This is a genomic window from Pseudoalteromonas sp. SaAl2 (assembly GCF_052947895.1).
In genome coordinates this window covers 2,767,218-2,824,888 of sequence record NZ_CM129605.1, presented here as the reverse complement: position 1 = coordinate 2,824,888, position 57,671 = coordinate 2,767,218, and the positions used below count along the sequence as shown (strand labels likewise).

Annotated in this window: 37 protein-coding genes and 8 pseudogenes (2 of these 45 cut by a window edge); 29 read left to right on the top strand and 16 right to left on the bottom strand. The window is 40.3% G+C overall.

Going from position 1 to position 57,671, the window contains the following annotated elements; genetic code table 11:
* A protein-coding gene (gene rpoS, locus ACU8V8_RS13330) for an RNA polymerase sigma factor RpoS (RefSeq protein WP_446887836.1) crosses the window boundary here: on the top strand, positions 1-361 show its 3' portion. 620 nt of this gene lie to the left of the window's left edge; only the last 361 of its 981 coding nucleotides appear in the window; its start codon lies beyond the left edge, outside the window; its stop codon occupies positions 359-361.
* A gap of 72 nt (positions 362-433) precedes the next feature.
* On the opposite strand, the gene mutS is transcribed toward rpoS, so the two are convergent.
* Entirely contained in the window at positions 434-3,004 is a 2,571-nt protein-coding gene (gene mutS, locus ACU8V8_RS13325) for a DNA mismatch repair protein MutS (RefSeq protein ID WP_446887835.1), read from the bottom strand.
* A 21-nt stretch (positions 3,005-3,025) separates the two neighbouring features.
* Here mutS and ACU8V8_RS13320 point away from each other — a divergent pair, with 21 nt between their 5' ends.
* Positions 3,026-3,517 (top strand): CinA family protein, encoded by a 492-nt coding sequence (locus tag ACU8V8_RS13320; RefSeq protein ID WP_446887834.1) that lies wholly within the window; start codon positions 3,026-3,028, stop codon positions 3,515-3,517.
* A 65-nt stretch (positions 3,518-3,582) separates the two neighbouring features.
* Positions 3,583-4,629, top strand: coding sequence for a recombinase RecA (gene recA / locus ACU8V8_RS13315; protein ID WP_087531019.1), 1,047 nt, complete (start codon positions 3,583-3,585; stop codon positions 4,627-4,629).
* 196 nt (positions 4,630-4,825) lie between these two features.
* On the opposite strand, the gene ACU8V8_RS13310 is transcribed toward recA, so the two are convergent.
* Positions 4,826-5,992 carry a DcaP family trimeric outer membrane transporter gene (locus tag ACU8V8_RS13310; protein WP_446887833.1) on the bottom strand — a complete coding sequence of 389 codons (1,167 nt, stop codon included), beginning with the start codon at positions 5,990-5,992 and terminating at the stop codon, positions 4,826-4,828.
* Between the two features lie 294 nt (positions 5,993-6,286).
* Between ACU8V8_RS13310 and acs the strand changes: the two are divergent.
* Together acs and ACU8V8_RS13300 are read left to right on the top strand one after the other, a co-directional pair.
* Positions 6,287-8,228 (top strand): annotated as a pseudogene (gene acs, locus ACU8V8_RS13305) (acetate--CoA ligase).
* 96 nt (positions 8,229-8,324) lie between these two features.
* Positions 8,325-8,978 carry a response regulator transcription factor gene (locus ACU8V8_RS13300; protein WP_446887832.1) on the top strand — a complete coding sequence of 218 codons (654 nt, stop codon included), beginning with the start codon at positions 8,325-8,327 and terminating at the stop codon, positions 8,976-8,978.
* A gap of 54 nt (positions 8,979-9,032) precedes the next feature.
* Here the strand turns inward: ACU8V8_RS13300 and purU are convergent, their stop codons facing one another.
* Positions 9,033-9,863 (bottom strand): formyltetrahydrofolate deformylase, encoded by an 831-nt coding sequence (purU, locus tag ACU8V8_RS13295; RefSeq protein WP_446887831.1) that lies wholly within the window; start codon positions 9,861-9,863, stop codon positions 9,033-9,035.
* A 221-nt stretch (positions 9,864-10,084) separates the two neighbouring features.
* Positions 10,085-10,534: an REP-associated tyrosine transposase gene (locus ACU8V8_RS13290; protein WP_446887830.1), complete on the bottom strand. Its 450-nt coding sequence runs from the start codon at positions 10,532-10,534 to the stop codon at positions 10,085-10,087.
* A 264-nt stretch (positions 10,535-10,798) separates the two neighbouring features.
* Between ACU8V8_RS13290 and ACU8V8_RS13285 the strand changes: the two genes are divergently transcribed.
* Both ACU8V8_RS13285 and ACU8V8_RS13280 read left to right on the top strand, forming a co-directional pair.
* A complete protein-coding gene (locus tag ACU8V8_RS13285) occupies positions 10,799-11,068 on the top strand; it encodes a hypothetical protein (protein WP_446887829.1) in 270 nt (89 codons plus the stop codon).
* 221 nt (positions 11,069-11,289) lie between these two features.
* Positions 11,290-12,576: an outer membrane protein assembly factor BamB family protein gene (locus tag ACU8V8_RS13280; RefSeq protein WP_446887828.1), complete on the top strand. Its 1,287-nt coding sequence runs from the start codon at positions 11,290-11,292 to the stop codon at positions 12,574-12,576.
* 74 nt (positions 12,577-12,650) lie between these two features.
* Here the strand turns inward: ACU8V8_RS13280 and ACU8V8_RS13275 are convergent, their stop codons facing one another.
* Both ACU8V8_RS13275 and ACU8V8_RS13270 read right to left on the bottom strand, forming a co-directional pair.
* Positions 12,651-15,053 carry a protein kinase domain-containing protein gene (locus ACU8V8_RS13275; RefSeq protein ID WP_446887827.1) on the bottom strand — a complete coding sequence of 801 codons (2,403 nt, stop codon included), beginning with the start codon at positions 15,051-15,053 and terminating at the stop codon, positions 12,651-12,653.
* Positions 15,054-15,070: 17 nt separating this feature from the next.
* Positions 15,071-15,637 carry an RNA polymerase sigma factor gene (locus ACU8V8_RS13270; RefSeq protein WP_446887826.1) on the bottom strand — a complete coding sequence of 189 codons (567 nt, stop codon included), beginning with the start codon at positions 15,635-15,637 and terminating at the stop codon, positions 15,071-15,073.
* A gap of 287 nt (positions 15,638-15,924) precedes the next feature.
* Here ACU8V8_RS13270 and ACU8V8_RS13265 point away from each other — a divergent pair, with 287 nt between their 5' ends.
* Together ACU8V8_RS13265 and ACU8V8_RS13260 are read left to right on the top strand one after the other, a co-directional pair.
* A complete protein-coding gene (locus tag ACU8V8_RS13265; protein WP_446887825.1) occupies positions 15,925-17,289 on the top strand; it encodes a hypothetical protein in 1,365 nt (454 codons plus the stop codon).
* A gap of 120 nt (positions 17,290-17,409) precedes the next feature.
* Positions 17,410-20,059: pseudogene (locus ACU8V8_RS13260) on the top strand (DUF2339 domain-containing protein).
* A 92-nt stretch (positions 20,060-20,151) separates the two neighbouring features.
* On the opposite strand, the pseudogene ACU8V8_RS13255 reads toward ACU8V8_RS13260, so the two are convergent.
* Positions 20,152-23,591, bottom strand: a pseudogene (locus tag ACU8V8_RS13255) (PAS domain-containing hybrid sensor histidine kinase/response regulator).
* 384 nt (positions 23,592-23,975) lie between these two features.
* On the opposite strand from ACU8V8_RS13255, the gene ACU8V8_RS13250 reads away from it, so the two are divergent.
* The 10 genes from ACU8V8_RS13250 to mrcB all read left to right on the top strand — a co-directional run bounded on the left by ACU8V8_RS13250 (position 23,976) and on the right by mrcB (position 35,405).
* Positions 23,976-24,239: a DUF4212 domain-containing protein gene (locus tag ACU8V8_RS13250; protein ID WP_004586074.1), complete on the top strand. Its 264-nt coding sequence runs from the start codon at positions 23,976-23,978 to the stop codon at positions 24,237-24,239.
* A gap of 11 nt (positions 24,240-24,250) precedes the next feature.
* A complete protein-coding gene (locus ACU8V8_RS13245) occupies positions 24,251-25,975 on the top strand; it encodes a sodium:solute symporter family protein (protein WP_446887824.1) in 1,725 nt (574 codons plus the stop codon).
* Positions 25,976-26,084: 109 nt separating this feature from the next.
* The gene (locus tag ACU8V8_RS13240; protein ID WP_446887823.1) at positions 26,085-27,923 is read left to right on the top strand and encodes a DUF294 nucleotidyltransferase-like domain-containing protein; all 1,839 of its coding nucleotides are present in this window, start codon (positions 26,085-26,087) and stop codon (positions 27,921-27,923) included.
* A 24-nt stretch (positions 27,924-27,947) separates the two neighbouring features.
* The gene (locus ACU8V8_RS13235) at positions 27,948-28,568 is read left to right on the top strand and encodes a 3'-5' exonuclease (protein WP_446887822.1); all 621 of its coding nucleotides are present in this window, start codon (positions 27,948-27,950) and stop codon (positions 28,566-28,568) included.
* A 9-nt stretch (positions 28,569-28,577) separates the two neighbouring features.
* Positions 28,578-28,838, top strand: coding sequence for a hypothetical protein (locus ACU8V8_RS13230; protein ID WP_446887821.1), 261 nt, complete (start codon positions 28,578-28,580; stop codon positions 28,836-28,838).
* A gap of 180 nt (positions 28,839-29,018) precedes the next feature.
* On the top strand, positions 29,019-30,035 hold the full coding sequence (epd, locus tag ACU8V8_RS13225; protein WP_446887820.1) for an erythrose-4-phosphate dehydrogenase: 1,017 nt from the start codon (positions 29,019-29,021) through the stop codon (positions 30,033-30,035).
* 81 nt (positions 30,036-30,116) lie between these two features.
* On the top strand, positions 30,117-31,292 hold the full coding sequence (locus ACU8V8_RS13220) for a phosphoglycerate kinase (RefSeq protein WP_446887819.1): 1,176 nt from the start codon (positions 30,117-30,119) through the stop codon (positions 31,290-31,292).
* Positions 31,293-31,509: 217 nt separating this feature from the next.
* Positions 31,510-32,574: a class II fructose-bisphosphate aldolase gene (gene fba / locus ACU8V8_RS13215; protein ID WP_087531004.1), complete on the top strand. Its 1,065-nt coding sequence runs from the start codon at positions 31,510-31,512 to the stop codon at positions 32,572-32,574.
* Between the two features lie 148 nt (positions 32,575-32,722).
* Positions 32,723-32,884 (top strand): YqaE/Pmp3 family membrane protein, encoded by a 162-nt coding sequence (locus tag ACU8V8_RS13210; RefSeq protein WP_087531003.1) that lies wholly within the window; start codon positions 32,723-32,725, stop codon positions 32,882-32,884.
* A gap of 172 nt (positions 32,885-33,056) precedes the next feature.
* Complete coding sequence (mrcB, locus tag ACU8V8_RS13205; protein WP_446887818.1) at positions 33,057-35,405, top strand: penicillin-binding protein 1B; 2,349 nt, start codon at positions 33,057-33,059, stop codon at positions 35,403-35,405.
* 17 nt (positions 35,406-35,422) lie between these two features.
* On the opposite strand, the gene ACU8V8_RS13200 is transcribed toward mrcB, so the two are convergent.
* The 5 genes and pseudogenes from ACU8V8_RS13200 to ACU8V8_RS13180 form a co-directional block, all read right to left on the bottom strand.
* Positions 35,423-37,264, bottom strand: coding sequence for a methyl-accepting chemotaxis protein (locus ACU8V8_RS13200; protein WP_446887817.1), 1,842 nt, complete (start codon positions 37,262-37,264; stop codon positions 35,423-35,425).
* A 138-nt stretch (positions 37,265-37,402) separates the two neighbouring features.
* Positions 37,403-38,684 (bottom strand): annotated as a pseudogene (hemL, locus tag ACU8V8_RS13195) (glutamate-1-semialdehyde 2,1-aminomutase).
* A gap of 44 nt (positions 38,685-38,728) precedes the next feature.
* A complete protein-coding gene (locus ACU8V8_RS13190; protein WP_446887816.1) occupies positions 38,729-39,745 on the bottom strand; it encodes an aspartate carbamoyltransferase in 1,017 nt (338 codons plus the stop codon).
* Positions 39,746-39,826: 81 nt separating this feature from the next.
* Complete coding sequence (locus ACU8V8_RS13185; RefSeq protein ID WP_446887815.1) at positions 39,827-40,261, bottom strand: CopD family protein; 435 nt, start codon at positions 40,259-40,261, stop codon at positions 39,827-39,829.
* A gap of 18 nt (positions 40,262-40,279) precedes the next feature.
* Positions 40,280-41,961: pseudogene (locus ACU8V8_RS13180) on the bottom strand (chloride channel protein).
* A gap of 161 nt (positions 41,962-42,122) precedes the next feature.
* Here ACU8V8_RS13180 and ACU8V8_RS13175 point away from each other — a divergent pair.
* The 5 genes and pseudogenes from ACU8V8_RS13175 (at position 42,123) to ACU8V8_RS13155 (ending at position 48,740) form a co-directional block, all read left to right on the top strand.
* Positions 42,123-43,208, top strand: coding sequence for a DKNYY domain-containing protein (locus ACU8V8_RS13175; protein WP_446887814.1), 1,086 nt, complete (start codon positions 42,123-42,125; stop codon positions 43,206-43,208).
* Between the two features lie 135 nt (positions 43,209-43,343).
* A complete protein-coding gene (gene erpA / locus ACU8V8_RS13170; RefSeq protein ID WP_054205543.1) occupies positions 43,344-43,682 on the top strand; it encodes an iron-sulfur cluster insertion protein ErpA in 339 nt (112 codons plus the stop codon).
* Positions 43,683-43,815: 133 nt separating this feature from the next.
* Positions 43,816-44,907, top strand: coding sequence for an efflux RND transporter periplasmic adaptor subunit (locus ACU8V8_RS13165; RefSeq protein ID WP_446887813.1), 1,092 nt, complete (start codon positions 43,816-43,818; stop codon positions 44,905-44,907).
* Between the two features lie 3 nt (positions 44,908-44,910).
* Positions 44,911-47,992 (top strand): annotated as a pseudogene (locus tag ACU8V8_RS13160) (efflux RND transporter permease subunit).
* A gap of 508 nt (positions 47,993-48,500) precedes the next feature.
* Positions 48,501-48,740, top strand: coding sequence for a helix-turn-helix domain-containing protein (locus ACU8V8_RS13155; RefSeq protein ID WP_058560149.1), 240 nt, complete (start codon positions 48,501-48,503; stop codon positions 48,738-48,740).
* Positions 48,741-48,794: 54 nt separating this feature from the next.
* Here the strand turns inward: ACU8V8_RS13155 and ACU8V8_RS13150 are convergent, their stop codons facing one another.
* The 4 genes from ACU8V8_RS13150 to ACU8V8_RS13135 are packed head-to-tail and all read right to left on the bottom strand — an operon-like array spanning position 48,795 to position 52,570.
* Entirely contained in the window at positions 48,795-50,180 is a 1,386-nt protein-coding gene (locus ACU8V8_RS13150) for an AmpG family muropeptide MFS transporter (protein WP_446887812.1), read from the bottom strand.
* Positions 50,181-50,238: 58 nt separating this feature from the next.
* A complete protein-coding gene (locus ACU8V8_RS13145; protein ID WP_446887811.1) occupies positions 50,239-50,859 on the bottom strand; it encodes a peptidylprolyl isomerase in 621 nt (206 codons plus the stop codon).
* Positions 50,860-50,861: 2 nt separating this feature from the next.
* Positions 50,862-51,419 carry a YajG family lipoprotein gene (locus ACU8V8_RS13140; protein ID WP_446887810.1) on the bottom strand — a complete coding sequence of 186 codons (558 nt, stop codon included), beginning with the start codon at positions 51,417-51,419 and terminating at the stop codon, positions 50,862-50,864.
* A 2-nt stretch (positions 51,420-51,421) separates the two neighbouring features.
* Positions 51,422-52,570 carry a methyltransferase gene (locus ACU8V8_RS13135; protein ID WP_446887809.1) on the bottom strand — a complete coding sequence of 383 codons (1,149 nt, stop codon included), beginning with the start codon at positions 52,568-52,570 and terminating at the stop codon, positions 51,422-51,424.
* Between the two features lie 43 nt (positions 52,571-52,613).
* Here ACU8V8_RS13135 and ACU8V8_RS13130 point away from each other — a divergent pair.
* From ACU8V8_RS13130 to ACU8V8_RS13110, 5 genes and pseudogenes are all read left to right on the top strand, one after another.
* Positions 52,614-53,212 (top strand): annotated as a pseudogene (locus tag ACU8V8_RS13130) (alpha-ketoglutarate-dependent dioxygenase AlkB family protein).
* A gap of 60 nt (positions 53,213-53,272) precedes the next feature.
* The gene (locus ACU8V8_RS13125) at positions 53,273-53,584 is read left to right on the top strand and encodes a BolA family protein (protein WP_446887808.1); all 312 of its coding nucleotides are present in this window, start codon (positions 53,273-53,275) and stop codon (positions 53,582-53,584) included.
* Positions 53,585-53,684: 100 nt separating this feature from the next.
* Positions 53,685-54,878, top strand: coding sequence for an enoyl-ACP reductase FabV (gene fabV, locus ACU8V8_RS13120; RefSeq protein ID WP_446887807.1), 1,194 nt, complete (start codon positions 53,685-53,687; stop codon positions 54,876-54,878).
* Positions 54,879-55,259: 381 nt separating this feature from the next.
* Positions 55,260-56,602, top strand: a pseudogene (locus ACU8V8_RS13115) (Na(+)-translocating NADH-quinone reductase subunit A).
* 4 nt (positions 56,603-56,606) lie between these two features.
* On the top strand, positions 56,607-57,671 hold the 5' portion of the coding sequence (locus ACU8V8_RS13110; RefSeq protein ID WP_446887806.1) for an NADH:ubiquinone reductase (Na(+)-transporting) subunit B. 138 nt of this gene lie beyond the right edge of the window; 1,065 of the gene's 1,203 nt are visible here — the first part of the coding sequence; the start codon lies at positions 56,607-56,609; its stop codon lies off the right edge, out of view.

Genomic DNA, 57,671 nt, shown 5'->3' with positions numbered 1-57,671 from the left:
GCGTCTAAACGAAAAAATCACCTCAGTCGATACACCAATTGGTGGCGAAAACGATAAAGCATTACTTGATATTATCGCAGATGAAAAAGGTTTTAGCCCTGAAGGCGAAGTACAAAACAATGATATTAATAAGCATATTGTAGATTGGTTAGGTGAACTTAATCCTAAACAACGTGAAGTATTAGCTCGTCGCTTTGGTTTACTTGGTTATGAGCCATCAACGCTGGAAGATGTAGGTCGTGAGATTGGCTTAACGCGTGAGCGAGTTCGCCAAATTCAAGTTGAAGCATTACGCCGACTTAAAGACATTTTGCAACACGAAGGGTTAAGTACAGATAGTTTATTTGATCAGTTTTCGTAAATATCTAAATATTAAGACATGAATTAAAAAGCCGAAGCGATTATCGCTTCGGCTTTTTAATATCTGCAATTACTACAACAGTGCTTTTAATTTATACAGTAAATCTTGCGCTTGGCGCGGGCTTAAATTATCCAAATCGATTTCAGCCAGCTGAGTTTCTACCTCACTCGGTTCGCTTTCAAATAATGATGCTTGTTGCGTGTTTATATCTGCGGTAACAGGTTGATGGTTTTCGAGCATCTTTAGCTTTTGCTTAGCCTGTTTTATAACTGCTTTTGGCACACCAGCTAATGCTGCAACTTGTAAACCAAAGCTTTTACTCGCCGCGCCATCAAGTACTGTGTGCATAAACGCGATAGTGTCATTGTGCTCAATCGCATCTAAATGCACATTTACCAGCCCCGTTTGTTGCTCGGCCAGCTCGGTCAGTTCAAAGTAATGAGTGGCAAACAGTGTTTTTGCTGCGATTTTTGATGCTAAGTGATCAGCGGTTGCATAGGCGAGTGATAGGCCATCATAGGTACTTGTACCGCGGCCTATTTCATCCATTAATACCAGTGATTGCGTGGTTGCATTGTTTAGAATTGTTGCGGTTTCGGTCATCTCAACCATAAAAGTTGAGCGGCCAGAGGCTAAATCATCGCTGGCACCGATGCGAGTGAATATTCGGTCAATATTACCAATCTTTGCACTATCAGCTGGTACATAGCTGCCAATATGCGCCATTAACACAATCAGTGCAGTTTGGCGCATATAGGTTGATTTACCACCCATATTTGGCCCTGTGATGATCAGCATTTTACGCTGAGCATTAAGTTCTACCGGGTTGGCGATGAATGGGTCTTTCATGACTTGCTCAACCACAGGATGACGCCCTTGTTTGATACTTATATCGTCGTTATCACATAGCTGCGGTTTGGCATAATTAAGAGCTATTGCACGCTCAGCTAAATTATTAAGTACGTCTAAATCAGCAAGGGCTGCAGCCATTGTTTGCAGTTGCTCTATGTGTGGCGCAATATACTCAAAAAGCTGTTCATACAATTGTTTTTCAAGCGCTAGAGCTTTTGACTGACTACCAAGTACTTTATCTTCGTGCTCTTTTAGCTCAGGAATAATGTAGCGTTCGTTGTTTTTAAGCGTTTGACGACGAATATAATCTGCTGGCACTAAATGCGAGTTGGCACGGCTTACTTCGATAAAAAAGCCATGCACTTTGTTGTAGCCTATTTTAAGGGTACTAATGCCTGTTCGTTCACGTTCACGTTGTTCTAATTGATCAAGCACATCAGTGGCACCTTGGCTAAGTGCGCGCCATTCGTCTAATTCGCTATTGTAGCCTGGAGCAATAACTCCCCCGTCACGAATCAGTACTGGTGGATTATCAATAACCGCACGTTCTAATAAATCTTGCAGTTCAGGTAAAGCTGCAGAGTCGGCAATAATTTGTGCAATTCGAGAATCATTGGCATCATTAAGAAGCGCATGTAATGGGACTAAAGCTTGTAATGCACAGCGCAGGCGAGTTAGATCGCGAGGTCTTGCAGTCCATAATGCTAAGCGTGCTATAACACGCTCTATATCGCCTATTTGCTTAAGTGATTCATGGAGTTCACCACATAATTGCGCATCGATTATGGCACTAATAGCATTAAGGCGTGCATTAAGTTCGGGTTTTGAGCGAATAGGAGTGTGAATGCGACGCTTTAGTAACCGTGATCCCATCGCTGTTGCGGTTTTATCTAGTACTTGTGCAAGGGTATTTTCGTACCCGCCTGATAAATTAACGGTTAGTTCTAAGTTTTTCCGGGTGGCAGCATCTAAAATTACCGCATGTTCGTTATGTTCAAGGGTGATCGCACGAATATGAGGCAGGGCAATCCGTTGCGTGTCTTTAACGTATTGCATTAGGCAACCGGCAGCTACTAACGCCGCTTTGGCTTTATCAACCCCAAAGCCGACTAAATCTTTAGTGCCAAATTGATCGCATAAAAGGTGTTGCGCTGTATCGAGATCAAACTCCCACTCAGGACGACGGCGAATGCCTTTAATTTGCTCTATTAAATGTACGTTAGTAAAATCTTCACTGTAGAGTAATTCGGCTGGCGCTAAACGTTGCAGTGTTGAGCTAAAAGCTTCATCGGTATTTACTTCAACAATATTAAAACGCCCAGAATTGATATCTAAATAGGCAATTCCGTATAAACCTTTTTTACTTTGCCATACACTGGTAAGTAAATTATCTTGACGCTCTTGTAGCAGGGCTTCATCAGAAATAGTTCCTGGTGTGACAATACGCACAACTTTACGCTCTACAGGCCCTTTACTTGTAGCTGGGTCTCCAATTTGTTCACAAATCGCTACAGATTCACCCATTTGCACCAAACGCGCCAAATAATTTTCAACTGCATGATACGGTACCCCAGCCATAGGAATAGGATCGCCACCGGCTTTACCACGATGAGTTTGTGAGATATCTAAAAGCTGCGCGGCACGTTTTGCATCATCAAAAAAGAGTTCGTAGAAATCACCCATTCGATAGAACAATAAAATATCACGATGCTCAGATTTTATTTTTAGATACTGTTGCATCATCGGAGTTTGTTGACTTATTGTCTGTGGTGCATAAAGATCAAACGACATGTATTTACCCAAAGGCTGAATATGGAGTTACATCAAGAGATTAAAACACTTGCTGCGCAATTAGGTGCTATTTTAACGGATAAACGCTTATGGATCACTACCGCTGAGTCATGTACTGGAGGGGGAGTGAGTTATGCCCTTACCGACACCCCCGGAAGCTCTGCCTATATTGACCGTGCGTTCGTTACTTATAGCAATCAAGCAAAACAAGATTTACTTAAAGTAACGGCTGCAACGTTGGCAGAATATGGCGCTGTGAGTGAGGAAACAGTGCTAGAGATGGCTGCGGGCGCATGTAAAGTCACGAATGCAGATATTAGTATTGCAGTTTCTGGCGTTGCTGGTCCTGGTGGCGGTACAAAAGAAAAACCTGTTGGGCTTGTCTGGTTTTGCATTCAAATAGGTAATAAACAGTACCCAAGTCAGCAATTATTTTTTGGTCATAGAGCCAGTGTTCGATGCCAAGCTATTGTTTATGCTTTAAAAGAAGTTATAGAGAAGATAAATTTATAAAATAAGCTTGATACTGTAATTTCATACAGTATACTTGTCTGCATTAGCCGGATTTGGAGAACAAAATGAACGATAACAAACAAAAAGCATTAGATGCAGCTTTATCTCAAATTGAGCGTCAATTTGGTAAAGGCTCAATCATGAAATTGGGTGACAATAAAGCACTAGACATTGAGGCTGTATCGACAGGTTCACTAGGTATCGATATTGCTTTAGGCATAGGTGGCTTACCTATGGGTCGTATTGTTGAAGTATATGGTCCTGAATCATCAGGTAAAACAACTTTAACGCTACAAGTTATCGCTCAAGCACAAAAAGAAGGCAAAACTTGTGCATTCGTTGATGCGGAGCACGCACTTGATCCAGTTTACGCGCAAAAGTTAGGCGTAAATATTGATGATTTATTAGTGTCTCAACCAGATACAGGTGAGCAAGCGCTAGAAATTTGTGACATGTTAGTACGCTCAAGTGCAGTTGATGTTGTGATTGTCGATTCAGTGGCAGCCCTAACACCAAAAGCTGAGATTGAAGGCGACATGGGTGATTCACACATGGGCTTACAAGCTCGCTTAATGTCACAAGCATTACGTAAGCTAACGGGTAATATTAAACGCTCAAACACATTATGTATTTTCATCAACCAAATACGTATGAAAATTGGTGTTATGTTTGGTAACCCTGAAACAACAACAGGTGGTAATGCACTTAAGTTTTACGCTTCAGTTCGTTTAGATATTCGTCGTATTGGTTCTGTGAAAGAAGGCGATGAAGTCGTTGGTAACGAAACTCGTGTAAAAGTGGTTAAAAACAAGGTTGCACCACCATTTAAACAAGCTGAATTCATCATTATGTATGGTGAAGGTATTTCTAAGCATGGCGAGCTTATTGATTTGGGTGTTAAGCATAAAATTGTTGAAAAAGCCGGTGCATGGTACAGCTACAATGGTAGTAAAGTTGGCCAAGGTAAATCTAATTCAATTAAGTTCTTAAAAGAGAACCCAGAGATTTCAGACGAAATTGAAGGTAAATTGCGTGATATGCTTTTGCTTAAAGCTGAAATTAAACCAGAAGATGGTGAAGATTCGGGCTTAATTGCAGAAGATGAGTTATAAGCATTAAAAAGTAAGCGCGATTTTTACCCGCACTTAACAATTAAAAAAGCCGCTAAATAATTAAATTTAGCGGCTTTTTTGTATTTATGCTTTGTTAGCAAGTTAGCAAGTTAGCAAGTTAGCAAGTTAGCAAGTTAGCAAGTTAGCAAGTTAGCAAGTTAGCAAGTTAGCAAGTTAGCAAGTTAGCAAGTTAGGGCTAAAATGCATACTTAACAGAGAACTGCAAGCGATCCATATCACCATCATTGCCACTTTCGAGTTCACGTTCAGCGTGTTTAAATTCAGCACCAAAGGTTAGTTTTTTAACGGGTGAGTAGAGAATATTAGCGCTGTAGCTTTGGCTAGATTCAGTTGGGTCACCTGTAATTGTAAGTAAATCAGTGTTATTGTCAGCTGAGAAGAACGAGTAGAGGAATGTTGAGCGCCATTGGTTATTCCAATTATGCTGATAAGCAACAAAACCTGAGGTTGAGTCAATGGCATCGAGTTCACCGCCATTCAATACGGCACCATGGGCAACATTTAAACCTATGTAACGACCTAAGCCTTTGCCTTGGGTAAGCATAAATTTAAGGTTGTCTTGGCCAAGTTTAACCATACCTGATGCACTAAGACCAAGTGAGGTCTCATCAGCATCTATACCATTTTGTTTATATGTTAATTGACGTGCTAGACCTGTAACAACAAACTGCCCCCAGTCAGCATTCATGGCGTAGCGTGCGGTAAAATCAGGCAATGAAGCGTCATCGGTTGCAACGCGAGCACCGCCTTGTGTTGTAACTGTGCTTTCAGGGTTTTCTAACGAGAAAGACCATGCACCGGTTGTGTATTTAACTTGAGCTTGGCGCACAAACACAGTACCTTCAGCTGGACCTACAAAATCAAGTGTTTCAGGCAGTGCACCAACATTTTGGAAGTTTGACCATGTTTGACCAAATAACCATCCATCATAAGAAATAAAAGCGTGGCGAATACGTGGCGCGTATGAGTTAGAAACGCGTTCATTACCACCAGCAGCAGACGCTAAAAAATCTATTTCGATTTTACTGTTTATGGTTTTGCCGTTGTCTAAGAGTGTTGATGTGCCAAAATTAAAACGAGACTGGCGTGCGTGCATATCAAATACAGCATCAGAGTCGTCGTCGGTGCCAACTGTTAATGTACTTGGTACATAAAAGTCACGCCCTACATTTGTTCCAGCAGGAGCACCAGCTGAATAATCACTCCACATTGCATCAATTTTTACGTAACCGCCATAATTAACATCTGTGTCACCAATTGTGGCAGCTTGTGTTGTCGTGCTCAGCGCGCACAAAACAGCGGTTGCGGTGAGGGATCTTATTAGTGTTGTTTGTGTTGTCATGATTGATTTCCTATTCGGTGCAGTTGTTATACTTCTAATAATGTCACTTTTGATGATGTACGCTTTTTACTCAATTACCTATTGGTCTATTAGACTAATGTTTGACAAAAGTAGACTTGAAAAAACAAGGTTGTTAACCTTATGTTATTAAAAGTTTTGAAGTAGCAAGCGCTAATTTAGCCTTAACCGATAGTTTATAAAATAGTATTACAACTAAGGTCTAATACTTTCATCAGCCATGCTGAGTGATCCTTGAGGTAGGCCTTTGGCAAGTAATTACAAATGGAGACGACTATGTCACAAAGTATCTATCCAGTTCCTGCACAAATCAAGAATGCAGCCTTAGTTGATAACGATAATTATAATACACTGTACAAGCAATCTATTGATGATCCAGAAAATTTTTGGTCAGAGCATGGTAAACGGCTTGATTGGTCTACTCCTTATACTAAGGTAAAAAACACCTCATTTGATAAAGGGCATATCAATATTAAATGGTATGAAGATGGCGAAACTGAACGCCTCTTATAACTGTATTGACCGTCACCTTGCAACCAAAGCAGATAAAACAGCATTGATTTGGGAAGGTGATAATCCAGAACAAAGTGAACATATTAGCTATCAAAAATTACATGATGAAGTAGCTAAATTTGCAAATGGCCTTAAAAATTTAGGTGTGCAAAAAGGTGATCGTATTGCGATTTATATGCCTATGTCACCACAAGCTGTTTATGCTATGCAAGCATGTGCTCGCTTAGGGGCGATTCACTCTGTGGTATTTGGTGGTTTTTCACCATCAGCAATTGCTGATCGTATTAAGGACTCTGGCGCTAAAATTGTTATTACGTCAGATGAAGGCCGACGCGCTGGTAACACAGTACCGTTAAAAGCGAATGTTGATGAAGCGGTTGCGCAAGAATCGGTAACGACAATTGAGCATGTTGTTGTTCATCAGCTTACAGGTGGTGAAGTTGATTGGAATGAGCACGATGTTTGGTGGCATGATTTAGTTGCTGATGTGCCAGCTCAGTGTGACCCAGAGCCAATGAATGCAGAAGACCCGCTATTTATTCTGTATACATCTGGCTCAACGGGTCAACCTAAAGGTGTTGTACACACAACTGGTGGCTACCTAGTATATGCATCAATGACGCATGAATATGTATTTGACCTTAAAGAAGATGATGTATTTTGGTGTAGTGCTGATGTAGGTTGGATCACAGGTCACAGTTACATTGCTTATGGGCCGTTAGTGAACGGTTGTACACAAGTATTGTTTGAAGGCGTGCCAACATATCCTACAGCAGGGCGTATGGGTGAAGTAGTTGATAAGCATGGTGTAACTATTCTTTATACTGCACCTACGGCGATTCGTGCACTTATGGCTAAAGGTGATGAGCCAACGTCTACATCTAACCGTGATAGCCTTCGTATTTTAGGCTCGGTGGGTGAACCAATAAATCCAGAAGCATGGTCGTGGTACTACGAAAATATAGGTAAGAGTAATTGTCCTATTGTGGATACTTGGTGGCAAACAGAAACTGGCGGTATAATGATCACGCCACTTCCAGGTGCTACTGATATGAAACCAGGCTCTGCAACTCGTCCGTTTTTTGGTATTGCACCAGCACTATTTGATGCTGAAGGTAATACATTAGAGGGCGCTGTCGATGGTAACTTAGTCATTTTAGACAGCTGGCCATCACAAGCACGAACAGTGTATGGTGATCACGAGCGTTTTGAACAAACTTATTTTTCAGCATATCCTGGTGTTTACTTTACTGGTGATGGCTGTCGTCGTGATGAAGATGGCTACTATTGGATCACCGGGCGTGTCGATGATGTACTCAATGTATCAGGGCACCGTTTAGGTACCGCTGAAATAGAAAGTGCCCTTGTTGCTCATGAGGCTGTAGCAGAAGCCGCCGTTGTTGGCTTCCCTCATGACATTAAAGGCCAAGGTATTTATGTTTACATTACGCCAAATGAAGGGGTAACAGTGAGTGATGAGCTCACTAAAGAGGTACGTAACTGGGTTCGTAAAGAGCTAAGTCCAATTGCTTCACCTGATATGATCCAATGGTCACCAGGCTTACCAAAAACTCGCTCTGGTAAGATTATGCGTCGTATTTTACGTAAAATAGCAGCAAATGAGCACCAACAACTAGGTGATACCTCAACACTTGCAGATCCTAGCGTGGTTGATGAGTTAATCGAGAACCGATTAAATCGTTAAATATGCGTTAAAAACTTGATTAGAAGTTGATTCTAAACGTAGTATATCGGCTGTTGTTTATGATTAAACAGCAGCCGAATTTATTAGGAGTGAACCATGAGTCAGTTTTTAATAGCGGATGACCACCCGTTATTTCGTGAAGCACTAAAAGGGGCGTTAAGTAGTAAATTTGCTGATTTAGAAGTTTTTGAGTCAGAAGATTTTGATACCACACTACAAGTGCTTAGCGAACAAGAAGATCTAGACATCTTACTACTAGACCTACACATGCCAGGTAATGGCGATTTATACGGCCTTATTCGTATCCGTGAAGACTACCCAAGTTTACCCATTGCGGTGGTTTCAGGTAGTGAAGATATTAATATCGTTTCCAAAGTGATGAGCTACGGTGCAATGGGATTTATTCCTAAGTCATCGTCGTCAGAAGACATTGCCCGGGCAATAAATCAAATACTCGATGGCGATGTATGGCTCCCTGTAGAGCTTAAAGATAAAGTCGCGACTATAGAAGGTGAAGACAAAGAAATCGCTGCACAAGTGGCTTCCTTGACTCCACAGCAATATAAAGTTTTACAATACTTACATGAAGGTTTACTCAATAAGCAAATTGCTTACGAGCTACATATTTCAGAAGCAACAGTCAAAGCACACATTACCGCAATATTTAGAAAGCTAGGCGTTTATAATCGTACTCAAGCAGTACTTATAGCTGCAAAACTACAACTAGAACCTATTGAGTCGGCGTCTTAAGTTATAAAAATAAAGAGGCAAGTAGCCTCTTCATTTCTAGATTAAATCTATCACCTAGCTAAACACTACAGTCTTATTACCGTTGATAAATAACTTATGTTCAGACGCTAATTGCAGTGCTTTACAAAACACTGTTTTTTCAACATCTTTCCCCATTTTAGCCATCATTTCCGCGGTATTGGCATGATTAACATGCGTCACGTCTTGCATGATAATAGGCCCTTCATCGAGTTCATTATTAACAAAATGTGCCGTTGCACCAATAATTTTTACACCACGTTCAAATGCTTGATGGTATGGCTTTGCGCCAATAAACGCCGGTAAAAAGGAGTGGTGAATATTAATAATTTTACCGTCAAAACGGGCGACAAATTCTGGGCTTAAAATACGCATATATTTAGCGAGGCCTATAATGTCTGGCTTATAGTTCGCAATTAAGTCACCGACTTGTTGGTCATGCTCTAAACGGCTCAGCCCCTCATGGCTAACAACATGAAACGGAACATCAAAGCCTTTTGCTAAAGGCGCTAAATCTGGGTAGTTAGCAATTACAGCAAGCACTTCAATGTTAAGAGCTTGCTCAAACTGTTTAAGTAACACACCGCCTAAACAGTGCGCTTCTTTGGTAGCAAGTAGTACGATTTTGGTTTTCTCGTTGCTGTGTAAAGTAACCTTCGCGCCCTCAGGTAAGAGACCTTCAAGCTCAGTGATAAAATCTGTATTAGGTTGGTCGCTTAATTCAGTACGCATAAAGAAACGTTTTGCGTCTTTATCTACAAATTCATTATTGCGGGTAATATTTAAATTATGCTCATGACAAAGTCCGGTAATTTTAGCTATTAAGCCCACATCATCTGCACATTGCGTAGTAAGTATCGTGTTCATTTTTCCTCATTCTAATCCCGTGAACAGTGAGTCTCATTATTTGCGAATCGACCACTATTGCAAGCGCTTTATTAGATAATTGATAATTACTCATGAGTCGTAGCAGCGACTTTACGTCGCGTCGGATATGTCGCGCATATTTACGCGATATACGACGCGAGGTAAACCCTTAAGAGGACGCGGGGTAAACCCTTAAGAGATAACGCGGGGTAAACCCGCTGCTACGGGAGGTAAATGCAATCCCAATAGGGGTAATTGGCGACGGTTGTTACTAATTTTGCTCTTAATGGGTTTGCAATTATATAACGGGCTTGGTTTATTAAATCGTTTTCATCACGAATCAAGTGGTCGTAGTAGCCTTTTTGCCAGAGTTTATGGATGCCATATTTTCGACAGGTGGTTGCTGTTTGCCCTTTAAATGTTCGAATAACGCTTGCAAGCGTGGTATTTTCAAGTAATTGGAATTGCCAGTGAAGGTGGTCTGGCATGATCACAAGGACAATTGATTTTATAAGCTGTTGCTGCTCGAGTTGTTGCATGTGTTTGATGATTTGTCGGTTTAAAGCAAAGTCGGTAAAAAACGGTTGGCGTTGATGGGTAACGATGGTGATGCTGTAAAAATGGTTGGTTAAAGACACTCTGCCTTTTCTGAGCCGGTATGCGTTGTTCATCTACCTTCCTTGTAGGTTAAACATTAATCGTAGCAGCGGGTTTACCCCGCGTCGATTTTATATTGCGTAAATGAATTTAGTAGCAGCGGGTTTACCCCGCGTCGATTTTATATTGCGTAAATGAATTTAGTAGCAGCGGGTTTACCCCGCGTAAATGCACCCCGCGTCATTTACCTTAAAGCGAGAGGTAAACTCTTTAAAAGGACGCGGGGTAAATCCGTAAAAGAACGCGACGTAAAGTCGCTGCTACGTATGGAGGTGGGTATGGTTCGTTTTATTTTTTGTGGTTTGATGGTTGGTGCTTTATCGGGGTGTGCGGTGAGTGACTCATCTGTAGAGGGCGATGAAAATCGCTATGTGTATCCTTATAAATGCACGTATAAAGGTGAAGTTGAATATCATTCAATTACAGCTCGTGAGCCTTTAAGTGAGGCGTTTTTAGCTAAAATGCAAAATGGGTTACACGAAGGCTTTGAGCTTGACCCCGGTAGTTGCGTGCCTGTAGATACAATCCCCGAGGCTGAGAATAAGTAATTCGTCTCAATGATTTAGTAACGCCATAAAGACAGATAAAAATATTTTAAATGTGCGAGAAAAATCGAAACGTTTTTCGTGTCTGTATTTGTTGTAATTCTCTTGGTAAAAATTATTTAATAATAAATAAAAACTATCAAGGAATTACATGAATTTACTGTTTGAATACCCTAAAACTAAAGCACCAATTATATTCGCGTTAAGTCTTTTTCTATCGGCATGTGGAGGGGGGAGGCGGCAGCGATGACCCACAAACTACGAAGTCTGACGCTGATAAAGAACCTGATAAAGTCGAAGAGTCACGATTAGTGTGGGAAAAATTATTACCAACCACTAGCTTTGCTTATTACTCGTCACCGGCACTTAGTGCTGATGAGCAAACTATTTATATAGGCACAGCTAAAAATGTGCGTAATGACCCCGCAGGCAGTGATTTAATGGTGGCGTATAACCGCGATGGCAGCGAAAAGTGGCGTTACAGTTTACCTAATGGTGAAGAGGTGCGCTCAAGCCCAGTTGTACACAAGGACAATATTTATTTTACAGTCGATAAGCGCACTGGTGAGTTTGAAAAAGTGTACCGTGAACTTGTTGCACTAAATGATAATGGTGAGCAAATATGGCGCCAACGTGTATCTGATTATGGTTTGCAAACAAGTTCTGGATTAACTAAGGTTGCGGCTTATAAAGAGCAAGTTATATATACAGGATTAGATATCCGCGCTTTTAACGCGCAAACGGGTGAGAGCTTGTTTGAGCGTTTATGTAATTGTGAAGAACGGCAAGACCGGTTTGTAAATGGGGCGGTAAATTACAATGGTGAATTGGTATTTTATGATGAGGGCCGCGTACTTAAGCTTGATTTAAATAGCTATGAATTAGTGGGTGAGTTCAAAGATGTAGAAACCTTTGCAGGCGACTTGGTTTACTCAACTCCAGCTATTGATTCTAATAATAATATTTATTTTGGCTCTGAAGCCGGAATTTTATACAGCTTTGATGATAATTTGGATCTGCGTTGGAAGTTTGAATTACCAAATCCTCATGTGTTTGAAACGCCGCATATTCGTTCATCAGTTGCGATTGATGAATCACGCGGGAGTATTTATTTTGGCACAAATAATAATGACGATAGTGAGATTTATGCGCTTGAACTCAATTCAAAAGCAATTATATGGCAAACCAAAATTACAGGTAATGTGAAAGTATCACCAGCAATTGGTGACAATGGTAATATTTATTTCGCGACAGAAAATGATTTAATGCATGTGTATTCACCTAATGGTGAGCTTGTATGGCAGTATGATCTGAAAGCCAGTGCTACTTGGTCATCCCCTGCAATTGATAGTCAAGGCATCTTGTATATTGGTACACTTTCAGAGGGTGAGCGTAATGATGCAAATGCAACCGGTAAACTTGTAGCTATTCAAACTGATAGCATGGGTTTAATGCCTAATACTTGGTCTAAAATTCACCGAGATAATCAAAATAGCGGTGTGGTTAAGTAGTTATTCCATACATAAATAGGCATAGGAGCTTTGATTGGTGTTGAGCAAGTAGCTCCAATCAAAGCTCTTTGGATTTACATTAACCCCGCTGTTAGCTTTTCATTTGCGAGGTTTAGTCTTTCTATGGTTCGAGTATAACGAATGCTGTCTTCACCTAGGCTTTGGCGAAAGCCTTCGGCGGCATGCTCAAGGTGAACCTTAGCTGGTTGCCACTCTTCTAACTCTAGTAAAGCTCGCGCTAAAGCTGTTTGAACTAATGCACTACGGTATGAAATTTCAGGATACAGAGTAAGAGTTTGTTTTAGCGTCTCACTTAAGATTTCTTTGGCTTTTACTTGATTGCCCATTTCAGAGTAAGCTAATCCTAAATTTCTTGCTGAGGTCAGAGTATTTGTATGCACTTTGCCGTACATTAACGTATTTGATTCAAGTGATTCGTTATAAGCATTAATAGCTTCTTCAAAACGTTTTTGATAACCATAGGCATTGCCTAAGTAGCCATAGCCGTAAGCATAATCTATGTGTTTTTTACCATAGCGCTCTTCTACCATGGCAATGGCCTGTTTATGTAGTGGTATAGCATCGTTGTACTCACCTAAGCGTGAAAAGTTATTTCCCATTTCGTTCAGAGTTAGTGCTAAGGTTGGGTGATCTTTTGGGTATACTTTGACTTGAACTTTATATATATCTTCAAGTAAAACTTTTGCCGCATCAAAATTTTCATTGGCAGAATAGGCACTTTGTAATGTAAATAAAGCATTTAAGTATTCAGCTGAATTTTTTACGAAGTGTTGTTCGCTAAACTTTACAGCTAGTTTTGCTTCTGCTAATTGCTCTACTAGCTTTCCTTGCTCTTGAAATATGGCAGTACGTTTGTTTTTTATGGCAATGACTGCGTTGTAAAGCTTATGCTTAATAGCTAATTGCTCGGCTGTTTGTAATTTAGCAAGTGCCTGCTCATATTGGTCGCTATAAAAAAGAATATCAGCCAGACTATTAAAGTATTGAACACGCCTTTTAGGGGAGAGAGGCTCTTTTTGTATTGAATATAAAACCTGCTGGGCTGACTCTATTTCTGATTTTTGAATATAAATTTGTGCTTTGATTAGCGCTTTTTCAATATCAAGACTGTTATTGTTACTTAACGCGAGTAGCTCAAGCGCGCTCGCATACTCACCAACGCCGCTTAGCGCTTTAGCTAAATATAATGCGACTTTAGGTTGTGATTGCAGTAAATCATTTTCATTACTAAGGCGCTGTTTTGCGCCGAGTAGTAAGTCTTGTGCACTTATTTCATGTCCATCGTATGCGGCTGGATCTGCAGATTCGAATACATTAATCAAAAAATCTGCCACGTATTCAGTGGTTTCTCTTTCTTGCTTTAAATGTATGTTTTTTTGCCATAATGTATTTGTAAATAAAACACATGCAACAATAAGACTTATACCAAGTAATGTTGTAAGTGGATTACGTTGAATAAACTTTTTACATCGATATCGATAATGAGTGTTCAAGCTTATCGGCTCCGAACTTAAATATCGTTTAATATCGGTGTTAAGTTCAAGTGCAGTTGCGTAACGAGTTGCCTGCGCAGATGATGCGTGTTTAATAATTCCTTGTAGCTCATGAGAGCTCTCTTTAATTGTACTAGCGAGTACTTTTCCTAAACTATATACGTCACTTTGAGTTGTAAGCGTTTGCCCTGCAAGCTGCTCAGGGCTGGCGTACTCTTGGCTTAAAGCCTTGATATACTCGTTAACAACAAAGTCAGTTTGTTCATTATTTATTGTACGAGCAACACCAAAATCAACGAGTTTTGGCTCACCTTGCTTGTTAACGAGGATGTTTGATGGTTTTAAATCTGCATGTATCACCCGGTTTTGGTGAGCATAGCTAACAGCATCACAGACTTTACAAAATAAAGAGAGTCGCTGTTTAGTATTTAAGTTTTGTTCATTGCAGTAACTTAAAAGCGTTGTCCCTTCAATATATTCCATCACCATGTACATGCCAAATTCGCATTCGCCAGCGTCTAGCACGCCAGCTATATTTGGGTGGTTCAATAATGCCAAATATTGTGCTTCGCGGGTTAGGTTTTGCGGACCATGTAATGCAGTAATAGTTGGGTATATAATTTTTATAGCAACGGTTTGCTCAAATTTACCATCATTTCTGTGCGCTAAATAAACAACACCCATCCCCCCTGAGCCTAATGGTCTCTGTAATGTGAAGTGGCTGATATTCTTACCTATCAAGTCCTCTATTTTGCTATTTTCATTTAATAGTTCGGTTGAATGGCTAATAGATTGATGGAACTGTGTTTGTTGTTGATTTTGATTATGAGCAAGAATTAGCTGTTCCACTTCGCTAAAGAGAGTGCTGTTTATATTTTCGAGGCTTTCTAACCCATCAATAAGGTTGTTAGGGTGCTCTTTAAGTAAGTATTCAAATACACTGAGTGAATCATTAAATTTCATGTTTTCTTCTTTTTTAATTATTGTTCTATACGTACTCTTAAAAACGCTTTTGCTGCGTCTAATTCGCGGTAGATGGTAGCAAGGGATACTTTAAATTGTTCAGCGAGGGTCTTGCTTTCAATACCTAAAAAATAGTGCATTGAAAATATTTGCGCCTTTTGCGGGTGGTTTTTTTCTAGATGATTTAATGCGCTATCCAGAGCTAAAAAATTTTCCTGATGCTTTAATTGGCTATCCTCTTGAGCTACGTCAACATCATTTGGTGTTCGCTTTTTTGATTGAAATTTACGAATTTCATCACGTAAAACATTGCGAATAAATAAGCTAAGGTAAGCATTAAATTGAGTTTCGTGCGCGAGTGTTTTTTGTGGTGGGATTAACTCAATGAGTGATTGATGTAACAAGGATCCTGTATGGGGTAAATGCTGTATTACATAAGTAGAGTCAATATCATCGCGGTAGCTTTTTAGATGTACATGGCAAATTTGTTTTAAATGGTAATAAAGACGTGACTTTAATTCGTCAGCGCTTTTGGTGCAGCCGTTCTGCCATCCATGTATTAACTCTTCTAACGGTGTTTGCATTTCAAAGTCCTTAAGATCATAGGCTATAACGGTACAATTGTATGCCTTTGATTACAACTGTTAACATTGTGTTTTTGTAGTGGTTTTTCACAACTATATTCAAAATTTAGTTGTTTTGAATATGTAAGTGAGATTATGTGTAAAAATATGTGCGCTTTATTTGCACATTTGTACACTTTATTACGAATATGTAAGGAACTGTAAGTATGGGTAATGCTTTGTAAAAGTTGAAATTTTTAGTCAGTTTTATGGTCTCATTAGCACTATTAACAATAAGGAATGATTCCATGCACCGCCCTTTATTTAAAACTGTTTTAATAACTACTTTGGCTGTAACATTAGCTGCATGTTCTGGGGATGACTCATCAAGTAGCAACAGTGGCTACATTCAACTTTATAATGGTTCTTACAATAGTCCCTATACACGTTTGTTTGTAGATGAAACTGAACGCTCTGGTACTTACTTTGGTGATGTAACAACACGCCACAATTATAGCTCTACAAGCTACGACGTTTCTTTTGAATATGTTGATGCCAACGATAGCTATATTACAATTCAAGAAGAATCAGTTTCTATAAAAGATGATCAAACTCAGTTATGGGTTATGAGCGGTGATTTTTCAGAACCTAATTTTACTGAGTTAGATGTACCAACAAGTAGTGATGAAGATGAGTTTAATTTAGGTTGGTTTAATATTTCAGGTGAGGGTAGTAATTATGATGTCTATATTGCGACTGAGGATGGTTTATTCGATACCGCAGAACCCATTGCATCACCCACTTATTTGAACGAGCTATCGCTACAAGCCTTTGAAGAAGGCTACTACACTATTTACATTACTCAAAGTGGTAGCACAGATGTTATTTTTGAATCAGCCACAGTATATTTTAATGATGAATCAAGCTACGTAGCGATGATCCGTCCAAGTTATGCAACTGAAGATGAAGGTATAACATTGGATGTTGTTACTTCAAGTAATTCAGTGATATCACTTAAGCATCAATCTGCGCAGGGGCAGCTGCGCTTTATTAATACGATAGATGACTACCAACAAGCCAGTTTTACTGTAACCCGTGGTGACGAAAGTCATGTTACAGAACTAACGCAAAATGATACTTTTTCTGATTATATTGAGCTTAATCCAAATAGCTTCAGCATTGCGATGATGGATGATGAGGGCACGTCAATTGTTGATAATTACCTACTAACATTAGAGCGAGAGCAAAGTAACGTGGGGATTTTTTACAATGATAAAGACTACGGCCCGCGTATGCTTACCGTTGTAGAGTCACTGACGCCTAGTAGTTATAACCATAATGTAACAGTGGTTAACTTACTTGATACCTATGCCGGACAAGATATTACGAATGTTGATATTGCATTTACTTTAGACGGTGAGACAGTCGATGATGCCAGTAACTATATTGATAGCCTTGATAAATATGACCAAGAAGATGAAGTTGTTGATAATGAAGTCTATACCACTTACGTGCTGTATGAAGATAATGGGCAGCAAATAGTCTTAATGCAGCAAGGGGATATGGATTTTACTCAAGAAGGTAATTACATTTTAATCCTAGAACATGATGAAACGAGTAGCACAGGTTTTAAAATGACCTTAGAGCGCACTGTGACTGATTCTGTAGAGTAATCTCAGTAGAGTAATAAATCTATTAAATCTCAGCTGCGTTGTAAGCAGCTGAGGTTTATGGCTGTATTTTCACTACAGTTTACGTTATAAGGGGGAATGAAAGTAGTCAGGGATTAAAACATGGACGACGTGCTTGGTTTAATTGTCATTCTATCGTTAGTGGTTGTAATCGGATCTATCGCCGGTTTAATCGCTTTAACAAAGGTAAGTGCGCTACAACAAGAAGTTGCGCTTTTAAAAAAAACAACTGCACTCAGTGATTTCTAAAACTTCGAGTCAGCCAGCAACTGCTGTGGCAAGATTTGCATCTGAGCAATCACATTCGCACCCAACTGAACCTAAATTAGCGTCTGATGTCACTAATCAGCAACCTGTTACCTTAAATCAAACTACAACTACATCCACGCATAGGCATACAGTTAATAGTCCCCCAGCAACTAATAAGCGCTCTCACTCTGCATTCAATACATTCTTGGCTGAATTGAAAAATCAACTGCAACAAAATTGGATGACTTGGATAGGTGGTGTCGCACTGGCCTTCGGTGGCATCTTTTTAGCAAAATACAGCTTAGATGCAGGTATATTATCACCTAGTTTACGTCTTATCGTCGGTGGACTATTTGGTTTAATGCTAATTGCAGTTGCTGAATTTTTACACCGTAAAGGCATTGTTTTTGAAGGCTTTACTAATTATGTGCCCGCGGCTTTAGCTGGTGGCGGATTTATTAGTTGCTTTGCATTAACGCTGCTCGCCTATTCAAGTTATGGGATGTTAAGTTCAACCGTTGCTTTTATTATGTTAGCCATTATTGCATTAGCGGCAAGCTCAATGGCACTGCGCTTAGGGCCTTTATTAGCGGTGTTAGGTATCGTTGGCGCCTATAGCGTGCCTATATGGGTTAATACGGGAAGTGGCAATTTGGCAGCGCTGCTAACCTATATTGGGTTTGTTACTTTATCAGCTGTACTTGTGGCGAAAAGGGTAAACCGTAATTGGCTATGGTATTTACTTTGGGCTGGGCACATTGGCTGGTATTGGGTGGCACTGAGTGTGATAAAACCAACTCAGTATTGGTTGGTGGGTAGTTTTGCGCTGTTAACTATTATAGGTTTGATTGCAATGATGCGCTTGGGTATCACTTTACGTTTATTGGAGTACCGCCCACATAGTTTAAAACGTTTATTAAAATTACAGCCGGATCACCTATTATTGTTAGCGATTGTGGTCCCATTATTGATAGCGATAGCAATCTCTATGGCGAGTATGCAATGGCAAATTGTGATGGTGTGTTTAATTGTCATGTTGCTATTTTTGGTGCTACAAAATAGCCGTTGGGATCTATGGCAAGGTTTAGCGCTGTTAATTGCTGTTTTACTGGTTGTAACTCAGCATAATTATACTATTGATAGTAACGAGCATTTATTTATATTTAAAAATATCTATGGGCTTGGTTTATTGCTCGGTATAGGTTTTTGTTTATACGGGCTGTATTTTGGTGCGCGTTATTATAAACGGTTAAGCTTTCACTTAGTGGCTGCATTTAGCATGTTTACTTTAGTCGCGACGCTTTACTCCTTAACTCCAGAGCAAGACTTAGCAGTAGCGTATTCATTATGGACAGTACTATTACTGCTTGGCAGTGGCGTATTAATCAGACGTGCACAAAATGCCCACACGCAATGGCAGCAGTTTAGTTATTGGATTGGTGCTAATGCTAATGTCACCTTGTGTTTAACTATGTTATTAGCTGATAGCGGCCTCACGCTTGCGCTGGCTATTCAGGTATTGGTTATTAGTTTGCTCGTTAAACGTCACACAGTGCCTATGCCGCACTGGCCTATTAAAGCGCTCGTGGCAGCAGTACTTGCTCGTTTAACATTTGCACCGTGGATGGAGGGTTATACAAATTTAACGCTTCTTTCAATGCACTGGAGCATAGTGGTTTATCCCATTGCTGTTGGATTATTTTGGTTTGCCGCAAAACAATGGCAACAAACCGATATGAAAATTTGGCTCGAAGGGGCTGCACTGCATTGTTTAGCATTATTTATCACTACCGAAACTAGCTATCAATTAGTTGGGCATTATCCACAACTTGGCTCTTTAAGTTTTTATGAGCAAGTATTACTTAGCTGTAATTGGCTAGCGTTAGGTTGTGTTTATTTATATCGCGCACAAAGTGCAGGGCAGTTGGGTAAGTTATACACAATAGCGGGTTTAATATTATCGGCTTTAGCTGGGCTGCTGTTAGTGAGCACTGCACTTAATGAAAACCCATTATTAACATCCTTGTATGTGGGTGAAACTCCAATGTTTAACTGGGTGCTGATGATGTGGCTGGTGCCAAGTGCTTTAGCATTGTGGTTAGCCACACTAGTAAAACCTGTAAATACTCAACTTAGCCAAATAATATTGGCAATAGCGGGCGTTTTAGCTGCATTAGCAATTACCGCACTTATACGCCAGTATTGGCAGGGGGCGTATATTTACTTAGCTAAAACAACCAGTGACGCAGAGCTTTATAGTTATTCGATTATTTGGCTATTACTCGGCGCGCTGGTGGTCATTTCAGGGCATTTAAAACAACAACTGATGTTACAAAAAGTTGGATTAGGCATTCTTGGCGCAGTAATAGTTAAAGTGTTTTTAATTGATATGGCAAACCTGACGGGTTTACTCAAAGCGGTATCATTTATTGGGCTGGGGCTTTCGCTCGTCGGTTTGAGCTGGTTGTTTCAAAAGCTCAGAAGTAAAGCGCGAGTTAGCTGATTTTAATAAAACAGTACACCTAGAAAAATTGCTAGGTGTACTTATGTTTTTAGCGCGAACCAGTTTAATTTTTTTGCCTAGCGCCTAGCACGTCACGTACTGTGATTAAGCAGTGCTTTTAATTTGCCAGGCTTTATCGGTTTTGATAAATAATGAATATTAGCGGCTTTAGTTGCTTGTTTTAGTTCATCATCACGCACCGCGGTAATTAAAATAGCGGGCACTGGGCTTTGCCAAATTTCACGTAATGTTTTAATAAGTGTTATACCGTCGCAGTCATGACCAAGCTGATAGTCCATTAAAATAACATCTGGCGCTTTATGTTCTTTTGCGTACTCCATAACCGTTTCAACTTGGTCAAACAACTGGTGATCAGCTTGCCACTTCTGTAATAAGCTCGCCATGGCATTTAAATTTTCAGGGTCATCATCCACGGCTATTACATTCATAGCCGCGCGGTTTTCAAACAAGCTGTTAGTGGCAGCCTTTTGCTGCACAAATTGGCTGTCGCCGTAAGGAACCTCAATACTAAAACGACTGCCTTTATTGACTGTTGAGTGCACTTCTAAACGTAAACTAAGTAAATCAACCATACGTTTAACTACGCCTAAACCTAGGCCTACACCTTTATTGTCGCCGGCTTCAATACGGTAAAAATCGTTAAATATCTTTGCTTGTTCTACTTCGCTAATACCAGGCCCTGTGTCCCATACTTCGATGCGAAGGTGGTGTTTACGTTTACGACATGCGACTAAAACGCGGCCTTTTTCAGTGTATTTAACCGCGTTAGACACTAAGTTTTGGATAATCCTGCGTAAGTAAGTGATGTCACTATGGACTATTTGTTGTCCAGAGCGCACATGCAGCTGCAAGCCTTTTTCGCTCGATAAAATAGCGTATTCGTTACGCAGTGGCGCTAAAATATCATCAATACTGAAATGACGTGGAGAAGGGGTCATAGCGCCTTGTTCAAGTTTTGCAATTTCAAGTAAGGCTGACATTAAATGTACAGTTGAATCGAGACTCGCACCAAGCTTTTCAAAGTTATTGATATTGCTATCTGCCAAGGAGCTTTCATCAATGGCTGCTAAATATAAGCGGGCCGCATTTAGTGGTTGTAAAATATCATGACTCGCAAGCGCTAAAAATCGTGTTTTACTGTCATTTGCTTGCTCTGCTTCACGTTTGGCTAAAGTAAGTGCTTGCTCTGTTTGTACGCGGCTTTCAATTTGTGCTTCGAGATCTTTATTGATTGTACGAATTTCTTGGGTACGTGCTTCAATGCGGTTTTCAAGATCCATATTTACTTCTTCCAGCGCATTTTGTGTGGCAATGTGCGTGGTAATGTCTGAAAAGCTGGTCACAAAGCCGCCATCAGGCAGTGGGTTACCTGTCATTTCATATACCAGTCCATTTCTACGGTGACGAATAAAGTGATGAGATGTGCCATTTTTTAAATGCTGTACACGCTTTTCAACTTGGCGCTCTATTTCGCCCGGCCCACACTCACCGCGCTCTGCGTTGTAGCGAATAATATCTTCGATGGGTTGGCCTACTTCTAAAAAGTCTGCTGGGTAATTAAACATTTCAGCGTAACGCTTATTCCATGCAACTAGTTTGAGGTCTTTATCGACTACCGAAATACCGTGGCTTAAGTTCTCAAGTGACGTGAATAAAAGGTTTTGGTTAAACTGCAACGCTTGGGTGGTTTCATCAAAAAAGTTAACCACTTCTTCAAAGGCCATGCGTTTACCCGAAGCCACAGTATGAATAAGAGCTTGTGCAGAAGAGGCACCTAAAACCCCCGTTAATGCGCGTTCACAATAGGCAATAAACTCAGGATCAGGGTGGTTGTTATTATCACCCAATTGATGGCTGAGCGAGAAATGTGCTAATACCTGCTGACTACGCTGAACGCCTAAAAATGTTTGTAGCAAAATTTTAAAGTCATACACAGTGGCTTTTACGTTTTTATTTAAACGCCTTGCCAGCACTGCTTGCTCTTTAGGGTTAACAAAAGCAGCCGCTTGAATTTTATCTATTAACCGTTCATCGGCTCCGAGTGAAAAACTGATATAGCAGCCAATATTAGCAAATAGGGCAATGAGTGTACCTCGGGTTATTAAGGTTTGTTGTAGCTCGGTATCCAGGGTATTACCAGCATCTAGAATTGGTAACATTAAAAACAAAATCCAGCAAATAAAACCTGCCAAAAGACCTGCATAAACACCGTAAGCATGACCTTTTCGCCAGTATAATCCACCAATAATAGCGGGTAATAATTGGGTTACCAATGAGAATGCAACTAACCCCATACTTGCGAGAGCTTTGCCGTGGCCAAACCATTGCTGATAAAAATACGAGAGAATTAAAATACCAGCGATGGTAAAACGCCTTACTAATAAAATGCGCGAACGATAACTGCTAGTGATCAAGTTGCGTTTAAACTTGCGGCGTAGCATTAATGGTAATACAACATCGTTAGAAATCATGGTGCTGAGTGTGAGTGTAGCGACCACTATCATGGCCGTCGCTGCCGAGATCCCACCAATAAATACAAAGGTGGTGAGTAAAACATTGTCGTGCATTAAAGGGAGTGCCAGTACAAAACTGTCAGGTGAAAAGCTACTGCCAATATTTGGGTGAATAGCGGCTGTGGCGATAGGCAAGATCATCGCAGCTGTGAGTAATAAATACAGTGGAACGCCCAACGTGCGGTAAATAAATGGCGTTTATCTTGGTTATCAACTACGGTGACATGAAACTGTCGTGGTAAACAAATAATTGCTGCTGCTGCCATTAATGATTGGCCAATAAAGTTAAAACTAAAAAAGTTAAAACTACTCCAATGCAGCCATAAAGATTCAGTGTTTATTACCTCTCGCTCTGTGGGTAAGTTAAATAAGGTATAAACAGCTAAACCAGCCACAGCAACCAGTGCTAGTAGTTTTATTAAAGATTCAAATGCTACCGCTAGCATTAAACCCGAGCGGTATTCTGTTACGTCGACTTTGCGTGTGCCAAAGAAAATTGCAAACATCGTCATAATCAATGTAGCTGACAGCGCAACCATAGACCCTGATATTTTATTATCGCTTTGTAACAGTAAAAAGCTGCTGCTAAGAGCTTTCAACTGCAAAGCGATATAGGGGATGGTGGCAAGTAAAGCGATAACAGTAACCATAATCGCCGTTGTTTGCCGTTTGCCATACCGAGCTGAAATAAAATCAGCAATGGTGGTGATATTTTGTTTCTTACTTACCAGTACAAGCTTACGTAAAAAACCTTGGCCGAAGAAAAATAACAGCGCAGGACCAAGTAAAATAGGTAAGTAACTCCAACTACTTGTTGCTGCTGTACCCACGGATCCATAGTAAGTCCAAGAAGTGCAATAAATACCTAAAGAAAATGAATAAACAAATGGGTGATGGCTAATGCGCTTTGCTAATGGAGTGGTTTTATCTCCCCAGTTTGCAAGCCAGAACAGCACGCCAATATAGGCTAATGCAACAAAAATTAGAGCAGCAGTCATGGAATAATTCAGTTTTTATTATGATAGTTAATACCATACCAGAAATTAAAAATAATTTGAGCTGTCAATTATTATACTTATTCATCAATAATTTTAAGTGTATGATATTTTTTGTGTTTTCAATATCATGCAAATATATTCGACTAATGTCGCAGATCAACAATATAGCCTTGCTGAATAGTGATAATCACTTGGTGAAAATGTTTAACATGATGATATTTAATGTTTTTTACTTTTAATTAACAATTTCCAACCTGCAGTTTACGTAAACGTTAACCTCTTGTTACGACCATGGTCTCAATTCAATCTTGCTCAGGCATTGCTAACTTTATATACGAACATAAAACACACACATCATTTTACGGTGTTAATGAGGAATATAAAATGGCTTTTAAAGATGAAGAACAAGCAAAAGCTTATTGGGCGGAAAACATTTCACTGCTGTTTAAATTATTAGCAGTCTGGTTTGTCGTATCCTTCGGTTTTGGTATTTTACTGGTAGATGTACTTAATGAAGTACGCTTTTTTGGGTTTAAACTTGGCTTCTGGTTTTCCCAGCAAGGCGCGATTTACACCTTTGTGGCTTTGATTTTTGTTTACGTTTTCAAAATGAATACGTTAGATAAAAAATACGGCGTAGACGAATAGGAGCTTAAGTAATGGATGTTCAAACACTCACGTTTTTAATTGTTGGTTTAAGCTTCGCGCTGTATATCGGCATTGCAATATGGGCCCGTGCAGGGTCAACAAAAGAATTTTATGTAGCGGGAGGCGGTGTTCCGCCTTTAGCCAATGGTATGGCAACGGCCGCAGATTGGATGAGTGCCGCGTCATTTATCTCCATGGCGGGTATCATTTCTTTTGCAGGTTATGATGGCGGTGTTTACTTAATGGGGTGGACAGGTGGCTATGTATTACTCGCCATGTGTTTAGCGCCTTACTTACGTAAATTTGGTAAGTTTACAGTGCCTGACTTTATCGGCGATCGTTACTATTCACGTACCGCTCGTTTAGTGGCAATTTTATGTGCCATTTTTATCTGCTTTACTTATATTGCTGGGCAAATGCGCGGTGTAGGTGTGGTTTTTTCACGCTTTTTAGAAGTTGAAATCGAGACCGGTGTATACATTGGTATGGTGATTGTATTCTTCTACGCTGTGCTTGGCGGTATGAAAGGGATTACTTACACCCAAGTAGCGCAATACTGTGTACTTGTATTTGCTTACCTAGTACCCGCAATTTTTATCTCAATGATGATGACTGGGCACTTTTTCCCGCAAACAGGCTTTGGTGCCACACTAAGTGATGGCTCTGGCATGTATGTACTGGATAAGCTTGACGGCTTAAGTGCTGAACTGGGTTTTGCTCAATACACTGAAGGCTCTAAGAGCATGATTGACGTATTTGCAATCACAGGTGCATTGATGGTGGGTACTGCCGGTTTGCCACACGTTATTGTACGTTTCTTCACTGTACCTCGTGTTAAAGATACGCGTATTTCAGCAGCATGGACGTTAGTATTCATCGCGATTGTTTACACCACAGCGCCAGCAGTTGCATCGTTTGCACGTGTTAACATGATTGATACGATTAACGGTAAAGATGGCAGTGGTACTGAGTATGCACAAGCGCCAACCTGGGTTAAAAACTGGGAAAGAACAGGTCTTATTACCTTTAATGATAAAAACGGTGATGGCAAAATGTTCTACACCGCTGGTAAAATTGATGACCCTAACAGTGCAAATGAAGTCAACGTAGACCGCGATATCATGGTATTAGCAAACCCTGAAATAGCTAACTTACCAGCGTGGGTTGTTGCGTTAGTGGCTGCCGGTGGTATTGCAGCAGCGCTATCAACAACGGCTGGTTTATTATTAGTTATTTCAACATCGGTCTCGCATGATTTACTTAAGCGAACTCTCAAGCCAGATATTAGCGATAAACAAGAGTTACTCGCAGCGAGGTTGGCTGCCATGATTGCTATTGTTATTTCCGCTTACTTTGGTATTAATCCGCCTGGATTTGTGGCGTCGGTGGTGGCATTTGCATTTGGCTTAGCTGCTGCAAGTTTCTTCCCGGCGATTATTATGGGTATTTTCTCTAAAACGATGAATAAAGAAGGTGCGATAGCAGGTATGGTGACAGGTATTACCTTTACTGCGGCATATATCATTTTCTTCAAATTTGTTAGCCCTGAACTTAACAGCCCTGAACATTGGTTCTTAGGCATTTCACCAGAAGGTATAGGCTTAGTTGGTATGGTTATTAACTTTGCTGTTGCAGCTATAGTATTAAAATTCACTGCTGAAACCCCAGTTGAAATCCAACAAATGGTTGAAGGTATTCGTAATCCTAAAGGCTCTAGTGAGGCACACGCCCACTAACAATGACTTGATTGTTATTTAAGCCAAAGCCCGACTTAAGTCGGGCTTTTTATTTTTTATTAATATGCGTAATGTAGTTACTCTGGCCTTATTATTTGCGAGTACAGTTATGAATAACGAGCAGCAGGAAGTCGCCCAGTTTGTTAAAACACAAACACCATTTAGTCAAATTGATAGTAGCGCAACCAATTATTTTGTAACCCATGTAGATAGCATTTATTTGACCCGAGAAAATCAATCGCAATGGCTGCAGTCTGACTCGCCGAGGTTGTTTTTAATTCGCTCTGGATTATATGACTTAGTCGATGCTAAAGGCGATGTGATCATGCGTTTAGCCCAAGGCGATTATTTTGGCTTTCCATCTTTGTTAACAGGTGAGGCAATACAAAACCGTTTAGAAACGCAAAAAGAGGGTATAGTGTATATGCTCAATCAAGAAAGTTTTGATTTCTTGCGTCGAGAATATAAGTCATTTGAACAATATTTTGTTCGTGCCCATGCTAATAGGTTACTTTCCTCCCATTATAAAAGTCAAAACGAAAGTTGGTCTGAGAAAAAAATATCCGAGTTGATGTCACGTAAAGCGGTTACATTACCTCCTGACGCGAGCATTCGTCAAACAGCCAAAAAAATGAAAATGCACGGTGTTTCGTCAATAATGATCACAGAGTTTGAACAGCTGGTTGGGGTTGTGACTGATCGTGATTTACGTAATCGCGTGCTTGCAGATGAGGTTGAGCCAAAAGAAGCTGTGAGCACAATAATGAGTAAAAAGCCCAAGTATATATTTGAGAATAATCGGGTTTTTTCAGCTTTGCATTTAATGCTTAAACATAATATTCATCATTTACCAGTATTAGATGAACACCATAAAGCACTGGGTATGATCACCAGTACAGACTTGTTACGCCAACAAAAAAGTGACCCAGTACAATTAATTGGCCGCATTTATAAAGCGCATAATATTAGTGATTTAAAGCGTTATGCTGGTGAAATACCTGACTTACTTCGTGGCTTTTCGCATAATATTGATGATATTTCTTTGATTGGTAAATTACTTAGTGGGCTAACCGATGCATTAACGTCACGGCTTATTCACTTATTTCAAGAAGACAATGGGGCAGCGCCGACCAGTTTTAGTTTTATTTGTTTTGGCTCACAAGCACGAGAAGAGCAAACTCTGCACTCAGATCAAGATAATGGCTTGTTATTACCAGATGACTTAACACCGCAGCATCAAGATTACTTTCGCCGTATGGGAGAATTTGTGTGTGAGCAACTTGTAGAATGCGGAATTAGGCGCTGCCCCGGTAATATCATGGCCAGCAGTGAATTGTGTAGAATGGGTATTTCAGATTGGTGCGAACGTTTCTTTAAGTGGATAAAAAGTCCGACACCTGAGGCGATGCTAAACTGTAAAATATTTTTTGATTTACGGTTTATTGAAGGCTCAAACTCGCTCTATACCAGTTTTTGTGAGCAGTTAACCCGTATATCTCGCAATGACTTATTTTATGCTGCGATGGCCAATGATATAAAAAGTAATGCAGTACCCATTGGTTTGTTTAATCAATTTAAGTTAGAGAAAGATGCTAAGCAGCACAAGTTTATTGATTTAAAGAAACGCGGAGTGGTGATCATTAACGACATAGTCCGGTTATATGCGTTAAAAGCAGGAGTAAGGCGAGCAAATACACAAGAGCGTCTTGATGCACTATTAAAGTATCCACTGTTAAATAATCAGGATGTATATAACCTAAAAGATTGCTGGCGTTTCTTAACCCAATTGCGTTTACGCACCCAAATTAACGAAGAGGGCTTGCCGAGTAACTGTATTAATCCTGATAAATTAAATTCGTTGGAGCGCCATCAGCTCAAAGAAGCGTTTTATTTAATAAAACAAGCACAGCAAGCGGCCGCATTTAAATTTGCTAGGGGGAGTTTGTAATGTATCGCGTTTTAAGGGGTCAAAGTGGTTAAGCGTTGGCTGAGTCGTTATTTATCAAAAAAGAGACTGTTAGCTACAAGTGCAGCTAGTCAGCGTTTTATTGTTATCGACTTAGAGCTAACAGGACTTGATGTAAAACAGCATGAGATAGTCTCTGTTGCATGGGTTTTAATTGAACAGCAGTGTATTAAGCTCAGCCAAGCTGCACATTATATTAATAAAGACGTACAACAATTAGAGCAAAGCCCTGTTTTTCATGGTATCGCGCAACAAGATATTATTACAGGGCAAAGCTTAGACGTTATTCTAACTAAGTTAAGTGATTACTTTGATGATGCAATTTTAGTGTTTCATAATGCCAGTTTAGATTGGGGGTTTTTAAAACACGCTTTTAAAGCAAAGGGAATAGTGGCTAAACCAAGGTTGATCCTAGATACTTTTTTAATAGAAAAAAAGCGATTACACCATCAAGGGCAAGAAATAGCTTTAGATGATTTAACATTAGCCGCTTGCAGAGCACGTTATCAGTTACCTGACTATCATAATCATCACGCTTTAACCGATGCGACTGCAACGGCTGAGTTATTACTTGCGCAGTGCTATCAAATAGGCCAAGGTAAAGATTTAAAGCTAGTTGATTTATAGGTTCTTTCAATGAAAAATAATTTACTGCCATCTTTAGTTGGTGTGATAGTCAGTTTAATTACAGTATGGTGGTTACATGGGTTTTTATTAGTGGATCGTTGTTTAGATAGTGGTGGCTCGATTAATCATAAAACTAACTTATGCATGGGTGAAAACGGTCAAATAATAGAACTGGCAACGTCATCAGGCATATTAGCCATTTATTGTATTGTGATTATGATAGTTTCATTAGTATCCGGAAGTTTAATACGCAAGCTACTTAAGCGTTAAACAATTTATCTTTTCTAACTGTAGAGCCTAAGCCCTAGGAAATTTGGGGCGATATAAAACTTGTGCTACACATTTATTTAACGTTACCTCTTATATTCAACTCCAAGGTCGATTACAATACGCGCATCAAAAAGGCAGGTTGCCTTTATCTGCAAGCAAATAGAGTGGATTTTCTAACGAATGGCAATCAAACTTGCAATCAATGGTTTTGGTCGAATTGGTCGTAATATCGTTCGTGCCCTGTATGAATCAGGCTTAAACGATGAGATCAAAATTGTTGCAATAAATGAACTGGCGGATCCTCAAGGGATCGCGCATCTCCTTAAATACGATACTTCGCACGGACGCTTTAAGTTTCCCGTAACACTTGGCGAAGATAGCATTACCGTTGCTGATGATTCTATCGCCTTATTCTGCGAGGAAAATCCCGCTGAACTGCCTTGGCAAATATTGGATGTGGATGTTGTTTTAGAGTGTACCGGTGTGTTTCACTCTCGCGAACATGCTCAGTTACATCTAAATGCTGGTGCGAAGAAAGTGCTATTTTCTCAACCTGCAGATGCTGATGTTGATGCCACAATCGTGTATGGTATCAATGATGATGAATTAACCGCAGCGCAAACAATTGTTTCAAATGGTTCATGCACGACTAACTGCATAGTGCCAGTCATAAAAGTACTTGATGATGCCTTTGAGATTGAGTCTGGGGCGATTACCACAATCCATGCGTCAATGAACGATCAACAAGTGATTGATGCGTATCATCATGACTTACGTCGTACCCGTGCTGCGAGTCAATCTATTATTCCAGTTGATACCAAACTCGCCCGTGGTATTGAGCGTATTTTGCCTAAATTCCATGGTCGTTTTGAAGCGATTGCTGTACGCGTACCGACTATCAATGTAACTGCGATGGATTTAAGCGTAACAGTTAATACCGATGTAGATTTACTTGCGGTCAATAAAGCATTAAAGGCCGCAGCGAAAGATCGCCTCGAAGGGATTTTAAGTTACACCGAAGAACCATTAGTGTCTGTCGATTTTAACCATGATGCACACTCTTGTATTATTGATGGCACACAGACACGTGTTAGTCATAAACGACTGATAAAGTTATTAGTCTGGTGTGACAATGAATGGGGATTTGCTAACCGAATGCTCGACACAGCAAAGTGCATGATGGTTGCAACTAACTAAATTAAAGAGCTAAGTTAAATAGCTAAATATTATAATTAAAAGTTTTTACTCAAGTCAGTATCGTTAACTAAGGAGAAGTCCATGTCGGTCATAAATATGGCAGATTTAGATTTAAACGGCAAACGCGTGTTAATTCGTGAAGATTTAAATGTACCCGTAAAAGCAGGTAAAGTGACCTCTGATGCACGTATTCGTGCAGCATTACCTAGTATTAAATTAGCCCTTGAAAAAGGCGCAAGAGTAATGGTGATGTCACATCTTGGCCGCCCTACGGAAGGGGAATACAACGAAGAGTTTTCACTTGCTCCTGTTGTTGATTATCTAAATGAAGCACTAGAGCAAACAGTACGTCTTGAAAAAGATTATTTAGATGGCGTTGAAGTTGCTGATAATGAAGTGGTTGTTTTTGAAAACGTGCGCTTTAATGTTGGTGAAAAGAAAAATGATGAAACGCTAGCTAAGAAACTGGCTGCATTATGTGACGTGTATGTTATGGATGCATTTGGTACGGCTCACCGTGCACAAGCGTCTACTCATGGTGTTGGCGTATATGCTGATGTTGCTTGTGCAGGCCCATTACTGGCAGCTGAACTAGATGCATTAGGTAAAGCTCTTGATAACCCTGCACGTCCTTTAGTGGCTATTGTAGGTGGTTCTAAAGTGTCTACTAAGTTAACTGTACTTGATTCACTTTCTACCATTGTTGATCAATTAGTAACAGGTGGCGGTATCGCGAATACCTTCATTGCAGCTGCTGGCTACCCTGTAGGTAAGTCACTTTATGAAGCTGATTTAATTGATGAAGCAAATAAATTAAGTGCTGCTGCTAAAAGCAATAATGGTGAAATTCCTGTCCCAACTGATGTGGTTGTAGGAAATGAGTTTTCAGAGTCAGCGGTTGCAACATTGAAAGATGTGAGCGAAGTAACCAGCGAAGACATGATTTTTGATATCGGCCCTGATACGGCAAACCAACTGGCAAAAATCATTGCTAATGCAGGTACTGTGGTTTGGAATGGTCCGGTTGGCGTGTTTGAATTTGATCAATTTGGTAATGGTACACGTGCTATTGCACAAGCGATTGCAGACTCTAATGCGTTTTCGATAGCAGGAGGCGGTGACACGCTAGCAGCCATTGATAAATATGGTATTGCAGATAAAGTTTCGTATATTTCAACAGGCGGTGGTGCTTTCCTTGAATTTTTAGAAGGGAAAAAGTTGCCAGCTGTTGCTATGCTAGAAGAGCGCGCTAAGTAAAGTTAGTTGCTCGCTGGTGTGAGTAGTATTACTTGCACCAGCAAAGACCATTAATTAAATACCTCTCACCCTTATTTAATTGTTGGTTTTGGTTAACCGGTAGCTTTGGCGAGTGCCGATTCTATCGTGATGCAGTGATTGCATCGAATTAAACTATTCCGTTCGAACTAGGTAGTTTGTGCGTGCGCGCAGCTATCGACAATTTGGAGAATACCCAATGGCTTTAATCAGTATGCGACAACTTCTTGATCATGCAGCTGAAAATGGTTACGGCGTACCAGCATTTAACGTTAATAACCAAGAGCAAATCCGCGCTATTATGATGGCGGCTGATAAAACAAACAGCCCTGTAATTGTGCAAGGCTCGGCAGGTGCTCGTGCCTACGCTGGTGCCCCATTTATTCGTCATATGATTTTAGCAGCCATTGAAGAATGGCCACATATTCCTGTGGTAATGCACCAAGATCACGGCACTTCACCAGGCGTTTGCCAACGTTCTATTCAATTAGGCTTTTCATCAGTAATGATGGATGGCTCATTAATGACCGATGGTAAAACACCTTCAAGTTATGATTATAACGTTGATGTTACACGTAAAACCGTTGAACTTGCACATTCATGTGGTGTATCAGTAGAAGGCGAGTTAGGTGTATTAGGTTCACTTGAAACGGGTGAAGCTGGCGAAGAAGATGGCGTTGGTGCTGAAGGTAAATTAACTACAGACCAAATGCTAACAGATCCTGAAGAAGCTGCTGACTTTGTAAGTAAAACACATGTTGATGCACTAGCAATTGCGTGTGGTACTTCACATGGCGCTTATAAATTTACTCGCCCACCAACAGATGATATTTTAGCAATTGATCGTATTAAAGCGATTCATGCACGTATCCCTAATACGCACTTAGTTATGCATGGTTCTTCGTCAGTACCACAAGAGTGGCTTGAAATCATTAACCAATACGGTGGTGAAATCCCTGAAACCTATGGCGTGCCAGTTGAGCAGATTGTTGAAGGTATCAAGTTTGGTGTGCGTAAAGTCAATATTGATACAGACTTACGTTTAGCATCAACAGGGGCTATTCGTCGTCATTTAGCACAAAACCCAGCTAACTTTGACCCACGTAAATACCTAGCTGAAGCAACTAAAGCAATGACAGAAATATGTGTTGCGCGTTATGAGTCATTTGGTACAGCAGGCCAAGCAAGCAAGATTAAGCCAATTTCACTTGATGAAATGCACCTTAAATATTTAACAGGCGAACTAGATCCGCAAATTAAATAATTTAAGTAATTGAATCAAAAAGCCAGAGTCTCTGTGAGTTTCTGGCTTTTTTATGCCCAGTTAAAAACTATTAAAACAAATACATGTAGCTAATTTTTAATTACAGGCTATGCTTTAAAGTAGTTAAATATCAATTACAAGGGTTACCATGGATAATAAATTACTACTCATTATTTTGTCGTTGTTTTTACCTCCGGTTGCGGTTTTTTTAAAGGCTGGTGTAGGTAAAGATTTAATTATTAATATCGTTCTGTGTTTTATCTTTTTTATACCTGCGGTGATTCATGCACTTTGGCTGTGCACACGTTAAGGTATCGCTGGAAATAAATTAAGTAGCTTCGATTAAGTTTCAGTTACTGTTAACTTTACAGCTGTTAATATACTCAAACCACCTCAAGATGCTATATACAGTGGCTTGGGTATATAGCTATATGCTAAGCTCGCACCTGTAAATTAACCTCTGGAAATTAATAACAACATCAATGGCTGATAAAAAAGAACCTCGCTCATCAAACACCCCAACAAAGCGCCCTGTAAAAAAGGCAGCTAGCAACAGAGCTAAAACTGCAAAAAAAGCCTCCAAGAAAAAAACGGCAAAAAACACTAATACGCGAAGCTTTGGCCGTAAACTATTCTCTATTTTTTGGAAATTGAGTCTTGCTGGTGTTGTCGCTATGGCTCTTTATTTAATCTACCTTGACGCCAAAATAACTCGTCAGTTTGAAGGTAATAAGTGGCAGTTACCTGCGCAAGTATATGCTCGTGCAATGAGCTTTTATCCAGGGCAGTTTTTATCAAGCCAAGAAGTGCTTTGGGAGCTTGATAGGTTAAATTACTCGTCAGTTAATAAGCTAAGTCGTACTGGTCAGTATATAAAAAGTGGCGATAGCATTAAAATTTTTCGCCGTGAGTTTGAGTTTTTTGATGGCTTAGAGAGTGCACAAGTAATTGAGCTGCGCTTTGCAGGGAAAAAATTAGCAACGATCAAAGATAAATTTGGCAGACGGCTAAACAGCGCGCGTTTAGAACCAGTGCAAATAGCCCGTATTGGTAATGATTCAAAACAGGATCGTGAGTTTGTGCCTCTTGATAAATTTCCATCAATGCTTAAAGACACCTTGTTAGTGGTCGAAGATCAAAAGTTTTATGAGCACCATGGGGTGTCTGTTTTATCTATTATGCGCGCTTTATATAGTAATATTAAAGCTGGCCGCACCGTTCAAGGGGGCAGCACGTTAACTCAGCAATTAGCTAAAAATATCTATTTAACCCGTGATCGTACCCTTATTCGTAAATTCAACGAAGCACTTATCGCATTGATCTTGGATTATCGCTATTCTAAAGACCAAATCTTAGAGGCTTATTTAAATGAAGTGTATCTTGGTCAGTCTTATAACCAAGGTGTGCATGGCATGGGCTTAGCGTCTGAGTTTTATTTTTCTAAACCAGTAGATGAGCTGGAGTATGACCAAATAGCCCTGCTTGTTGCTATGGTGAAAGGACCATCATATTACAACCCTCGAAGATACAGCGAACGCACGATGGAACGTCGTGATCTCGTACTGCGGCTTATGGTTGATAATAAACTTATTGATACCCGCGAGTATCGTGCTGCATTGCAGCGACCTATTGATGTTGCACCAATGAAAGATAGTCTTCCTAAATCATACCCTGGATATCTAGAGTTGGTGGATCGTGAACTTAAACGATTATTACCGGATCAAGAGATACTTGATGCGGGGGTGAGAGTATTCACTTATTTTGATTTACAAAAGCAAGCCGCGATGGAAGAAGCCATCATGAAAAGCCTACCGTATCTTGAAAGGCGAGCGACAACAGAGCAATTAGAAGCAGCTATGGTGTCTGTTAATGTTGAAAAAGGCGGTGTTTCTGCTTTAGTCGCAGGGCGAGATCCACGCTTTTTAGGTTTTAACCGGGTACTTGACACTAAACGTAATATTGGCTCATTAGTTAAGCCAGCAGTTTATTTAACAGCACTTGAGTCACCTAATTATAATTTAGCTACATTATTGGATGATTCTCCAGTTCAAGTAACAAATCAGCAAGGCAAAGTTTGGCAGCCTGAAAATTTTGATCACCAATACCGTGGCATGATGCCTCTTTATAAAGCATTTAGTAAAAGTATTAATATCCCAGCGGTTAATTTGGGCTTAGATGTAGGGGTTGATAAAGTGGCAACTACATTATCAAAACTTGGCGCTAAGCAGGATATTGAGCAATACCCATCATTGCTATTAGGGGCGATTGAGATGTCGAGCTTAGAGGTTGCTCAACTTTATACAACGCTTGCTGCGGATGGTGAATACCGAGAGTTAACCTCTATTTCAGCATTGACTGATTCCGTTGGTAAGGTTTTGTATCAGCACCAAGTTCGCTCTGAGCCGCGGTTTGATAAAGCGGCTGCTTATATGACTAAGTATGCCATGAAACGAGTGACTAAAGACGGTACCGCCAAGCGATTAAATGCACATTTTCCTTCAATTCAATTAGCAGGCAAAACAGGCACCAGTAATGATTTACGTGATAGTTGGTTTGCCGGATTTGATCAAAGCACAGTAACAGTAGCTTGGATTGGTCGTGATGATAATAAAAGTACCGGATTAACAGGCAGTGTTGGGGCGCTTGAAAGCTATATTCGGTACCTAAAACCATTGAACCCGGAATCGATTGCAGACACTCGGCCCCCAACAATTCGTTGGGCATTTGTTAATGAACAAACAGGAATGCAAGCCCCACCAGGGTGTGGCAAGGTAATCCAATTACCACTGCGCGCTGCAGAGTTTGAACCTAGGCCAAGTTGTCAGCGCTAAGAAGTAGTTTAAAGCTGTTAAGCTTTAAACTTACTCATTGCATTTGATAGCCGCTCTGATAACAGGCTTAACTTCTGAGCATCACCAAGGCCTGATTGAGCAGATGCTTGTGTCTGTATCGCAAGAGTACTTATTTGCTCTGCGTCATTGAGTGCTTGAGCTGTTGCCTTTGATTGCTCCTGAACTCTTTGGGCAATAAGCTCACCTTGTTGCTCTATTTCTAACATACTGGTTTGCGCATTTTGTAGTACAGAATTGGTACTGTTAGCTGAGTTAACGCATTCAGCCATTTTAGTTACGCTAGTTTGCATTTTTTGTTGAGTATCATCGGAAGCTTTTTGTAATGAGCTGATAATTTGATGGATTTCTTGAGTTTGTAGTTGGGTGCGTGATGCCAAAGTACGTACTTCATCAGCGACCACAGCAAATCCACGACCTTGCTCGCCAGCTCGAGCAGCTTCAATGGCAGCGTTGAGAGCGAGTAAGTTGGTTTGATCTGCTATTTCACTAATTCCCTTACTTACATTACCGATGTTTTGGCTATCCGTTGCTAATCGGTCTAATGCTTTTTGATTTTCTTTAAATTCAATTTGTAAGTCTTCCATGTACTTAGCAAGTTCCATGGTATTAGTTGAACTTTCTTTAACATGTCCGGCAGCGCCTTGTGCAATATGCATTGCTTGAACTGCCGACTCCTCGACAGCGTGAGCACTGTTTGACATATCACTAAGGGCACTGTGTATCGCACTCACGCGACTTTGTTGTTCAGTCACATCTTCACTTGTTTTATAGCTTGTTTGTTCTAAAGAGTGTGTAGCTTCACTTAAATCGACAGTTGTGGTTTTTACGTCCGCTAATAATTGAGTAAATGCTTTAAGTAGTGCATTGTAACGAGCCGTAATTATACTCATTTCATCATTACCGAGGGATGCTAAGGTCGCACTTAAATCACCATCAGCAGCTTGTTCAGCCGCATTAGCGAAGCGAGTGATTCCACCAACAACAGCCAAATAAAAGCCAATCAATAGGTAAGCTGCGCTAAGTAAGCATATGAATGAAGCAATTAATACGATATTTCTTATCATGCGCTGCTGCTGCAGTTTATCAGTTATTAGCTTTGTAAGGGTTGGGATGCTTTGGTTTATAAGTTGTTGTAAGTCATTTTGGACGGTGCTGTAGTAACGGGAAAATTCAATTTTAGATATCGATAAATTGTCTGGCTCCAGCATTTTATTATCGATAATGTTTTTAAATTGAGTAACACTTTTTTGAAGTTTTGATAGTAAAGGGGATAGCTTTTCATCAACCAAGGGGTTTGCATCTGTCGCTATAGTAAGTGTTTTTTGCACTTGTGCTTGGTACTGAGGTAATGACTTCGTTAAATTTGATAACGCTATAAAGGTCGTCGGAGTAAACGCTTGGTTATTTAGAACAGTATTAGCACTATCATTAGCTAAATTTATTTGCTTGATGAGCGCGGGGATTCTAGTAACCAATACGCGGTTTAAGTAAGCACTTGATAAGTGTTCATCAACAGCGAGTTGAGATTGAATGGAGATTAACTCTAGCGCATCAGTATATTGCTCATCCCTTACATTAAAACCATATTCGCGAGCAATTACAGCGCTTTTATTAACTTTTCCAGCCATTTGGTTATTAAGTAAAGTTTCATAGGTTTGTAGGCCTTGACGCTTCATCGTGGAAATATGTATGCTTTCAGTTAGTAAGCTGAGCAAGAAAAATAAACTTAATGCCAGCGGAGCGAGTAAAATACCAAACACTAAACCGATTTTAGTTTTATATTTTAAGTGTTCCATCAAGTTGATGGCAGGGGCCGTAAAGTGTCGTAATCCTGGCATAATGCTCTCTTGTTATGGGCAAATGGGCTGGGTAAGTAATATAAGACCGAAGAGCTTACTACTTTCATTCACTAATATTAGCCTAAAAACAAAAAAAAGCCCTTACGGGCTTTTTTATAAAGAGCGTTAAACAATGTGTTAAAGCTTGGCGAATACTCGATCAGCGGCTGCAATGGTATCGGCTATTTCTTGCTCTGAGTGTTCAGAGCAAACAAAGCCTGCTTCAAATGCTGATGGTGCTAAGTAGACACCTTCTTCTAGCATTAAGTGGAAGAACTTTTTAAAGCGTTCTAAGTCACATTGTGTCGCTTGTTGGTAAGTGGTTACTTTTTCTTGCTCTGTGAAGAAAAATCCATACATACCACCGGCGTAGTTAGTGGTCAGTGGAATGCCCGCTTTTTTCGCTGCCGCTTCAAAGCCTTCACAAATCGCTTTGCTTTTTGCTTCAAGCTCATCATGAAGACCGGCAACCTCAAGTAGCTCAAGCGCTTTTAAGCCAGCAGCCATAGCAATAGGGTTACCAGAAAGTGTGCCAGCTTGATACACAGGGCCTACAGGGGCGATGTAATCCATGATTTCATTCTTACCACCAAACGCGCCTACAGGCATGCCGCCGCCAATGACTTTGCCTAAACAGGTTAAGTCTGGCTTGATGTTGTAATACGCCTGTGCGCCACCAAGTGCGACACGAAATCCAGTCATAACTTCATCAAAAATAAGCACTGATTTATATTCATCACAGACTGCACGCAGGCCTTTTAAAAAACCTGGTACTGGTGGAATACAGTTCATGTTACCAGCAACTGGTTCTACGATGATACACGCGATTTCATCGGCGTATTTTGCAAAAAATAGCTTTTACTTCATCCAAGTTATTAAACGAAACCGTTAATGTATGTTTGGCAAAGTCTTCAGGGATACCTGGGGAGTTAGGTACACCCATAGTCAGTGCGCCAGATCCCGCTTTAACTAATAAAGAGTCGGCGTGACCATGGTAGCAACCTTCGAACTTAAGAATTTTATCACGGCCAGTGTAACCACGTGCTAAGCGAATGGCGCTCATGGTCGCTTCTGTACCAGAGCTTACCATGCGTACTTTTTCAATTGATGGCACCAGCTGTTTTACTTTCTCCGCCATGAAAATTTCGGTTTCGGTAGGCGCGCCATAGCTTAAGCCATTTTCAACGGCTTCAAGTACAGCCTTTTTAATTGCTGGGTGATTGTGACCCATGATCATAGGTCCCCATGAACCTACATAATCGATATAGCGATTGCCATCAGCATCAAAAGTAAATGGTCCTTGGGCTTTGGTAATAAATAGTGGCGTACCACCTACACCGTTAAAAGCACGTACCGGTGAGTTCACGCCACCAGGGATTGAATCTTGGGCGCGGGCAAATAAATCTTGGCTAATTGTCATGAATATTCCTATTGAGTTTTCATGGTTACATTGAAATAGTGGTTTTAGTCGTTACGTTTACGGCTAAACCATGGTACTTCAACTTCATAGTTTTCTACTTTGTCAGCAACATCTAACGTTAATGCAAATAATGCCATGCGGATCAATACTCCGTTTTGTACTTGACGGAAAATCGCTAAATTGTCATTACTGTTTAAATCGTTATCAAGCTCATTGGCTTCTAAGCGGCTATCACGAGGTAACGGGTGCATAAGCACAGAGTTAGGCTTGCAGTGAGCGTTATAAATTGACTGACTGATGCGGAAACCTCCGCGGTATTTATTGGCTTCTTCTTGTGATGGGAAGCGCTCTTCTTGAATGCGAGTTTGGTAAACAATATCGGCAGCTAAATTGCCTTCCATTTTATCGACAATTTCGATTTTATGACCGGCATTATCGACAGCGTCTAAAATATAGCTCGGCATTTGCAAGCCATCAGGTGCGACCATTGAGAATTTTACGTCTTTATAATGGCACAATAATTTAGACAATGAATGAACAGTACGGCCATATTTTAAATCACCGACTAATGCAATATGCATCCCATCAATGCCTTGCTCAAATCGATTAAGCTCACGCTCGATAGTTAATAGATCAAGTAGTGCTTGAGTAGGGTGCTCGTTCGGACCATCACCGCCGTTAATAACAGGCACTGAGCAACCTGTCGCAAACTCTGCCACTGAGCCGGCATCTGGGTGACGCATTGCTACAGCATCGGCATAAGCTGAAATTACACGAGCAGTATCGTAAAGTGATTCACCTTTTGCCAAAGCAGAGCTTTGCATTCCCGTGGTTTCACGTACTAGGCCGCCTAATAAATTAAAGGCAGTACCGAAGCTTACGCGGGTACGGGTACTTGGTTCAAAGAATAGGTTTGCTAAGATTGCGCCTTCTAACACATTGGTACGCTTTTGCTTTTTAGCGTATGGTTCCATTTTTTTGGCTACTGAAAAAATACGTTCAATACAGTCTCGGTTGAGCTGATTAACAGAAAGAATATTTTCACCTTCGAAACTTAACATTGGGGTTATCCTATTACATTGAAAAGGGGCGCGATCAACCATTAATGATGGACGCACAATCGCGCGATATTATAGCAAATTTTACAAGCTGGGTTTAGTTATGGCTAAAAATACGATAGCAAGCAGTACTAAAACAGGAAGTTCATTGAAAATACGATAAAAACGATCACTGCGTTTATTGCGGTCGTGTTTAAAGTCAGCCAATAACTTAAAGCAATATGCATGATAAAGGTACAAAACAATGACCAGAACTAACTTATAATGTAACCACATACTGTATTTAAACCACTCACGGCCGTATTCAACAATCATCAATACACCAAAAACAGCTGTTAATACGGCAAAGGGGGTGATAAAAAATAGTAATCGACGCTCCATTATCTTCAGCATCGAACTACATGATTTCTCTTCGTTCATTGCGTGATAGACAAAAAGTCGAGGTAAGTAAAAAATGCCAGCAAACCAGGCTATCATAAAAAATACATGTAAGGCTTTGTAAACGAGTAAGGCGCTCATAATGTTCTCTTTAGTTTGTTACAGTAAGCTATTACGTATGGTGAGGATATGGCGGATCTGATCCCAACGCATAATTCCCATAATCTGTTGGTTGTCGAGTAAATTATATATATATACAGCGCCTGTGCGCTTATCTTTTAATATATCAAATGCATCAGCGAGTGTGGCTTGGCTGCTTACACCTTGTAAATTGATATAATTTATCGAGATATTTTGATCTGACATTAAACTCAAGTCATATTCAGCTAAGCGATAACCATTTTCTTCATCATAAACAATTAACGGGGTTTGACTGTTAACTGCATCAAGGCTTGATTTAATTTGTTCTTTGTCGTCAGAGTAGAGTAACTTAAAGTTCTCATCCATTTCATCCATCACCCCTACTTTTTGCAAGGCTTCAGTGGCAGGGGATACATGGTAGTTAAGCCCTTGAAAATCTAGCTGTTGTAAAAATATTGAACGATTACCAAAAAACTGCAGAGCGGTTACATAAGCTGTTGATATCACTAACATTGCAGGCACTATTATCTCAGGGCTTGAGGTTAGCTCCATAACGGTTGTAAGGGCTGCAAGTGGAGCGTGTAATGTTGCAGCAAGTAATCCAGCCATGCCCAGAACACTGTAAGTACCCGATATATCTATCCCCGGACTAATAAATTGGGCGAAAAATGCCATCAGTGTGCCCATCAATACGCCAAGTCCAATAACCGGCCCGATGATCCCACCAGGAATACCTAAACCAATTGCAAACAGCGTTGCAAACAACTTAGCAATTAAAATCGTTGTGAGCAGTTGTACGTCATCTGGTGATTCAACGGCTATGGCGATTGCGCTCATCCCTGAACCCATGGAGTGAGGAACCATATAAGCAATTAGACCCGCGATTAATCCCGCTAAAAGTAAGCGAGGAAACATACTCAATGGCTTAAATGTGCGAATAATTAGCATTAAATTTTGGTTAAATGCAAACGCGACTGCGCCTAACGCCATCCCAAACAAAATTAAGAATGGGTAATGCCATCCACTTAAGGCGGTAACAGTAATAAGCTCAAGTTCTGATGCATCACCAAAAACGAATTGAGTCGCTAGGGCGCCAGTTGTAGCTGCAAGCATTATAGGTACGAATATGTGAACTTTATATTCACGTAATACCACTTCCATAACAAATATTACTGCGGCTAAGGGGGTATTGAATGATGCAGCGATACCTGCTGCAACACCACACCCACTTAGAGTGCGCATGGCATTATGCGGAAGATGGAGCTTATCTGCTAGCAAACTCGCGCCTGTTGCCCCCATGTGCACTGATGGGCCTTCACGCCCCACTGAAAAGCCGCTTATTAAAGCCAGTGCACCACCCACAAATTGGTTTACCGTATTATAAAGCGGCATTTGGCCGTAGTTGTGTTTGATTCTATGAATTACAAAGGGAATACCTAGGCGGTAGTGTTTAAAACCTGTGAATGCGGCAAATAAGGCTATCAAGAAAGCGGCGCCAACCGGCATAAATAAACGTTCTAGGGGGGGAGAGTGCTAAAATCATCAGGCGTTTCGAGAAATAACCCCTGAAAAAATAAAATAGTTAAACGAAATAGAATGATTAAAAACGCTGCAATTAATCCAGCACTTACGCCAAGTAAGCACAATTGCACCGATGTTTTTGGCTTTGCCAAGCGACGCCTAAGCGTTTCAAGCCACATGCATTCTTCCTCGCCATTTATTTAACGAGAGTTTATCAAAATAGTCAGGCGAAGTCCTTGAGATTTTTACAGGTTTTTCACTTAAAGCAAATTGATTTTGGGTATGGCTTAAGGTAGTTTGCAAAATCACCGAAACGGATATTCAAATTAGGAGGGGCTCTATGCACATCGTAATGAGTATTATAACTACCTTCGCGTTAATGGCGTGGCCTCTAATAGTAATGATGTCGCCAATGATGCTAGCAGCTCCAGGCTCACAAGATAATAAAACGACTGTGTTAAGTGTTATGTTATTTTTGCTCTACCCCGTCGCTATATTCATTTTTCTGGGCCTGTTTGGCATTAATTATTTAGGCTTAAATAGCTTTTTGTTAGCAAAAATTAGCGCGATTGTTGTATCTGTGATTTTCGTGTTTTTTGGTTATTCCAGTTTGTTTATTAATATGATTAAAGGGGTGCCTAATAGTGGCTATGCAGTTGTGAATGACACTGTATATTTTAGTGGTAAAGAGCTCACCGGAGCAGACCCTAATAGTTTTACTGCTTATGATGGGCAAGATTATGAAAATGAGCATTCAGCATCACTGTATGCCAGCGACAAACATAGCTTTTATTACTTTGGTAAGCGGGTAGAAAATGTTGATCCTTGCAATATAACAGGACGATTAATCGGTCATACATTATATTGGTTTAATGACACGCAAGTAGTTTTAAGAAATCAAATAATCGAAGCGGCAAATCCTCACACTTTTGCAAGCCTTGATGAAAATTGGAGCTATTCAGAAACAGATGGTGAGTATACTATTTATTATAATGCTGAAAGATTGAAGTCTGCTGATTTTGACTCTTTTAGAGTGCTTTTTGGCGCATACGCTACAGATAAAAGTCACCTTTATTATGGGGCGGATATTATTGCCCCCGAAGCTGACTTAAAAACGTTCGAAATACTCACTACACACTATGAGTTCGCACATGATATAAATAATATTTACTATTTATCTGGCAGTGAAACCCATGCTGTTGAAGGGCTAGACCCTAACACTTTCGAAGAGTTGAAACGCAGTTACATTAAGGATAAAAGTGCAGTCTATTACCATAGCTATAGTGATGGTGTACAACGTATTAATGAAGCTGACGTCACAAGTTTTGCAGTAACGGATTATGATGAAACAACACATTCAGACGCGGGTGATAAAAACTACTACTATATGCGTGGCGAAATTGTCGCTGCAAAAACTGACTTTTAACTAATCTTAGCAAAGGTGAGCCGATGCAACTGAAGATAACCTATTTAGAAAAGTAATCCGCAGTTGTTTACTATACTTGATTAAAACACTAGGGTATTAGATAATCGCGCCATTAGAGTAATTGAGGGGTTGGGTATGTCAGAAGAATTACCGATTAAATTTAGCGATGCTGCGGCTGTTCGTGTAAAACAATTAATTGATGAAGAAGAAAATCCTGAGCTTAAGCTGCGTGTATACGTTACAGGTGGTGGGTGTTCTGGATTTCAATATGGTTTTACTTTTGACGAAAAAGCTAACCCAGGCGATTTAGAAATCGTAAAAAATGGCGTAACTCTTGTAGTTGATCCTATGAGTATTCAATATTTAGTCGATGGTGTTGTTGACTATACTGAAGGCTTAGAAGGTGCTCGGTTCTTTGTCTCAAATCCTAACGCAACCACGACCTGCGGGTGTGGCGCTAGTTTTAGCGTTTAACAAATTATAAAAACCGCTTCAAAGCGGTTTTTTTGTACCTGCATTCTTTTATATTGCCCTAAGACTCCTCCTTAACCTATTATTACACTCATATTGCGCATCGATAATTAATATCTAATAAGGAAACACTGCGTTGAAAAAGCTTGCCAAGCAACTCGAACGAAAACCCTACATTTTAGCTTTATTTATTATCGTTTTTATTGTTATTTGGATGAGCTCTGGTAGCTCTCAGACAAGTAGTGAAGAAACAACTAAAACAGTGGAAAAGGTTGCAAAAGTACAAGTTGTTAAACTTGTTGCGCAAGATATAAAAAAAACATTATCGTTCTATGGTAAATCGCAACCGGATAAGTTGGCAAAAGTAAGTGCTCGCCAAGCAGGGGAAGTTGAAAAAATTTATGTTGAAGAAGGTCAGTTTGTAGAACAGGGAGCGCTCATTTTAGAATTGGATAAATCTGATTTAGCAGCTCAAATAGGCTCTGCAACAGCACTTTTAAAGCAATATACCGCAGAGTACGAAGGGGCGCTGTCGCTACGTGATCAAGGGTTACAAGATAGAGTGCAAACTATGCGCAGCGAAGCGGTACTTGCACAAGGAAAGGCGCGGTTAGCTGGGCTCGAATTACAACTTCAGCGGACAGAAGTTCGTGCCCCATTTAGTGGCATTATTAACAAACGCGTTGTGCAAATAGGTGACTATGTTGGCATTGGTGACCCAATTTTAGAATTAGCGGATCTCGACCCATTAGTGGTAAGAGCGAATGCAACACAAAAAGAAATACTCGGCTTAGAAGTTGGCCAAGTTGTGCATGCCCATGTGTTAAATGATAAAACTTACCCTGGTAAAATTCGCTATATCGCCTCAGTCGCTGATGAAAGTACCAATACGTTTAGAGTTGAAGCTGCATTTTCAAACCCAAATATGAGCTTTAAAGCGGGCTTTTCAACGCAGCTTGATATTGAATTGCACTCAGCTCCGGCCATGTTGCTTAGCCCTGCTTATATGGCGCTCGATGATGAGGGAAACATTGGCGTAAAAATCATTGATGATAAAAATAAAGTGGTATTTAAAAGTGTTGAACTTGCCAAATCGACCGCCGAAGGGGTTTGGCTTTGGGGTTTAGGTGAAACAGCGAATGTGATAACCCTTGGCCAAGGCTTTGTTCGAGAGGGCGATATTGTTGAGCCTGTATATATGAACGTAGATGATGAAGCTAGCGAGTAAGCGATGAAAAACTTAATCGAAGCATCGCTCAATCATACTCGTACAGTACTGTCTATATTCATATTGTTGTTAATTTCAGGTTGGGTAACGTATCAAAATATTCCAAAAGAAGCTAACCCAGATGTAACCATTCCGTTTATCTATGTCTCTATAATTCATGATGGTATCTCCCCGAAGATGCTGAGCGTTTACTTGTTAGGCCAATGGAAATTGAATTACGCTCAATTGAAGGAGTAAAAGAAATGACGGCCGTGGCTAGTGAAGGGCATGCCTCGGTTACCCTTGAGTTTCTGGCTGGAATGGACCCTAAAGAGGCGCTCGCTGATGTACGTGACCGAGTGAGCCTTGCCAAAGCCAAGTTACCTTCTGAATCAGAAGAGCCCGAAGTTCATGAAATTCTGATGGAAGATGAGCAGCCGACAATTACTCTGACACTCTCTGGCGATTCACCTGAACGAGGTTTATTGACGCTTGCGCGAAACTTAAAAGATGAACTTGAAAGTATCTCGAGTGTATTAGAGGTTGATGTGGGAGGCGACCGTGAAGATATGGTCGAAATTGAAGTTGATCCACTTGCGATGATCTCTTATGGACTAGAACCAAACGATATTATTCAGTTGTTATCTAATAATAATCGCTTGGTTGCTGCGGGCACTTTGGATACCGGTAAAGGGCGTTTTGCAGTAAAAATACCGTCAGTATTTGAGACTATTCAAGATGTAATGGAGCAACCAGTTAAAGTCGTTGGCGATAGAGTTGTGCGCTTTATGGATGTGGCAAAAATTCGTCGTGCATATAAAGATCCAAGTTCTATCGCGCGTATCAATGGCCGCCAAGCTGTGTCGTTAGAAGTGAAAAAGCGTGCGGGTGAAAACATTATCGACACAGTGGCACAGGTCAAACAGGTCGTTACTCAAGCTCAAAAAATATGGCCAGATCATATCCGCGTTGATTACACCGGGGATATGTCAAAAGATGTAGAAATGATGCTTTCTGACTTACAAAATAATGTGTTATCAGCTGTATTGCTGGTGGTCATTGTGATTGTTGCTGTACTGGGGGCGCGCACTGCATTTTTTAGTTGGAATTGCGATACCAGGCTCTTTTTTTAACGGGCATTTTAGTCATATCTCTATTTGGTCTAACAGTGAACATCGTCGTGTTATTCGCATTAATTATGGCGGTTGGTATGTTGGTGGATGGTGCCATAGTTGTTACTGAATTTGCTGATCGGGCTATGAGTGAAGGAAAGTCTCGCAAGCAAGCTTATAAAATAGCCGCAGAGCGTATGGCATGGCCTATTATCGCGTCTACGGCAACCACCTTAGCCGCCTTTGCGCCGCTGATATTTTGGCCTGGCATGATGGGTGAGTTTATGAAGTACTTGCCAATTACATTAATTGCGACATTAACCGGCTCATTATTAATGGCTTTAGTTTTTGTGCCTACAATTGGTGGCTTAATTGGTAAAACACGCCCATTAACGGCGCAGCAAAAAAGGGATTTAGCATTAGCTGAATCAGGTGACTTAACTCAATTGTCTGGGTTTTCGGGGCGCTATGTTCGGTTACTTAACCGAGCGATAAATAGCCCTTGGTGGACATTGTTGGCGGCTATTGCGTTCTCTATTGTAGTGTTTTTTGCCTTTGGTGCTTCTAAGTTAGGTGTTGAGTTTTTCCCTGATGTTGAACCAAATGGCGTGAACATAAAAGTGCGCTCTTACAGTGATTTGTCTATTTATGAAAAAGACGTGATTATGAAAGAGATCGAAACGCGTATTTTGGATGTGCAAGGAATTAAAACGCTCTATGCCCGTACTGGTGGTAAAGACCAGATTGGTACATTCAGAATGAACCTAAAAGATTGGGATGAGCGTGCTCCTGCCGAAGACATTATTAGTCAGGTAAATGAGATCACTGCAAGCTTTGCTGGCGTTGAGATTGAACTGCGCAAAGATGAAAATGGCCCCGGTGGTGGTAAGGCGCTGAGTATTGAGTTAAGTTCGAAATTTCCTGAGGTGTTAAATCAACAAGCTAAAGTTATCCGCCAAGTAATTGAAAATGATGGGGCTTTTAGAAATGTTGACGACACCGCATCAAAGCCAGGCATTGAATGGCAACTAAAGCTTAATCGTGCTGATGCTGCACGCTTTGGTGCCGATGCGGCGATGCTCGGGGCAAATGTACAATTGATCACAAATGGTTTAAAACTTGGTGAGTACCGCCCAGATGATGTAGATGATGAAATTGATATTCGAGTGCGTTTTCCTCATGATAAACGTGATTTAGGGCGTTTAGAAACATTACGTGTTAAAACAATGCACGGGCAAGTACCCATAACTCATTTTGTTGAGCGCAACGCTGCGCCAAAAGTAGATACCATTCGTCGGGTAGATGCCCATCGTGTCGTCACTATTAACGCTGATATGAAGGTTGGTGAACAGCTAGCAAAGGCACTGCCTAGATTACAAATACAGTTAGAAGAGCAGGGATTAGATCCAAGAGTTAAAATAAAGGTACGCGGTGAAACTGAAGATCAAGATGAGTCTGAAGCTTTCTTAAAAAATGCATTTTTAGTCGCGTTGTTTGTTATGGGGATCATCCTGGTCACTCAATTTAATAGTTTTTATCAAGCATTTTTAATTCTCAGTGCTGTGTTATTTTCAACAGTTGGGGTCTTTCTTGGCTTATTTGTATTGCAGCAGCCATTTGGTATTGTAATGTCAGGCATTGGGGTGATTTCATTAGCGGGTATTGTTGTTAATAATAATATTGTATTAATAGATACTTATAATGTTTTACGTAAGCAGGGGCTGGCAGTAGAAGATGCAATTTTAAGAACTGGAGCACAACGTTTAAGACCTGTATTACTGACGACTGTTACAACCATTTTAGGGCTAATGCCGATGGTGCTACAAGTCAATATCGATTTATTTAATCGCACGATCGATTTTGGTGCGCCATCGACCCAGTGGTGGGTACAACTTGCTACAGCTGTTGCAGGAGGGCTCTCATTTGCAACGGTACTGACGCTTGTTTTAACCCCGTGTTTATTAATGCTACGTGAGCGAAAAAGTACTAATTAGCTCAAATTAAGTCACTCACTATTGATGAGTGACTTGAATCATTAGGACAAAAAAACCTAAAATTAAGGCTGAAAAGCTTAAAATGTATATAAAGCCTTTTTTACCTTGTTTAATTGGAACTCCATTTTTCTTAAGAAAAAAGTACCAAACTAAGCAAAGTGTAATGGGTAATAAAAAAAGTAACCGGAACATATTTCTTTCTCCTCGCTTTATTTTTACATGTTTACATCATAAATCACTAATTTTAAAAGTAAAAATAATTTGTCGTAAAATAGGTTCATTTACATAAATTATTTGATACATTAAAGAGGAACGAATAATCGAGTATTTACTTTATTGTTTGTTTTACAATAATTGAATGGGGATAAAAATACGAAGCTTGAAATGGAGTCGGCTCGTAATTTTTTATTCAACAGTAGTAGTTATAGTATATAATGTATCCAAGAGTGAGACGGGCAAATTTCATTCTTAATTTAATTTTAAATCATCTAAGTAGGAGATGTTTTTTATGATGGGTAAAACAGTTTCTTCAGAAGAAAACTCAAAGTTGACCAAATGGCTTAAAGTTAAGCGCCATGAAAAGGGTCACACAATGCGCAGCCTTGCACAAGTTCTTGGTACGCCGCACTCTTTTATCGGTAAAATTGAAAACCAAGAGCGTCGTTTAGATGTGATTGAATTTTTACGCTATTGTGACGCGTTAGAAGTTGACCCATATGAAGGGTTAGGATTACTAAAAGAAGATTAATTATTAGTCTCCTTTATTAATTTTTAGGTAAGTGCAAGGAAGCGCTTTCACACTTTATTTATTATTGTTGTGATAGCTATTTTCAAGCTCATACAATTTATGCCTAATAAGATATAAAAACACTAACGACGGCAACACCATTAATGCTGTTAAAATAAAGAATAATGACCAGTTTCCACCTAGCCAATCATCAATTACTACGCCACTGTAACTCGAAAGCAAAGTTCTACCTAAATTTCCTAAAGACGCTAACAGCGCATAGTGTGTTGCGCTAAAAGCACGGTCGCAGAGCATTGATATAAATGCCACCATAGCCACTAAAGACCATGCTTGAGTGAAACCATCAACAACAATAGCCATAGCATATAAATGCTCTTGTGGGCCTGCCACTGCAATCCAAGAAAACATTAAGTTAGAAGCCGCCATCGCGACACCACTTATAAAGAGGCCTTTAACTATGCCGTATTTATGGTTAAAAATACTGCCTAAAAAGGCAAACACAATGGTAATTAATCCTGTACCAAGCTTGGAGTAATTTGCTATTTGGGTATTGCTAAAACCGACCTCTTTATAAAATACAATCGACATACGGGCTAAAAATGCTTCGCCAATTTTAAATAAGAATATAAAGGCAAGCAGTGCTAAAGCTGTTTTAACTCCGTTACGAGCAAAGAAGGTTCTAAATGGGTCTATTACCGTGACCGCTAGCCAGGCTACGACTTTAGCTGAATGTGAGTCTTGATGATTAGCAGCAAGCTTTGCTTGATAGATGCGCTCAAGTTCTGCATGGACTGCTTCACGATTTGATTTAGGCTCTTTTGCCCAAAATACACAGCTCATCAGTAAGAGCATTAAAGCAGCTAAAAAATAATAGACTTGCGGCCAACCAATACTCGGAATATCCGCCATATAAAAAGGGATCGCGCCGAGTAATGCATAACCACTCCACCAACCTGAAGTTGCCATTGCAGCAGCAGCTGTGGCTTTGTGACTTTCATTTTCCTCGAGTGTATCAATCCTGAAGGCATCAATAGCGATATCTTGGGTGGCAGATGCGATTGCTATGAGTAAGCATAAAGCAGCTGCGATTGCTAAGTGGTCGGTTATATTTAGCCCTGCTAATAAAAGTACGCCAATTAAAATAAAGCTTTGGCAAAAAAGGATCCAGCTACGGCGTTGACCGAGCCAATTATATAATAGAGGGAGTTTGATTCGATCAACTAAGGGAGACCATAAAAAATTAATACTATAAGCACCAAAAACAATGCCGAATAAGCCAATCATACTGCGGCTCAAACCTTCATCTTTTAACCATGCAGACATCACAGAGCCAATTAATACCCATGGAAAACCGCTGCTCATACCAAATATGAAAACGTTAATTAATCGCTTGTCTTTAAAGTAAGAAAAATATTCAGTAATAGATAAGTTGTTTTTCATAGCGCCTTCATTGGCAAAGAGGGATACAAGGGGCTTTAATTTGTCAGCCCCATTAATTTTATAAAGGCGTTGGCTCTAACACAGTCATATTTAAAATCACCACAGGGGTTTTAGGTACAAAGTCATAACCAATTTTATCGTTGAAACCGGTTTCTACTTGCATGATTTTATCAAGCGTTTCATAACCATCCATTACAGTACCAAAGACCGCAAAGCCCCATTCACGTCCAGGGTTTAAGTGGTCGTTATCATCCATATTAAAAAAGAACTGGCGCGTGCCTGAATGAGGTTGTCTATCTTGGTAAGCCATTGCAATACTATACATATCGTTTTTAGAGCCATTACCACTTTCGTTAAAAATAGGGTCGCCTTCGTAAACACCTTCATAGTCTTTATCGTAGCCACCGCCTTGAATTACAAAGTCACGATCGTTTTCCATATCACGTTCAACGCGATGAAATACAGTGCCTTTATAGCTGCCATCCATTACATAAGTCAGAAAGTTATTAACCGTGATAGGGGCTTTAGAGCGGTCCATTTCAATGACGATTTTCCCCATCGTCGTTGTTATTTCAACACGTGGGAACATATTGTTCTTTTGTACAAAGCGGCCTTCTGTGGCGGCCAGTAGATTTTGGCTAATTAATAAAAATGCGCAGAATATAAAAAGACGTTTCATGTTTAACCTTCTAAAAATGCTAGTAATTCAGGATCTGATACCATGCGGGTAATTAATTGTTCAGTCAATTTATTCAACTGACCTTCTATTTTAGCTCTATCGTGACCAAGCGGGCCTTCAAGATTAGCATTACCGCGGTAAATTTTACTAAAGTTGCTTGAGCTTCGGATGACTCGAACGCCTAACTCTATTTTGGCATCACTGGTATGAGTCACCATTTGTTCGGTAACAACGGCTTGCAGCGTATGTATGTCTACCTCAAAGCGTGTGGTCGCTAGATTAGAAATACTGGCACCATTACGACTTAAAGCGCTATCTAAAATACTTTTAATTGATTCTGTTATGCCCTGGCTGGCAATGGTTTGTGTTTTATCTGAAGTAATTAATTTTAGAGTTGCTGGATCGCCACGTAAATCAATAACACTGGTACTAAGGCTTTGGCTAATAGTGCTTATTTTCCCGCCTTGGTATACCGGGTTTAAGATTAGTTGATTCGGTTGGCTACTACTGCAACCTCCTAAGGCTATTAAAATACAACAAGGTAAAATGTAGTTTTTCATTTCTATAGCATTCCATTATTTTTCGTTGCACTTAAAACGACGAATTTCTTATTTGAGCCAAGTAATTGGCAATTGCCAAACATGCGCTTTAGCTTGTCATGATAATCCAGATGACGGTTGCCAATAATACGTAATTCTCCGCCATTTTTTAAGGTATCTTTTGCTTGTTTAAACATTTGCCATGCAATATGGTCGGTCACAGCTTGTGCCTGATGAAAAGGCGGATTACATAAAACAATATCAACACTTTCACGTTCAAACCCGGTTAAACAGTCGTTTTCGATAAATGAGCACTGTTCAAACTTATCTTCCATATTGAGTTCAACGTTTAGTCGTGCAGATTCGACTGCCATATAAGATTCATCAACAAAGGTGATTTCAGCATTAGGGCAGCGTGATAATGTCATTAATCCTACTACACCATTACCACAGCCTAAATCAATAATTCGCTTTGCTTTGCTCGATTGCGGCAAGTAATTAAAAAAGAACCGTGCACCTATGTCTAACGAGTCACGTGAAAACACATTCGCATGATTGCTTATACTAAAGTCAGTTCCTTCAAGTGGCCAGTTTACTGGGAAGTCAGCTGCTTTATAGCCTCCGGTAGCTTGGCTTATAATTAAGCGTGATTTTTTAACCGCTAAACTTGTTTTGGTCTCACCAATATAATGCTCAAACGCTTTAATGGTCGAATTGTGAATATCTTTTGTTTTACCTGCACCAATAACGGGAGTGCCCGGTGCAAGCACTTCGCTGAGTTCTGATAACTGATATTGCATAAACCCGAGCGTGCGCGGCACCTTTATAAGCACTAAATCAACGTTTTCAGGTAGCGCTGATAAACTGTCCAGTTGACTAAAATTCGCTGTGGCAATTTTGTTTTCAGCTAAGTTATACGCAGCAGCTTGATGGCTAATATAAGAATCATTGACTGAACAAACTGTTAATCCTTGTTTACTAAAGTAACAAGATAAAGCACCGAAGCTGTCATTAAAAATCAGCAATGAGCGACAATCGGGGTAATGTTCAGTAACATAGTCAACAAGGTACTGATCAGCAGAGTCCCAAGCTTGTAAGCTACGGTTTTTTTGATCTAGCGGAAAACGTTCAAGAGTAAAGGTTGTATCGCCGAGCTGTGCTTGCGTGGTCATAATAGTTTAGTGATCAGTAATCAAATGATAGGTAAATTCTAACATGCAACGGCCAAACGCCAACCCCCAACAGTTACCAAATGGCTTTTCTTATCAAAGAAGGGCGCTTAGTGCGCAAAAAGCCTCGATTTATTTTATCATCTACAGCAAAACTTGCCTTGGCAACAACCCATCACTACAGTATATGGCCGAACAGGGCCTATTCCGCGGCTGCAATGTTTTATCAGTGATAATGACATTGAATATGGTTATTCGCAGAGTAAATTAATTGTTGAACCTTGGCCTACAGCATTGTTGGCTATGCGAAAACGGCTAGAGCAGCATTTACAGCAGCCTTTTAATTCTCTATTGGTTAATTATTACCGCGATGGTAATGACACCATGGGTTGGCACAGCGATGATGAAATAGAGCTTGGCTCTGAGCCTACTATAGTATGTGTATCACTCGGTGCAGAGCGAGCACTTAAGTTAAAACATAAAGCCAGTAATAAGATCAGTGAAATAAAGTTACAAAGTGGTAGTTGTTTAGTGATGCATGGTCATAGCCAACGAGATTTTCAACATGCTATAGCAAAGCAAACCACCTTGGGTCATCCTCGTATCAGTTTGACGTTTAGGTATATTTTACCAAAACCCAACTAGCCAATTTACAAGCTTAGTTGTTATAGTAGAGCAATAAATCTGTTTTAAAGTGATCGTTTTATGTCTATGCAGCAACAAATACAAAGTAAAATTGCCGATGCAATTGCTTGTAAACACCTTAATGTAGTTAACGAAAGCCATATGCACAGCCGTGGTGAGGATTCTCACTTTAAAGTTATTGTCGTCAGCGAGGAGTTTAGCGGCAAACGTTTATTGCAACGTCATCGTCAAATTAACGAAGTTTTAAAAGATGAATTAGCTAATCATATTCATGCGTTGGCCATTCATACCTTTACCCCCGATGAGTTTTGCGAGCAAGAAGGCAATGTTGCTGATTCGCCAACGTGTTTGGGTGGCTCTAAATTAGATTAACGGCCAGGTCTGAGAGTATTGAATACTGATCAGACCTGTATTTTTACAATTAGCCTTTAAACTAGCGCTAATTTTTATTGAGATAGATATAGGATGATCAATGGTCATTAAGCCTAAAATTCGCGGATTCATCTGTACTAACGCCCACCCAGTAGGCTGTGCAGAGCACGTACAAGAACAAATTAACTATGTAAAACAGCAAGGTGAACTAAAAAATGCGCCTAAAAATGTACTAGTTATTGGTGCGTCTACAGGCTATGGCCTTGCATCGCGTATTACTGCTGCATTTGGTGGTGGTGCAAAAACCTTAGGTATTTTCTTTGAAAAAGAAGGCACTGAACGTAAAACAGGTTCTGCAGGTTGGTATAACACTGCGGCATTTCAAAATGCAGCTGATGAAGCTGGCCTTTGGTCTAAAAATATTAATGGCGATGCGTTCTCAAACGAAATTAAACAAAAAGCTATTGATACAATTAAAGCTGACTTAGGTAAAGTTGATTTAATTATTTATAGCCTTGCATCTCCTCGTCGTACAGATCCAAATACGGGTGAAACGTATTCTTCTACACTTAAGCCAATTGGCGATGCGGTGACGACTAAAAACCTAAATACGTCAAAGCGTGAAATTGATGAAATAACAGTAGAAGCAGCTAGCCAAGACGATATCGACAACACCATTAAAGTAATGGGCGGTGAAGATTGGGAAATGTGGATTGAGGCACTTAAAGAAGCCGACGTATTGGCTGATAACTTCAAAACCACGGCTTATACCTATATTGGTAAAGAGCTAACATGGCCAATTTATGGTCATGCTACAATTGGTAAAGCAAAAGAAGACTTAGACCGTGCCACTGTAGCGATAAAAGAATCTACTAAAGCGCTTAACGGTGAAGCGTATGTATCGTCACTCAACGCGGTAGTCACACAGGCAAGTTCTGCCATTCCTATCATGCCACTTTACATTTCTGCACTATTTAAAGTGATGAAAGCAGATGGCACCTATGAAGGTACGATTGAGCAAATTCATAGTTTATTTACCGAGAACCTATATGGTGATTCACCACGCTTTGATGAGGGCGGCCATTTATTCCAAAACTACAAAGAGTTGGAAGATGATGTGCAAGCGCGTATTCAAACTGTGTGGGATAGCGTTACAACAGAAACAATTGATGAACTAACTGATTATGTGGGTTATCACAATGAGTTTTTACGCTTGTTTGGTTTTGGTATCGACAGCGTTGATTACGAGCAAGACGTAGAGCCTGTTGCACACATTGTAAACATGATTGACTAATTCTGTTCGTTAATTAAAAAAGTCGCTACGGCGACTTTTTTATTGCCTGTCATTTATTGTTAAGTTTATTTACGGTTATTTTCTGTTTAATTTTCATCCTTACTCGCGGGCAATTACACTTTGGTCTATATTGAATTTTATTCAAATGTAGCTATTGAGCTAAATTACTGCTCCTGTCGTATAAATTTCATATTTACACTCGCATAGTGACCCTGATTGGTGTTAAAATTCGGGCAATATATGTGAGGAGTTTTACTGCGTTGCTTGCTTTGTATCTTAAACAGGCAGTTCTTTGATATCTTGAATTTGCTTGAATAGTCAAAAAGCGACGTGGTTGGTACGATTTTTCAGTTTCTTTCCGTTAATGTAGTGCAAGTGCGTATGATCAACATAAAAAAAGGTCTGGACTTACCCATAGAGGGCGCACCTCAGCAAGTTATTCATGATGGCTCAGCCGTCAAACGTGTAGCTGTGCTAGGTGAAGAGTTTATTGGTATGCGTCCAACCATGCATGTTCGTGTGGATGACCAAGTTAAAAAGGCCAGGTACTTTTTGAAGACAAAAAGAACCCAGGTGTATTATTTACTGCCCCAGCTGCTGGTACAGTAAAAGAAATTAATCGTGGTGCAAAACGTGTGCTGCAATCTGTCGTTATTGAAGTAAATGGCAGTGAGCAAATCACCTTTGACTCTTTCAAGGCCGATGAGCTTTCAAGCTTAGACCGTGAAAAAGCCAAAGAAGTACTAATTCAGTCAGGCCAATGGACAGCACTTCGTGTTCGCCCATTCAGCAAGGTAGCGGCAGTGGATGCAAATCCTAGCTCTATTTTTGTGACGGCTATCGACACTAATCCATTAGCTGCAGATCCTGCGGTTATTATTGCCGAAAATGCGCAAGCATTCGAAGCGGGTTTAGCTGTGGTATCTCGTTTAACTGACGGTAAAGTATTTGTTTGTAAACAAGCTGGTAGCCAAGTACCTAGCTCATCAATCCCTCAAGTAGAAGTACATGAGTTTGGTGGCGTACATCCGGCTGGCCTTGTTGGCACACATATCCATCACTTAGACCCAGTATCTGCAAGTAAGCAAGTTTGGCATATTGGTTACCAAGACGTTATTGCGTTTGGTCACTTATTCCTTACTGGTGAAATCAACACAGATCGTGTTATTTCTCTTGCCGGTCCACGTGTTAAAAACCCTCGTTTAGTGAAAACTCAACTAGGTGCTGCACTGGATGATTTAGTTGCAGGCGAATTAGAAGACGGCGATAACCGTGTGATTTCTGGTTCTGTTTTATCAGGTGCTATTTCTGCAGGTCCTCAAGCATTCTTAGGTCGTTACCATGTTCAAGTATCAGTATTACTTGAAGGTCGCGAAAAAGAATTGTTTGGCTGGATCCGTCCAGGTAGCGATAAATTCTCAGTGACACGTACTTTCTTATCTCACCTTGCGCCAAGTCGTTTATTCAAAATGACAACGTCAACAGGTGGTTCAAAACGTGCCATGGTGCCAATTGGTAACTATGAGCGTGTTATGCCGTTAGATATTTTACCAACGCTTTTATTACGTGACTTAATCTCACGTGATTTAGATGGTGCTATCTCATTAGGCGCACTTGAACTTGATGAAGAAGATTTAGCGTTATGTACCTTCGTTTGTCCAGGTAAATACGAGTATGGTTCAATCCTACGCGATTGCTTGACTACGATCGAGAAGGAAGGCTAGAGAGATGGGTTTAAAGAAATTTCTAGAAGATATCGAGCCGCATTTTGAAGCCGGTGGTAAACATGAAAAGTGGTATGCCCTGTATGAAGCAGCTGCAACTATTTTTTATACCCCAGGCTATGTAAATAAAGGCGCGACACACGTTCGTGACAACATCGACCTAAAACGTATGATGATTTTAGTGTGGATGGCGACGTTCCCTGCTATGTTTTTTGGTATGTTCAATATTGGTCATCAGGCCGCCGGTGCATTAGCACAAGGTTTTGAACTAGCAAACTCTTGGCAAGTTGGTTTGTTCCAGTTATTTGGTGGTGAATTAACCGCTGAGGCTGGCTGGGGCGCTAAAATGTTTTACGGGGCATGCTTCTTCTTACCAATCTACGCAGTAACCTTTGCTGTGGGTGGTTTTTGGGAAGTTTTATTTGCTTCAGTGCGTAAGCATGAAGTTAACGAAGGCTTCTTCGTAACGTCAGTGTTATTCGCTTTGATCCTTCCTGCAACGATTCCTTTATGGCAAGTAGCGTTAGGTATCACGTTTGGTGTAGTAATCGCGAAAGAAATCTTTGGTGGTACTGGCCGTAACTTCTTAAACCCTGCATTAGCGGGCCGTGCATTTTTATTCTTTGCATACCCTGCGCAAATTTCAGGTGACACAGTATGGACCGCAGTAGATTCATTCTCTGGTGCAACTATGCTAGGTCAAGCGTTTGTTGGTTCACTAGACTTTAGCAACATGGAGCTATGGTGGAATGCGTTTTACGGTTTCATTCAAGGTTCAGTAGGTGAAACATCTACACTTGCGTTGTTAGTGGGTGGCTTATTCCTTATCTATGTTCGTATCGCTTCTTGGCGTATCGTGCTAGGTGTGTTCTTGGGTATGGTTGCAACTGCATTCTTATTAAATGCAATTGGTTCTGATACTAACCCAGTATTTGCAATGCCTTGGCATTGGCACTTAGTATTAGGTGGTTTTGCTTTTGGTATGTTCTTTATGGCGACAGATCCTGTGTCTGCGGCATTTACAGATAAAGCAAAATTCGCATACGGCGCACTAATTGGTGTGATGGTA

Excerpts from the sequence above, each read along its gene's own strand:
- mutS (WP_446887835.1), bottom strand. The coding sequence starts at position 3,004 with ATGTCGTTTGATCTTTATGCACCACAGACAATAAGTCAACAAACTCCG.
- ACU8V8_RS13320 (WP_446887834.1), top strand. The coding sequence starts at position 3,026 with ATGGAGTTACATCAAGAGATTAAAACACTTGCTGCGCAATTAGGTGCT.
- recA (WP_087531019.1), top strand. The coding sequence starts at position 3,583 with ATGAACGATAACAAACAAAAAGCATTAGATGCAGCTTTATCTCAAATT.
- ACU8V8_RS13310 (WP_446887833.1), bottom strand. The coding sequence starts at position 5,992 with ATGACAACACAAACAACACTAATAAGATCCCTCACCGCAACCGCTGTT.
- ACU8V8_RS13300 (WP_446887832.1), top strand. The coding sequence starts at position 8,325 with ATGAGTCAGTTTTTAATAGCGGATGACCACCCGTTATTTCGTGAAGCA.
- purU (WP_446887831.1), bottom strand. The coding sequence starts at position 9,863 with ATGAACACGATACTTACTACGCAATGTGCAGATGATGTGGGCTTAATA.
- ACU8V8_RS13290 (WP_446887830.1), bottom strand. The coding sequence starts at position 10,534 with ATGAACAACGCATACCGGCTCAGAAAAGGCAGAGTGTCTTTAACCAAC.
- ACU8V8_RS13285 (WP_446887829.1), top strand. The coding sequence starts at position 10,799 with ATGGTTCGTTTTATTTTTTGTGGTTTGATGGTTGGTGCTTTATCGGGG.
- ACU8V8_RS13275 (WP_446887827.1), bottom strand. The coding sequence starts at position 15,053 with ATGAAATTTAATGATTCACTCAGTGTATTTGAATACTTACTTAAAGAG.
- ACU8V8_RS13270 (WP_446887826.1), bottom strand. The coding sequence starts at position 15,637 with ATGCAAACACCGTTAGAAGAGTTAATACATGGATGGCAGAACGGCTGC.
- ACU8V8_RS13265 (WP_446887825.1), top strand. The coding sequence starts at position 15,925 with ATGCACCGCCCTTTATTTAAAACTGTTTTAATAACTACTTTGGCTGTA.
- ACU8V8_RS13250 (WP_004586074.1), top strand. The coding sequence starts at position 23,976 with ATGGCTTTTAAAGATGAAGAACAAGCAAAAGCTTATTGGGCGGAAAAC.
- ACU8V8_RS13245 (WP_446887824.1), top strand. The coding sequence starts at position 24,251 with ATGGATGTTCAAACACTCACGTTTTTAATTGTTGGTTTAAGCTTCGCG.
- ACU8V8_RS13240 (WP_446887823.1), top strand. The coding sequence starts at position 26,085 with ATGAATAACGAGCAGCAGGAAGTCGCCCAGTTTGTTAAAACACAAACA.
- ACU8V8_RS13230 (WP_446887821.1), top strand. The coding sequence starts at position 28,578 with ATGAAAAATAATTTACTGCCATCTTTAGTTGGTGTGATAGTCAGTTTA.
- epd (WP_446887820.1), top strand. The coding sequence starts at position 29,019 with ATGGCAATCAAACTTGCAATCAATGGTTTTGGTCGAATTGGTCGTAAT.
- ACU8V8_RS13220 (WP_446887819.1), top strand. The coding sequence starts at position 30,117 with ATGTCGGTCATAAATATGGCAGATTTAGATTTAAACGGCAAACGCGTG.
- fba (WP_087531004.1), top strand. The coding sequence starts at position 31,510 with ATGGCTTTAATCAGTATGCGACAACTTCTTGATCATGCAGCTGAAAAT.
- ACU8V8_RS13210 (WP_087531003.1), top strand. The coding sequence starts at position 32,723 with ATGGATAATAAATTACTACTCATTATTTTGTCGTTGTTTTTACCTCCG.
- mrcB (WP_446887818.1), top strand. The coding sequence starts at position 33,057 with ATGGCTGATAAAAAAGAACCTCGCTCATCAAACACCCCAACAAAGCGC.
- ACU8V8_RS13200 (WP_446887817.1), bottom strand. The coding sequence starts at position 37,264 with ATGCCAGGATTACGACACTTTACGGCCCCTGCCATCAACTTGATGGAA.
- ACU8V8_RS13190 (WP_446887816.1), bottom strand. The coding sequence starts at position 39,745 with ATGTTAAGTTTCGAAGGTGAAAATATTCTTTCTGTTAATCAGCTCAAC.
- ACU8V8_RS13185 (WP_446887815.1), bottom strand. The coding sequence starts at position 40,261 with ATGAGCGCCTTACTCGTTTACAAAGCCTTACATGTATTTTTTATGATA.
- ACU8V8_RS13175 (WP_446887814.1), top strand. The coding sequence starts at position 42,123 with ATGCACATCGTAATGAGTATTATAACTACCTTCGCGTTAATGGCGTGG.
- erpA (WP_054205543.1), top strand. The coding sequence starts at position 43,344 with ATGTCAGAAGAATTACCGATTAAATTTAGCGATGCTGCGGCTGTTCGT.
- ACU8V8_RS13155 (WP_058560149.1), top strand. The coding sequence starts at position 48,501 with ATGATGGGTAAAACAGTTTCTTCAGAAGAAAACTCAAAGTTGACCAAA.
- ACU8V8_RS13150 (WP_446887812.1), bottom strand. The coding sequence starts at position 50,180 with ATGAAAAACAACTTATCTATTACTGAATATTTTTCTTACTTTAAAGAC.
- ACU8V8_RS13145 (WP_446887811.1), bottom strand. The coding sequence starts at position 50,859 with ATGAAACGTCTTTTTATATTCTGCGCATTTTTATTAATTAGCCAAAAT.
- ACU8V8_RS13140 (WP_446887810.1), bottom strand. The coding sequence starts at position 51,419 with ATGAAAAACTACATTTTACCTTGTTGTATTTTAATAGCCTTAGGAGGT.
- ACU8V8_RS13135 (WP_446887809.1), bottom strand. The coding sequence starts at position 52,570 with ATGACCACGCAAGCACAGCTCGGCGATACAACCTTTACTCTTGAACGT.
- ACU8V8_RS13125 (WP_446887808.1), top strand. The coding sequence starts at position 53,273 with ATGTCTATGCAGCAACAAATACAAAGTAAAATTGCCGATGCAATTGCT.
- fabV (WP_446887807.1), top strand. The coding sequence starts at position 53,685 with ATGGTCATTAAGCCTAAAATTCGCGGATTCATCTGTACTAACGCCCAC.